Genomic DNA, 57,671 nt, shown 5'->3' with positions numbered 1-57,671 from the left:
GGTTCGGTGCGTAACCGCGGATTTGAGATCAGTGTAGGCGGTGTGCTTATTGATAAAAAGGACTTTACCTGGAATGCTACGGTGAACTTTAGCTCCAATCAGTCCAAGGTGCTTAGCTTAGGTACTGAAACACAGATGCTCGAAGGACGTCCCGTAGGTTCGGCTTCCGGTTCGGAGAATGTTCTGATTAAAAAAGGATATCCTCTCGGACTCTTCTATGGTTTGCAGATGGAAGGCATCCGCAGCAACTGGCATTCGGATTATAACGGTATAGGCAGTGCCGATTCTCCTTGGTGGTATGCTACCGAGAGAGAGATGCCTTACGGTTTCCCATCCTTTGCCGATACCAATGGAGACGGAAAAGTGGATATGAGTGACCGTGTTGTGATCGGAGACGTGAATCCGGTGTTTATCGGTGGTTTGAACACTCGTCTGCGCTGGAAGTTCATCGAACTGGCTATGGACTTCAGTTGGTCATACGGAAATGATATTATCAATGGTAATGTATACAACCTGATGAACAACGGGGATATCCGCAATAAATCGGCTGTGTATTATAAAGATGCCTGGTTTGCGAACAATCCTACCGGTACTTTTACAGGTCCCGGTGCCATTGACTGGTCAGGATATATGTGGGCTGCTTCCAACTCGGAGATGGTGGAAGACGGTTCGTTCCTGAAGATGAACAACCTGGCTGTTACCTTCCGTTTACCGAAGAACGTATTGAAGGCTTGGAAGATTAAAGACCTGGCTCTGACGTATACGATTAACAACGTTTTCTGTCTTACGAACTATTCGGGATATGACCCCGAGGTACGTAGCGGTAGCTCTGTGAACAACCGTATTCTTCCGGGAGTCGACATTTCGGCCTATCCGTACGCCCGCTCTCATATATTCTCACTTAATTTCAAATATTAACAGGTACTGCCATGAAGAAAATATTATTAGCCCTTTTAACCTCTTGCGCCTTAGTGTCGTGTGAGGGGTATTTCGACCAGTTACCGAAAACAGAGCTTCCGTCTGAGACTTTCTATACCTCATATGACGCTGCTTTGCGTAATGTTGCTATACTCTATGCCAATGCCGGGCATGTGAACGATGGAATTATGACCAGCGACCGGTTTATGATGCCTTCGCTGATGAATGAAGGTCCGTTCGACCTGACATCTACCTCGGGTAGTGTGCTGAACTTATGGTCAAAGCATTATTCATATATCGCGCAGGCGAACCTGATACTTGAAAGACTGGAAGCTAACAAAGGAGTGATTGACGAGAACGCCGGACATTCTGCGTTGGACAAGGCCACCATCACCGGATCGGCAACCGAGATGCTGATGGGCGAGGTGCGTTTCCTCCGGGCTTATGCTTACTTTACTTTGTACCGCTATTACGGTGGTGTGCCCCTGGTCACAGAGCCTACTGGACCGAAACCGGCTTATGTGCCACGGGCAACCCGGCAGGAGATGTTCAAGTTTCTTTATGACGAGATGGCTTATGCATTGGATAAGTGTCTGGATAACCGTTCGGGCATTGCTTACGGCCGTGTGACGAAGGGAGCCGTGGCAGGTATGCTGGCAAAGATGAAGATATTCCATGCTTCTTATATCCGCCGTGCGGAAATGTATGGGGATAAGATCAATGAAACGACGGCTGGCGATGTGGATAAAACGACGTTATATGCCGATGCCGTGAAGTTGTGTGACGATATTATTGCCGGTATATATGGAACTTATGAGCTGGAAGAGTACTTCCCCGCTGTATTTACCAAACGCAACAACGAGATTATGTTCAGCGTGCTGGCAGAAGAAGGGGTGGGCACCGGAAACAAGATACCGATGGGCTTTGCCGGTGAAGGCAAGTACGGTGCTACCGGCGGAAGAAACCTGACCTCGTGGCTGACGCTGCTATATGACATACCGATGTGGGAACATAACTACAGTTTCAAGGACGTGTGTATGGATTACGGACAGGTGGACCGCTTCAATGCCGAGAGTCCGAAACCGGGAACAACTCCTTATGATTTGCAGAATCTTTATGACCGTACCGGGAAATACTCCATAACGGGAGATGTTACCCGTCGCATGTGGAGTTCGGTGAAAGGCTGGGTGACCGGTCCTAACAGTGGCGGTGCTCCAGTCGGCTTGTGGGTATTCGAACCTGCCGGACGTGAACTGGGCCCTGAGTTCTACATCGAACCGGGTAAAGTAAACGATTATACCGAAGAGCAGCTTAAAGTCATGGATGTGGCTCTCGAGAGTCACGAACGGGCTTGGTGGAAGAACGAGACGAACGGGCAGAACAAGCCCAACCTCTGGAACTGTAACTGGTGGCAGTTGGGTAAGTTCCGTAACCTGAATCCGAGTGAGCTGAGCTCTACTTTTGATATCAATTACGGTGGTGTGGACTATCCTGTTTTACGTCTGGCTGAGGTTTACTTACTGAAAGCAGAAGCCCAGATTATGCAGGGTCATGCTTCGGAAGGAGTGAAAACGATGAACATCATCCGTGACCGTGCTTGCCATCAGGGTTCCATCAAAGATATGTTTGTCTCTCAGGGAGATGCTCCTTATACTTACCAGCCGGGTTCGGTTATGATGATTCCTACGAATATTAGTCCGGCCAATGCATTGAAGGAGCTGATGTATGAACGTCTGCGCGAACTGGCAGCCGAGGATGATTGCGGGTGGCTCGATGTAGCCCGTTTCCCGGATGTGTCGATGGTCGACTTGGCAGATATCTGCCGTTATCGTGATCCTCTGCAGTTCTTTGATCCGTTTGGTGATCCGGCGCGTGGAGAGTACCTCTGGCATCTTTTCAACGAAGAGAAGGTATACCGGGTGCTGATGCCGATACCGTTTACCGAGTTATCGTTCTTCCCAGAGATGAAACAGAATCCGGGATATTTCTAATACTAAATACGAATGGATATGAAAACAAATAAACTGATTATAGGGCTGCTTGCTGTGGCAGCCACTTCGCTGGTTTCCTGCGAGAAATTTGGTGCAGACGTAGAGACACCGTCTGTCAGCATCTCCGTATCACCCCAGAATCCGAAAGTAGGCGAAGAGGTGACGGTGACCATCAATACCGATGCCCAGTACCTGACGCTTTTTACAGGTGATGAAGGCAAGAAGTTCGAACGTTCGCGCGTTAAAGCCATTATGGAGCACGATTGGGACAGCTTCTATGAAGAGTGTTACCGGGTTCCTTATGCCAAAAATGGGGAAAAGACCCTGTTTTATAAATACTTTAAAGACTATCAGTCCATCGAAGAGGTGAAGAAGGATTTTGAGTTCTTCGGTGCCATTGACAATATCCAGTTGGTCCCCTACAAGAAAGGGGACTTTCCGGAGGCTTTGATGGAGATGAGCTACATAGGGACCAATCAGCTGAAGTTTACGGTGACCGACCGGCGTATCCCTTCGGGCATACGGATGAAACCGGATATCCACATCTTTGGCGGACTGGCCAACCAGCCGGGTAATACGATTATCGAAAGCCGCTTTGTGACGTGTGATGCCGACCGTGCGATTCGTAAGTATTCTAATGATGCGTGGGTGGCTGCTTACTTCGGCCTGCACACCGAGCAGTTGGAGGACTTTGGCGGATATAGTGCCGGATACAAGTACTATACGATGCAGGATGAGCGTTCGTACGGCGCATTCCAGACCAACGATCCGCTTTCACGTCGTCCTACCGAAGGATTTTATAAACTGGGCGATATGTACAATCGGGATACGTACCTGCAACCCTTCCTGGATCATGGTGAAAAGATCATTCTCCGCCAGGTGGACATGTACGTCAACGGCCGTTCCACCTTTGCGGCAGCCGACGATTCGCCTTATAAGTACGATCTGGATGGGGATGGAGTATTGGAATCGTATGAATGTGAACTCGATCCTGCTACCGGACTTCCGGTTCACGAAGCCGACTATACGAAGTATAAGGGTTTCCAGGGCGATGTCTATCTCTCTTTCATAGAGATGGGGACCGACGAGTACGAACCTTGGAACACGGGTGTTTCGCTGGGTTCTGTATACACTACCGGAGGAATTCAGAAAACTTATAAGTACATTTACACCGGAGCCGGCGATTTTACCATTACGGCCGTTGCCACCAATGTGGGTGACAAAGACTATAAGGGGATCGATTATAGTGAAGAGCGGAGTAACTCGCTGGATGACTACAGTCATAAGAGAGCACTTAGCAGTGTGAAAATTTCAGTGCAGCCGTGATGCTTCTCTGCCGAATGTAAAACAGTGGTTGAGTATCTGCATGGCAGCGTTTATCCACCAGGGCCCCGGACGAAGTACCGCCGTATACTCGAACGAAGTACTGCCGTATACTCGGACGAAGTACTGCCGTATACCCGGACGAAGTACCTGCGGATAAAAAGTGCCACACAGCCCTCCTGTGACGGATGAGGCACAGCAATGCTCAACTACTGTAGATTACTTTATTAATTAAAGAATGGTGCCTATGAAACTTAAGTATTATATTTCATCCTTACTCTTTCTCTGTCTGAATATTTCTTCTCTCCGGGGTATAACTCCCCAAATGAAAGTCAGTCCGGACGAAAGGGGAGTAAGCTCGCTCGTCTTTCAGGGGGCGGACAATGTCCGCAACTATATAGACCACGGGAAGTATCTGGGCGATTTGAATCTGGCTTACGAAGTCAGGGGGAAAAGCTATGCAGTCTCTCTGGCCGATATTTCCCCACAGATTCTATCCGCCACCTCCGATAAGATACAGATATTCTGGCAGCTTCCTTCGGATGTGCGCCTCTATCAGACTTTCACCATCAAGGGTGAAGAGGTGGACTGGGAGATTGAGTTTTTCAACCGCAGCCACCATCCGGCGACGGTGACGGACCTGTGGTTCTCTTTGCCTGTCGGTGCTTTGGACGAATCTATCCAGGCACATCAGAATCTGAACCGGCACTTCTCTCTGAACGGGAATGCTTCTTTTTTCTACTGGACTCCGCTGACAGGGCAGGGTGACATCCTGCTGATGACCATGCAGAAGGGAACTTCGATTGAATATGCCACAGCGGACGGCAAATATTATCTGCATTCCACCCATGCTGTGGACCGTACAGATGATACCTGGAGATTGCCGTCTACCTCAAAGACTGTACAGCCTTACGGACACTACGTTACCGGTTTCAACTTCACGCTTGCCGGAAATCACGAGGAGATACAGACGAAAATTTATGATAAGCAAGGGGTGATTGTAAAGGTTGCCCCCGGCATGGTCGTTACTCCGGAGATGGAGGTCTGTTGCGCTTTGCGGTCCAAGCTGCCCGTTACCGGATTGACGGCGGAATATCCTGCGGAGATGCAGATCACCAGCCTTGGACAGAAGGCAGGAGATACATATCTGTATAAGTTTCGTTTCTCCCGTTTGGGAGAGAACCTGATAACGGTACGTTACGGAGAAGATCAGGTCTGTTTCCTCGACTTCTTTGTGACGGAACCCCTGGAGACCCTGATTAAAAAGCGGGCACGTTTCATTGTCGGACGGCAGCAGCATCGCGACCCTTCCAAGTGGTACAATGGGCTTTATAGCCTTTGGGATATGGAGAAAGCCGAGTTGCTTTCGCCCGACCACCTGGGAGACTTGCGGGAAGAGTTCATGGTGGGTGGTTCGGACGACCCGTCCAACAGCAAGCCGGTCTATGTGAGTGAAAAGAATGTCATCTATCCCGACCGGGAAGAAATCGCCTCTCTGGAATACTACGAAGAAAACTTCGTATGGGGCAAGTTGCAACGCACAGACCGGGAATATCCTTATCCGTACGGCATTTACGGCAGCGAAAACTGGCATCAGAACCGTAGCGGGAAATATGGTGGATACGAAGATGGCGGTTCGGGCAAGGGACGCATGTGGCGGACCTTCGACTATACCACTCACTTTGCCATTTATTATAACCTTTACCGGATAGCGGAGGATAATCCCGAGATGGTTTCCTACCTTGATGCCGATGGTTATCTGGAACGCGCCTACCGGACGGCAATGGCCTATTTTGAAGTGCCCTATAACATTTTGATGGGCAAGCAATGGACATTTCATGGCTGGACGGACTGGGCTTATAAACAAGGCAACTTTCACGAGCGCTATCTGCTCGACATCATCCGTGCCCTTGAGCAGAAAGGGAGAGAGAAGGATGCGGCCAAGCTGCGTCGTGAATGGGAGAAAAAAGTAACTTATATGGTTTACGAAGATCCCTGGCCCTTTGGCTCCGAGATGTTTGTCGACCGTACAGCCTTTGAGTCTTCCTATTACGTGGCAGAGTATGCGAAGTTGAATCCTATCGAGCCGGAAGAGCAGTTCTGGTACGACAAGAACCTCAAGAAGTGGTATTCGTATACTTCGTTCGATACTGCGATGATCGACCGTTTCATGCAGAACCAGCTGGATGGGAACCTTGCGCTGCGCGGATTGTTTGAGCCGGGATATGCCAATCTGGGCACAGCGTGGAGCGGACAATACGTAAACCTCGACTATATGACCCAAATGGGAGGTGTGGCATTGCTCGATTATGCCTATCGGTTCTCCGACCGGCCGGACAGATACATCAATTACGGATATAACTCTTTACTGGCTTCATGGGCACTGATGAACACCGGTACGAAGGAGACCGGCTTTGGCTATTGGTATAAGGGAGAGCGGAACGATGGTGCTGTCGGCTGGGCCTTCTCACCCTACCAGAACTCACGCACTTACATGAACTATATCAAAGTGGGGCGTTCTCCCTGGCGGTTTGATGGTGAAATAGACCACGGGCTTACCGGAGGCATCCACGGTTCGGGAGTCTATCTGGTGGATGATCCCAACTTCGGGCTGATCGGCTACGGAGCGAATGTCCGGACGGATAAGAACGGAACCGTGAGTATCACTCCCCTTGACGGAGTACGCCGGCAGATACGTATCATGACTCCTGTCCGTTTCTCCATCGAATTGATGCAGGACGGATTCCGGAAAGATCATCCCGTCACCCTCAAAGGGGCAGCCGAAGAACTGAGCTTCTTCATCGAAAACCGTTCCGGCAAACGTCACAACACCACCATCCGGACCGAAGGAATGCCGGAAGGTAAATATACTGTCATGACCGATCACAAAATGATAACGACATTCCACATTGAGGCGGGTAATACACATCATCCTTATTATATAGAGGTGCCCGTTACGGACAAACATACCCAAGTGAAACTTTTAAAAACAAATTAGAATGAAACATGTACTAACAGGGCTATTTCTGCTTCTCCTTACGACAGCCTGTTCGGAAGAGGGACAGCAGACAATAACACCCGTTCCCTTTAATCAGGTGACTTTGACCGATGGGTTCTGGAAAGAAAGGATGCAGACGGAAATCAACGTAACGGTACCTTTCTCCGTTGAGCAGAGCGCACCGGCGGTAGAGCGTTTCCGGCGTTGCGCCGCCTTTCTGGCAGGAGACTCCACAGCCCTTCCCGAGACTCACCGCTTTATAAGCTCCGATCTTTATAAAGTGATGGAAGGAGTGGCTTATTCATTGATGATTCGCCCGGACAAGGAGCTGGAAGAGTTTATGGATGAAGTGACCGACCTGATTGCTGCTTCACAGAAAGAGGACGGATATTTATATATTTCGCATATTTGTGGTAATCCCGATCCCCGAGAGATGGGAGAGAAACCCTACTCGTGGGTTGTTCATAGCCATGAGCTTTATAATGTGGGGCATCTGTACGAAGCAGCGGTAGCCTATTATCAGGCTACGGGTAAGGATAAACTGCTGAATGTCGCCATAAAGAGTGCCAAGCATGTGAATAAGGTGTTCTTTGAAGGAGGTGATCCCAATTATAATGGCGGCAAACCGGTCAATCAGGCTCCGGGGCACGAAGAGATCGAGCTGGCACTCTGCAAGCTATACCGGGTGACAAATGATACGTTGTACCTCAACATGGCAAAGAAGTTCCTTGAGATCAGAGGAGTCACTTACCGTCCGGAAGGTGAGGGAGTAATGGCGCCGACTTACGCACAGCAGCATGCGCCGGTGAAAGAGCAGACCGAAGCTGTTGGGCACGCCGTTCGTGCGGCATATCTATACACAGCCATGGCACAGGTCGATGCCCTGACCGGACTGAATGACTATACCCGTGCGCTCAATTCTATTTGGACGAATCTGGTCACTACCCGTATGCATATCACCGGCGGCCTTGGGGCCATAGAGGGGATGGAAGGCTTCGGGGCTCCTTATGAACTCCCCAATCTGACAGCCTATAATGAAACCTGCGCGGCGGTAGCCAACGTGTTCTTCAATTATGGTATGTACCTGGACAGCGGAGACGCTAAATTCCTCGATATAGCCGAGCTTTCACTCTTTAACAACTCGTTGGCGGGCATCAACCTGCATGGCGACCGTTTTTTCTATGTCAATCCTCTTGAGGCAGACGGAGTGAGACGCTTTAATCATGGGAATGGCGGACGTGCCAAGTGGTTCGGGTGTGCCTGCTGTCCTCCCAATATTTCACGTCTGATCCTGCAAGTGCCGGGCTATATGTACGCCTATAGCAAAGACAGGGTTTACCTGACCTTGTATGGCGGCAGCCAAACGGAAATTCCCCTAGAAGAAACCCGTGTGAAACTGGAGCAGTCCTCTGCCTATCCGTTCGATGGAAAAGTGCGCGTGACGGTGCAGCCCGAAAAGGCAAGTAAATTCTCGGTTTGTATGCGTATCCCTACGTGGGCACGCTCCGGAGAATTTGTTCCGGGGGGACTTTATCCCTATAAACAACCGGGGCACACGGAAATTGAACTGAGCGTTAATGGACAGAAAACAGATTTCAGGATGGAGAAAGGATTTGCCGTTGTCAAGCGTAACTGGGAGCCGGGTGACGTGGTCGAACTCAACATCCCCATGCCGGTGCGTTTTGTAGATTGCATCCCCGAAGTCAGTGAGAATATAGGTAAGACCGCCGTAACCCGCGGCCCATTAGTCTACTGTGCCGAAGAAGTGGATAATGCCGGCCCCGTCCAACGCCTCTATCTGGGCGATGTTAACGAATCACAGGCAAAGGTGGCCAATATATCCTCCGGTGTGCTGCAAGGATTGGAAAGTATCACCCTGCCGGGTATGGAGAAAAAAGTGGAAGGCATCACCACCCGTGAGATCACGATGGTTCCTTACTACGCCTGGTGCAACCGGGGAGACAACCGTACGATGCTGGTTTGGTTGAACGATGAGGCCTCCACCGCCAGCATCGGCCAGCAAGCCATGGCTTATCTCCGTAATATCAAAGCGGTGAACGTATCCTCCCTGGCTGCCGGAAAGAATATTTCCACACGTGCGCTTTGCGACGGAAAAGTATCCGATTCTTCCGCAGACAAGCTGACTGAAAGGTGGATGTCCGACGGCTCGGGCAGACAATGGGTGCAGGTAGACTTCAGAGAACCCTTTCTGCTGAACTCCCTTTCCATGTATTGGCTGGACGATCAGGAAAAAATAGCCATTCCGTCCGGTTGGTCGGTAGAGTATAAGTCGGATGCCGGATGGAATTCTCTTGAACTCTATGTGACGGACTCATATCAGGTGGGCACCGATCGGTTCAACGTAGTACATCCTTCAGGCAGTGTTGAAGTGGAATCCGTTCGTATTCTTATAGAACCTCAGAAAGGAAAATCAATAGGTGTTTCAGAGATAAGGTTTGAGTAGGTTCTTTTTTTTCAGCAGGAAAGAGGGTGTTGTACAGCAGAGGCAACATCCTCTTTCTCTATCAGTACATGCCGTATTCTCACAATGTAAAAACAAAAAAGGTCCGCCGTAATGACGAACCTTTGTTTGCTCTTCCTCTTGGACTTGAACCAAGGACCCTCTGATTAACAGTCAGATGCTCTAACCGACTGAGCTAAGGAAGAATTTAGCAACTGAGAATTTGAACTTTGCTCTTCCTCTTGGACTTGAACCAAGGACCCTCTGATTAACAGTCAGATGCTCTAACCGACTGAGCTAAGGAAGAATGATTTGTTTTTCTCAATTGCGATGCAAAAGTAATAGGATATTTTGAAATATGCAATATCTTTGCAAAAAAAATTAGTGAAATGGATAAAATAATTGGATTGGGCAACGCCCTGGTAGACGTACTTGCAACCCTGAAAGATGATACACTCCTTGATGAAATGGGATTACCCAAGGGAAGCATGCAACTTATTGATGATGCTAAGTTACAGCAGATTAACGAACAATTCAGTCAGATGAAAACCCACTTGGCGACTGGTGGAGCAGCGGCAAATTCCATACTTGGACTCGCCTGTCTGGGTGCCGGAACCGGTTTCATCGGAAAAGTCGGAAATGACGCTTACGGAAACTTTTTTCGGGAGAATCTGCAAAAAAATGGTATCGAAGATAAATTATTAACGTCTGATCTGCCGTCGGGAGTCGCTTCTACTTTTATTTCTCCGGACGGAGAACGTACTTTTGGTACTTATCTCGGTGCTGCTTCTACGCTGAGAGCCGAAGATCTGACACTGGATATGTTCAAAGGTTATGCTTATCTGCTTATAGAGGGATATCTGGTACAGGATCACGATATGATTCTTCATGCCATTGAGTTGGCAAAGGAAGCCGGTTTGCAGGTTTGCCTCGATATGGCAAGTTATAATATTGTGGCAGGCGATCTTGAGTTCTTCTCTTTATTAATAAATAAGTATGTAGATATTGTTTTCGCCAATGAAGAAGAGGCAAAGGCGTTTACGGGTAAAGAAGACCCGAAGGAAGCCCTTGAACTGATCAGTAAGAAATGCAGTATCGCCATTGTAAAGGTAGGTGGAAATGGTTCTTACATCCGTAAGGGTACGGAGGAGATCAAAGTAGAGGCCATTCCTGTAGAGAGAGTGATCGATACGACGGGAGCAGGTGATTATTTCGCTGCCGGATTTCTGTACGGGCTGACTTGCGGCTATTCTTTAGAGAAATGTGCAAAGATTGGTTCAATTCTCTCCGGAAATGTTATACAGATAGTTGGAACCACGATTCCTTGCGAGCGTTGGGATGAAATAAAGTTAAATATTAACGAAGTTCTGTCAGAGTAAGCAGGCAATGAGTTACTTTTACGTCTCATTTTAACGAAAAGTGTATGAAAAAGTTTCTGAATAGACGAAATGGTGTCCTGTTGGCAGCCGCATTGGTTGGCGTAGCATTCTTTAGTTTCAAGAGCGGTGACGACCGCAATTTCCAGATTGCTAAGAATCTGGATACCTTTAATTCTATCGTCAAAGAACTCGATATGTTTTACGTAGATACGCTCGATCCGAATAAGACGGTTCGTGAGGGGATCGACTATATGCTCTCGTCACTCGATCCGTATACGGAATATTATCCGGAGGACGACCAGGCTGAACTGCAACAGATGTTGAATGCTTCGTTCGGAGGTATCGGATCTTTGATCACGTACAACCAGAAACTGAAACGTTCGATGATAGCCGAGCCTTTTGAAGGAACCCCTGCTGCTAAAATCGGACTGAAGGCAGGCGATATCCTGATGGAGATAGACGGAAAAGATCTGGCGGGAAAAAACAACCAAGAGGTGAGCCAGATGCTCCGGGGTGCAGTAGGTACGAGCTTTAAGCTGAAGGTAGAGCGTCCGGACGAAAAGGGTGGCACCCGGCCGTTGGAGTTTAATATTGTACGTCAAACCATCCAGACTCCGATGATTCCTTACGATACCATCTTTAATAAAAATGTAGGTTATATCAATCTGAGCACCTTCTCCGGTACTCCTTCCAAAGATTTTAAGAAGACATTCCTGAGACTGAAGAAAGAGGGCATCACCTCGTTGGTGATTGACCTGCGCGGAAACGGTGGCGGACGTCTGGAAGAAGCGGTAGAGATTGCTAATTTCTTTTTGCCCCGCGGCAAAGTGATCGTGACTACCAAGGGAAAGACCAAACAGGCCAGCAATACGTATAAGACATTGCGTGAACCGCTGGATCTCGATATTCCTATTACCGTATTGGTAAACGGAGGCACTGCTTCCGCGTCCGAAATCCTTTCGGGAGCTTTCCAGGATTTCGACCGCGCCGTGATTGTGGGAAGCCGTACGTTTGGAAAGGGATTGGTGCAGACCACCCGTCCGTTGCCTTACGGAGGTGTGATGAAACTCACGACTTCTAAGTATTATATCCCCAGCGGACGTTGCGTACAGGCCATCGACTATAAACACCGCAATGAGGACGGCAGTGTAGGTATCATCCCCGACAGCCTGACTACCGTATTCCATACGGCAGCCGGACGTGAAGTTCGCGATGGTGGAGGTGTGATGCCGGATATCGAAGTGAAACAGGAAAAGTTGCCTAATATCCTCTTCTATCTGGTGCGCGATAACCTGATCTTCGATTATGCAACGCAGTACTGCCTGAAGCATCCGTCCATCCCTTCTCCGCAGGAGTTCAAGGTGACCGATGCCGACTATAACGACTTCAAGGCAATGGTGAAGAAAGCCGACTTCAAGTATGACCAGCAGAGTGAGAAGATCATGAAGACGCTGAAAGAGGCTGCCAAGTTCGAAGGGTATCTGGATGAAGCATCGGAGGAGATCAAGGCACTGGAGAAGAAACTGACTCATAATCTGGACCGCGATCTCGATTACTTCTCAAAAGACATCAAGTCGATGATTGCCGATGAGATCATCAAGCGTTACTACTATACACGTGGAGGGATCATCCAGCAATTGAAGGATGACGATGGGCTGCAAGCCGCTCTCAAGATATTGGCCGATCCGGTCAAATACAAAGAAACTTTGAGTGCTCCGGTAAAGAAATAATAAATGGGGCTGTGTCAAAAGTCTTTTCACCACAGATTACACTGACTTTCACGGATTATCAACATCGATAATCAATGACTTAAAATTCACTTTGTGTTACTCTGTGTCCTCTGTGGTGAAAACAAACTATCAACGTCCGATAAGATAGCTCTGCTTTTTCCGCACAAAGAATTTTTCTAAAGACGACTGACTGATGAAGAATCTGTTATTGTTCCTTGTTTTTGTTTGTACTCTTTCTCTTCCTTGCTGGGGCAACCCTGTCCCTTTTTCACCTATTGTCCGCAATTATTCTGTCCTCGACTATAATGCCGGTAACGAAAACTGGGCCGTTGCGCAGGACGGGCGGGGCGTCATGTACTTTGGCAACAACAGCGGACTGCTTCGGTATGACGGAAGCCGGTGGAAGCTGTTTCCTTTGCCGGCGTCGGGCATTGTGCGTGCCGTTTACGTGGCTTCCGACGGGCGTATCTACGTCGGATCGTTCGAGGAGTTCGGTTATTTTGAAGAGAACGACCTGAACTTACTGGAATATCATTCCCTGAAAGATCAGGTGAAAGGGTTCAATTTTCACAATGACGAGATATGGACTATCGTGGAGCAGGGAGGGAACATCGTCTTTCAGTCATTCGGTTCATACTTCATATACGATGGCACGACGACGAAAGGAGTCCGCTGCCATGAACTGCCCCTGAATCTGTTCCGGGTAGGGGATACGGTTTATTCCCAACTGATCAATGCAGGTGTTTGTGTCTTTACGGGTGATAGGTTTACTCCGTTGATCTCCCGACAGGAGTTGGGCAACAGCGACGTACTGGCAGGTTTGCCCTATCCCGGTGGAATGTTGTTGCTGACCCGTAACAGCGGTGGATATCTTTATACCTCCTCCGGCATTCGTCCCTGGCATACAGATTGTGATGAGGAGTTGAAACGCCATACCGTCAATCGGGCAGTGATGACGAAAGACTCTTGCTACGTGATAGGAACCATCTCCAACGGGCTGTATGCCTTCAGTAAAGAAGGACGCCTGCTCTGGAAAGAGAACGCTGACAACCAGTTGGAGAATAACACTGTCCTGGGGCTGTATTGCGATATAGACAATAATATCTGGACAGCCCTCGACAACGGCATTGCCTACGTGCGCAACAATTCTCTGATTTATCATTTCGAGCCGGTGCGTCGCAAGGTCGGAATGGTGTATGACGTGCTGGTACGCGAAAAGGATGCCTATATCGCTTCCAACCAAGGGTTGTACCGGCTTGAAGATAACCTCCTGGAACTGGTTCCGGGACTCGAAGAGCAGGCATGGACCATCGGCGAATGGGGCGATCAGGTGCTTTGCGGACACAATAAAGGTACTTTCCAGATTAAAGGCATGCAGGCCCGGCTTCTTTCCGACGTACGGGGAGCTATGTGTATGCGGCAGGCGCAGATCGGTGGGGAAGAGCTCCTGATACAAGGTACCTACACTTATCTGAATATTTATAAGAAGAATGCTGCCGGTGAGTGGTACTTCTCCAATTCGGTGCGCAACTTCAGCCATATGGCAAAGAACATCGAAGTGGATCCTCACGGCAACATCTGGGTGCAGCACATGCGCAAGGGGCTTTACCGGGTGCGTCTCGATGAAGCGTTGAAGCAGGTGACGGACCTGAAGCAGTACGACTCTCTGTCGGGGAATCCGGGCGGGCATTGTTACCTTTTCAAGGTAAACGGACGTGTCGCCTTCTCGGACGGGCGGAACTTCTACACTTATGACGACATGGCGGATTCCATTATTCCCTACAAAGCGATGAACGAACAGTTGGCCGCACTCCGGGATATCCACACCGTCACCGCCATGAAAGGCGATCTGTACTGGTTTCTCAGCGACCGCGAGGCCTGTCTGGTGAGATGTACCGTGAACGACTTTAAGGTGGAGCGGAGAATACCCTTCTCCATGTTTGGCAACCTTCCCATCGAGGGGCTGGCCCGGATGGTATACGACAAGCGGAATGATTGCTCTTACCTCTGCCTCAATAACTCCTTTGCCCGTATCGCTGCCGACAGCACCGGGCTGTACAAGTCCCGTGAGCAACCGTCTTTATGGATCTCCGGCTTTTCGGCATTCAACGAGCAGACGGGCGAGCGGCTGCAACTTCCGGTTTCGGGAGATGATGAGATAGCCCCCGCTTTCAACAATGTAGGCATCTCTCTTGCCTATCCCGTTTACAATGATTTTGCGTTTCATGTGCGTTACCGCCTCGAGGGGTTGTCCGGCAAGTGGATCGAGGGACTTCCCGATTTGCAGAAAGACTTTACCCGGCTGCCATTCGGTTCTTATCGCTTCCGTGCCGAGGTGTACGATGACGGCGGGGTGGTTGCTGCTGTCGAACTGCCTTTCCGTATCCTGCGTCCCTGGTATCTTTCGTACGTAGCCATTGCCGTTTACGCTCTCTCCGGGCTGGCATTTCTGTTGGGGCTCCTTTATGGGGTCTACGTCTATACCAAGAAGAAGAAAGATGCCGTCATCGACCGTCAGCGCGCGCACCATAAAGCAGAGATAGAGCAGCAGGAAAAGAAGATCATGGCACTGGAGAAGGAGCAACTCGAGGCCGACCTCCGCTTCAAGAGCAAAGAGCTTTCGGGCGTGGTGATGACCAACATCGCGCATCAGGAGTTCCTGAGCTCGCTGAAAGAGGAGTTGCAGCAGCAGAAACTCTCCGGGCAATATACCCGCAAGAACCTGGATAAGCTGCTTTCGATGATCAATCAGAATATTGTCTCCGACGAAGAGAGCTGGAATATGTTCCAGTCCAACTTCGACCGGATACACGAGAATTTCTTCCGGAACCTGAAAGAAAAGTTCCCTGACCTGACTTCCGGCGATTTGCGCCTGTGCGCGCTGCTCCGGCTCAACCTGCCAACGAAGGAGATTGCGAAGCTGATGAACATTTCCGTAAGGGGTGTCGACGCTGCCCGCTATCGTCTGCGCAAGAAGTTGGGGCTTCCTCCGGAGAGCAGCCTGACGGATTTTATGATCTCCTTCAAGTAGTTGGAAATTAAATGATTGATATGAAAAGAAGTACTAATGCAGTACTTCTTTTTTTGTTTTTTCGGGTTTGTAGTATTCTTGCCGTATGGATAAATGGAAGGCATTTGCCGGAGATTCGCTTTATTTGTACCTGCAAAGTCGGAACATTCATAAATAGATACTAAAACTGTAAAGACCATGAAACATTTTGTACGAAGAATGCAGGCGTTCGCCGCTTCTTTGGTCATAGTGGCCGCCGGGGTACAGGCGCAAAAGGCTCCCCGGGATATGGACCGCTTTATCGACCAGTTAATGAAAAAGATGACGCTGGAGGAGAAGATCGGCCAGCTCAACCTGCCCGTGACCGGAGAGATCACTACCGGACAGGCAAAAAGCAGTGATGTGGCCAAACGCATCCGTAACGGAGAAGTAGGGGGACTGTTCAACCTGAAAGGGGTAGAACGCATCCGTGAGGTCCAGCGGCAGGCGGTGGAGGAGAGCCGTCTCGGTATTCCCCTGTTGTTCGGTATGGACGTGATACACGGATACGAAACCATTTTCCCTATTCCTCTCGGCTTGTCATGCACCTGGGATATGAAAGCCATCGAGGAGTCCGCCCGTATAGCTGCCATCGAGGCCAGTGCCGATGGTATCTCGTGGACATTCAGTCCGATGGTGGACGTCAGCCGTGACCCGCGCTGGGGACGTGTGTCCGAGGGGAACGGCGAAGACCCGTTCCTCGGTGCTGCCATCGCCCGTGCCATGATACGCGGGTATCAGGGAAAGGACATGAGCCGTAATGACGAGATAATGGCTTGTGTGAAGCACTTTGCCCTTTATGGCGCATCTGAGGCGGGACGTGATTATAATACGGTAGACATGAGCCGCCAGCGTATGTTTAATGAATACATGCTGCCCTACCAAGCCGCGGTCGAGGCAGGTGTCGGAAGCGTGATGGCCTCGTTCAACGAAGTGGACGGTGTGCCCGCCACCGGCAACAAATGGCTGATGACCGATGTGCTGCGCAAGCAGTGGGGTTTCGGCGGATTCGTGGTGACGGACTATACCGGTATCAACGAGATGATCGATCACGGTATGGGTGACCAGCAGACAGTTGCCGCCCTTGCTCTGAATGCCGGGGTCGATATGGATATGGTGAGCGACGCCTTCAGCGGTACACTGAAGAAATCGGTGGAAGAAGGCAAAGTATCGGCAGCTGCCATCGACGCCGCCTGCCGCCGCATTCTGGAAGCAAAGTATAAGTTGGGACTGTTTGACGATCCTTATAAGTATTGTGACGTAAGCCGTCCCAAGAAACAGATTTTCACCAAGGAACATCGTGCTGTTGCCCGTAAGACGGCTTCGGAGAGCTTTGTACTGCTGAAAAACGAAGGTGTGTTGCCACTCAGCAAGAAGGGTACCATTGCCGTAGTCGGTCCGCTTGCCGATACCCGTTCCAACATGCCGGGCACCTGGAGCGTGGCTGCCGTACTGGATAATGCTCCTTCACTGGTCGAAGGGCTCAAAGAAGTAGTCGGTAACCGTGTGGAGGTGGTAACCGCCAAAGGAAGTAATCTGATAGGCGATGCCGAATATGAAAAGCGCGCCACGATGTTCGGACGCGAACTGCACAGAGATAACCGTACAGATCGCGAGCTCCTGGACGAGGCACTGAAAGTGGCTGCCAAAGCCGATGTCATTGTCGCCGCGCTGGGCGAATCATCCGAGATGAGTGGAGAGAGCAGCTCCCGCACCAATCTGGAAATGCCGGATGTGCAGAGAGCGCTGTTGCAGGAATTGCTCAAAACAGGAAAACCCGTTGTGCTCGTACTCTTCACCGGCCGCCCGCTGGTGCTTACTTGGGAGGAGGAACATGTGCCTGCCATCCTGAACGTGTGGTTCGGAGGGAGTGAAGCCGCTTATGCCATCGGTGATGTCCTTTTCGGTGATGTCAATCCCAGTGGAAAGTTGACCGCTACTTTCCCGCAAAATGTGGGGCAAATCCCATTGTTCTACAATCATAAGAATACCGGCCGCCCGTTGCAGGAAGGACGTTGGTTCGAGAAGTTCCGCAGCAATTACCTCGATGTGAGCAACGAGCCGCTCTACCCGTTCGGTTACGGATTGTCCTACACAACGTTTGATTACAGCGATATCCACCTGAGCAGCACAGAGATGAGTGCCGGCGGAGAACTAACGGCAACCGTTACCGTCACCAATACCGGCAGTCGCGACGGTGCAGAGGTGGTTCAGCTCTACATCCGTGACCTGGTGGGCAGTGTCACCCGTCCGGTGAAGGAGCTGAAAGGTTTCGAGAAGATTTTCCTTAAAGCCGGAGAGTCCCACAAAGTCAGTTTCAGCATCACACCGGAATTGTTGAAGTTCTATAATTATGATTTGCAATTTGTTTGCGAACCGGGCGACTTCGATGTAATGATCGGCGGAAACAGCCGGGATGTGAAAAAGGCAAGATTCTTGCTGAGGAAATGAAACTGTGAATAAGAGTTTACCGCAGAGGGCACGGAGTCTCATAGAAAAGCTTTTTCTTTCAAATATCCTATAAACCAAAGATAAAAATTCGGTGAGGCTCTGTGCAACTCTGTGGTGAATCAAGCGACTATTCAACTCTTTCCTTCTATAGATATTCCCAGTACGTTAATTGGCTATCAATTACTGATTCGCATGAATAATATAGAAAATAAGATTGCATTTTCAATTTATTGTTTTATCTTTGTAGAATTATAAGATAAACCTAACTTTAATCTCCGTCACAATAAAATCCAGACTTAAAAAAGACTTAAAATTAATTCATTCATATTTACATTATTATTTAGGAAACCGCTACTTGTAGCGGTTTCTTTTTTGTACAAAATAGGAAAATTGCAAAAATGTCATTTAGATGCCTATATATCGTCACTTAAGCGGTGACGAAACATCGCTTAAGCGATGAAAAATCATCGCCTAGGCGATGATTTTTAAGGGGTAAAACGACTCCAAATGACTATTGGTAATTAGTTGTAACATTATATAAGGAGAAAATTTTCTCTTAAATTGATACAAAATGAAGAGCTACTTTCCTCTCTTTCGCTACCCGTCTCTTTCATCCGGAAAGAATCCGTTCCTAAACCAGACAAGTCTATTATTTTTATCTTAGAATATAGTAAGCGGAAAGATTCTCTCTTCTATTAAAGTCTATAGCGTAAATACTTCATAGCGGATATAGAAATAAATATGATTCACCACAGAGGACACAGAGATTAATCAGCTGCGCTCTATTTGTTTTCAGATATAAGAACAGATAAAGAACAGATCAGAATAATATGCCCTCTGGTTCTTCTGTCTAAATTAAAACTCTGCGTCCTCTGTGTACTCTGTGGTGAATTCTAAGCTGAATAGCCTCGACCCCTCCCAACCGTTTCATTTCCTTTCCTGAAACCTCTTTTTATTTTATTGAATATTAATTAATTATATCACTTTGTAGTATGGATGCAGTACTCCGGAAATCCCGTTTTTTTCTTCATGGTACTCTTGTAGTACCCCTTTTTTTGACTTACATCAATTTACCTTCTAAGTTTGCAGCAGAATTTTAAATCAGTACCAAAACGATGAAAAAAAATCTGTTTACCCTATGTATGATGTTGCTGCTTTCTACGCTTTCTTTTGCGCAAGGCAGCCTGACCATCTCGGGTGTTGTCACCGAGAAGAAAACAGGAGAGCCTATCATTGGCGCCAGTATCCTACTGAAAGGGCAATCGTCCGGAACTATCACGGACTTTGACGGCAACTATTCTATTTCAGGTGTCCCGTCGGGCGCCACTCTTGTTTTCAGTTACATCGGCATGAAAGCACAGGAGGTCAAGGTAACCACCTCTTCAAAGCTGAATATCTCTCTTGAAGAGGACAATCAGCTGTTGGACGAAGTAGTTGTAGTCGGTTACGGCGTGCAACGCAAATCCGATCTGACCGGTTCGGTAGGCACGGTGAAGAGCAAAGACCTTACGAAAGTAGCCACTCCCAATGTGGCGAATGCCCTTCAGGGACGTGTCTCCGGTGTCTATATCTCAGCCAACGGTGCTCCCGGAAGCTCGCCCGAAGTGCGTATCCGCGGTATCGGTACAACGAATAACAGCAACCCCCTTTATGTGGTGGACGGAATGTTTATGGACGACATCTCTTTCCTGAGCACACACGACATCGAGTCGATGGAGGTGCTGAAAGACGCTTCGGCAACCGCCATGTACGGTTCGCGCGGTGCCAACGGTGTAATCATCGTTACCACCAAGCAGGGGACGGAAGGAAAAGCGGTGGTGAACTTTACGGCCAGCGAAGGATTCCAGTTCAACAACAGCAGCTTCGAGATGGCCAATGCCACCGAATATGCCACGCTGCTGAACGAAGCACTGGTCAACACGGGTGGAAAACCCAAGTTTGACGACCCTGCTTCACTGGGCAAAGGAACCAACTGGTTCGACGAAATCTTCCGTGTGGCTTCCGTACGCGACTATCAGCTCAGCGTCAGTGGCGGGTCGGAAAAGGTGCGCTACAACCTCAGCGCGGGATATTACCAGCAGGACGGCATCATCACCGGAAACACTTACAACCGCTTCACCCTGCGTGCCAACAATAGCTACAAGATCAGCAAACGACTGACCATCGGGCACAACCTGTCGGCCTCTTTCAGCCATAAGAAAAACGAAAACAGCGCGGTGGTGAAAGCCGCCTACACTATCAGTCCCGTGAAGCGTCCCTACAATGAGGACGGAAGTTTCATGGATTCCGAAAGCGCTTCTTCCGCCAATCCCGTCGCTACACTCCATTATACGAACAATGACGACTGGAAAGAACGCATCGTGGGCAGCGCCTTCCTGAACTGGAATATCCTGAACGGGCTCGACTTTAAAACCAGCCTCGGCATCGACTACATCAACGGACGCCGCCGCAATTTCGTGCCGAAATACTACGTTTCGGAAACACAGAAGAACGAAACCAACAGCCTCTCCAAAACCTGGGACCGCGACTTCACCTGGCTGTGGGAGAACCTGTTAACTTATGACTGGAAGATCAATGACAAGAACCGGCTCAACCTCTTGGGAGGTATCACGGCGCAGAAGCGTGTTTATGAATTGCTGGAAGGCACCGGACGCGACTTCTTCTCCGATAACGAAAACTACTGGTATCTCGACCAGGCTTCGGCCAGCTCCAAGTCGGTAGCCAACAACGGATACCACGAAACAATGATGTCTTACCTCTTCCGGGCCAACTATGCGCTGATGGACCGCTATCTGCTGACGGCTTCGGTCCGTGCCGACGGTTCGTCTAAGTTCGGTCCCAACAACCGTTGGGGCTACTTCCCCTCAGTGGCTGCCGGATGGAGGATCTCGGAAGAAGCATTCCTGAAAGACCGCGTGCAATGGCTGAGCAACCTGAAGCTCAGAGGAAGCTGGGGACAGATCGGTAATGATAAAATAGGTAACGACAAATACCGTGCGCTTGCCAATATCTCTCCGTCTTACGATGCCGTGTTTGGCGGCGTGTTCTATCCCGGCGGAACCATCACGTCACTCTCCAACCGGAGCATCCATTGGGAACGTTCGGAGCAGATGGACCTCGGTTTCGACCTCGGACTGCTGAACAACCGCTTTTCACTGGAACTGGACTACTATCACCGCGATACGAAAGACATGCTGGTGACAGTAGACGTACCGGCTTCCGTAGGCCTCACCCCGGTAGAAACAAACGTAGGGGCGGTGCGCAACAGCGGTGTGGACTTTACCGTGAAATGGGAAGATTCGCTGAAGGACTTCCAGTACGGCATACGCCTGACCGGAACGACGATCAAAAACGAAGTCATCAGCCTGGGAGGCAAACGCATCGCCAGCGGTGACATCGGCGCCGGGAAATCCGTACAGATGACCGAAGAAGGAAAGCCGATTAAATATTTCTATGGTTACAACGTGATCGGCATCTTCCAGAACGAAGCGCAGATCAAGGAGTACAACGAGCGTGCCGCCGCTGCCACCGGAAATTCCGGACAACAGTATCAGAACAACGTAGGTCCCGGCGACCTGATATACGAAGACGTGGACGGTGACGGATACATCACCGCCAACGACCGTAAGGATCTGGGCAGCCCCACTCCCAAGTTCATCGGCGGTCTGGGCATCAGTGCTTCCTGGAAAGGATTCGACCTCTCTATTGACTTCCAAGGCAACTTCGGAAACAAGATATTCAATGCCAAGCAGGTAGAACGCTTCTCCGGTTCGGACAACTGGGACCGCTCCTTCCTCGACCGCTGGACACCCGAAAACCCGAATACCATGACACCGCGAATGACCTTGGAAGGCAACAACTATCAGGTGTCGAGCCGCTACGTAGAGAGCGGTTCGTACGTGAAGCTGCAAACAGTCGAGTTGGGATATACCTTCCCGAAGTCATGGATGCAGAAGGTATCCGTGCAGAACCTGAGAGTATACTTCTCCGGCAACAACCTGGCCTACTTCACCGGCTATAACGGCTTCACACCCGAAGTACTGGGCGGAATCGACCGCCAGATCTATCCCGTGACAGCTACCTGCCGCTTCGGGCTGAACGTTACTTTCTAATATTAAATGATATAGACATGAATACGATTCACCACAGATTACACCGATTAACACGGATACTTTAATCTTATTACCAATGAAATAATTATTAATCGGTGAAAATCTGTGTAATCTGTGGTGAACCCAAAACCATTACAATGAAAAAGATATATTCAATATTACTGGCTTCGGCACTGACCTTTTCTTCCTGTGCCGATTTCCTCGATGTGGATTCGCAGGGGAAACTGACCGAGGACGTCTTCTTCGGCGAAGAAGAAGGCGCGTTGATGAGTATTAACGCCATTTATACCCAACTCCGGGCGTGGGACATCATCGGGTTCTCATGGTTTGCCATCACCGAGCTGCCCGGCGACAACTCCGATACGGGCAGTGAGCTGGCCGACGGCAGTGTGGCACGGCTGAACCTGTTCAACGATTTTACTTACGATGCCTCTACCGCCGAGATCAACGGCTGGTGGGAAGGCAATTATAAAGCTATCGCTTCGTGCAATGTGGCTCTGGACAATCTGGGCACGGTGAAGAACGAAGAACTCCGGGTGAAGTGCGTTGCTCAGGCCCGTTTTTTCCGGGGATTCTTCTACTTCAATCTCGTACGTGCTTTCGGCGGGGTGCCTTTGGTGACGAAGGTGTTGCAGCCCGGCGAATACAACCAGCCCCGGGCAACCGAAGATGCCGTCTATCAACAGATCATCGAAGACCTTACCTATGCAGCCGAGCATCTGCCTACCCGTCAGGAGTGGGGTGTGAAAGAGTCGGGACGTGCCACCAAGGGAACGGCCGAAGGACTGCTGGCCAAAGTATATCTCTTCCGCGGGGACTATGCCAACGTGAAGAAATACACCGGTCAGGTGATTGCCCGCGGCGAGTACAGCCTGCACCCGGATTATCGCGACCTGTTCAATCCTAACTCTTACTATTCGGACGAAGTGATGCTCGCCGACCAGTACCTCTGGGGCGAATCGACCGAACGCAACCTCGAGTCGGAGTATGTGAAGTGGCAGGGCATTCGCGGCGTGATGGGCTGGGGGATGTTCTCTCCTTCCGAAGCTCTCGACCAAGCCTATGAAGCGGGAGATCCACGACGCACGGCAACCATTTTCTACGATGGAGAGACATTGGAGGGAAAGGGCGAGATTCATTTCAAGAAAGAAGTGCCGCCCCGTGCCAACAAAAAGACCATCTGGCCTACCGGTTACTGGAACGAGAATTCGTTTGCCAAACAGAATTGCCACCTGATCTTTCTGCGTTATGCCGATGTGCTGCTGATGTATGCCGAAGCCTGCAACGAATTGGGTGAAACCCGGGAAGCCCTCGATAAACTGGAGATGGTGCGCGCACGTGCCCGCAGAACAGTACATCCGGCGGATATGACAGTGGGGCTGCCCGAGATTACGGAAACCGGTAAAGAGAAGCTCCGCGAGATCATCTGGAACGAGCGCCGCATCGAGCTGGCTTTGGAGGGACACCGTTTCTTCGACCTGATCCGTGCGGACAAGGTGGTGCCGGGCTATGCGGAGAAGATGATGAAGGCACACGGGAAGACAAACTTCTCGATAGCAAAGCATGCTACGTTCTTCATTCCGCAGAAACAGGTGGATATTTCGCAAGGGGTTCTCAAAATCTCATCCCCCGGCCCCTTCTCTTAACCTTTAAGAGAAGGGGAGGAGGCTGCGCGATGGAAATACGGCGTTCCGCCGTCGAAAGGGGACTGCGTCCCCCTTGCCCCTGTGGGGATTCCGAAGTGCGGTAGAGATGGCGGCCTCCGCCGCCCCGAAGGACAGCGGGGAGCAGGCAGAGCTGGGTGAGAGAGGAAAGGTAGGTTTTCTTTTCTTTTCTTTTCTTTCGGTCTTGTACTTACTTCTAAGTTTGTGCTTGTGTTTAGCTTTGCGTCCACTCTTGGGTTCGCGTCCATCTCAACTTTATGTTCACCCCGACTTTATGTTCACATTCAATTAAAAAGTATATATATAACCAGTTCATTTAAATAGAATCATTCCAATACTATCAATTCCATGATTACACCCGGCGTCCTCCCCACCGTCCTTCGGGGCGGCGGAGGCCGCCATCCCCTCTGCACTGTGGAATCCCCACAAGGGCAAGGGGGACACAGTCCCCTTTCGACGGCGGAACGCCGTATCTCCACCGCGCAGCCACCTCCCCTTCTCTTAAAGGTTAAGAGAAGGGGTCGGGGGATAAGATTTTGAAACATTATGAAACATACCCTATTATTTCTTCTTCTGATCTGTGCCTCCTCGTTGCAGATCACCGTTGCAGGCAATCGTCCCAAACTGACCGACGACGAGTTGATGACCCTTGTCCAGAAACAGACCTTCCGTTATTTCTGGGATTTTGCCCATCCCGAATCCGGCTTGGCGCGTGAGCGCAGCAACGACCGTCTGGAAGTTGCGACGATCGGCGGTTCCGGCTTTGGCGTGATGGCAATTATAGTCGGAGTGGAGCGCGGCTTCATCACCCGTGAGCAAGGAGCGGAACGTCTGCTCAAGATGGTGGAGTTCCTCAACAAAGCCGACAGCTATCACGGCATCTGGGCACATTGGATGGACGGTGCAACCGGAAAGACAATCCCCTTCAGCCGTAAGGATGATGGTGCCGACCTGGTAGAATCCGCCTTCATGTTCGAAGGACTGCTGGCAGCCCATCAGTACTTCGACCGGGATACCCCCACTGAAAACCGGGTGCGGGGACTCATCAACTCCCTCTGGCATCAGGCCGAGTGGGACTGGTTCACCCGTGGAGGTGAAGATGTGCTCTACTGGCACTGGTCACCCAATAACGGCTGGGCAATGAATCATCAGCTGAAAGGGCAGAACGAGTGCCACATAGCCTATGTGCTGGCTGCCTCTTCACCTACTTATCCCATCCGCGAATCGGTCTATCATAAAGGATGGGCCAACTCGATCACCTTTAAGAACGGCAAGGAGTTCTACGGCATCCGTCTGCCGCTGGGCACCGACTTTGGCGGACCGCTCTTCTTCACCCATTACTCTTACCTCGGACTCGACCCGCGCGGGCTTAAAGACCGCTATGCCGACTACGGTGAGCAGATGAAGGCGCATACCCTGATCAACCGTGCCTATTGCATCGACAACCCGAAGAAGTACAAAGGATACAGCCGCAAATGCTGGGGACTGACGGCAAGTGACAACCATCTGGGCTACTCGGCGCATTGCCCGCAGAACGATCTGGGAGTGATCACTCCGACCGCGGCCATCTCTTCTATTCCTTATACCCCGGAACATTCTCTGGAAGCTATGCGTTACTTTTACGAAGAGCTGGGCGACCGCCTTTGGGGAGAATACGGCTTCAAGGATGCCTTCAACCTGACCGAGAACTGGTTTGCACCTTCTTATCTGGCCATCGACCAGGGCCCTATTGTGGTGATGATTGAGAATTACCGCACGGGGCTGATCTGGAAACTGTTCATGAGCCATCCCGATGTGCAGAGAGGGCTGAAGAGACTGGGGTTCAGTTCAGAATCAAAATAAATAAGATAAAGGTTCACCACAGAGTAACACAGAGTCTCACAGAGTTTTGATTTTTTATTAATGGGATTTCTAAAAAGAAAAAACTTCTCTGTGAGACTCTGTGTTACTCTGTGGTGAAAACATACCGTTACAACCATGAAACAGCTATTTCTCCTTTTACTCTTCTTCCTGTCCCCGGCTCTTGCTCCCGCACAGGATATGCGGCAGGATACCTACTGCAATCCGCTGAACATAGATTATACATATATGATCTATAACTCCGACAAGGACATCTCTTACCGTTCCGGTGCCGATCCGGCGGTGGTCAGGTTCCGTGGCGAATACTATATGTTCGTCACCCGCTCCAATGGCTACTGGCATTCTAAGGATCTGCTGAACTGGGACTTTATCACTCCCAAAAACTGGTATCCGCAGGGAAGCAACGCCCCCGCCGCCCATAACTACAAAGACTCTGTGCTCTACGTCACCGGCGATCCGTCCGGTTCGATGAGTATCCTTTACTCCGACGACCCGAAGCGGGGAGAATGGAAAGCCACCCCCGCCATCTTGCATAACCTGCAGGACCCGGACCTGTTTATCGACGATGACGGCCGGGCCTATATGTTCTGGGGATCGTCCAATGTCTATCCCATCCGGGGAGTGGAGTTGGACAAGAATCACCGCTTTCTTCCCAAAGGAGAGGTGAAAGAGCTTTTCAACCTCGACATGCCCCGCCACGGTTGGGAACGTTTCGGCGAGAACCACAGCGACACGGTTCTGGGAGGTTATATCGAAGGTCCGTGGCTGACCAAGCACAACGGGAGATATTATATGCAGTACGGTGCTCCCGGCACTGAGTTCAATGTCTATGCCGACGGCGTTTATGTAGCCGATCATCCGATGGGGCCTTACACCTATCAGAAACACAACCCCGTGTCGTATAAACCGGGCGGATACATGAACGGTGCCGGACACGGAAGCACGGTCCAGGGCCCCGGCGGAGCGTACTGGCATTTTGCTTCGATGGCCCTTTCCATCAATGTCAACTGGGAACGCCGCCTCTGCATGTTTCCTGCCGGATTCGATAAAGACGGCATCATGTACGTAGATACCCGTTTCGGAGATTATCCACGTTATGCCCCCGCTGTGCCCGGCAAGAGGGGACGGTTCCGGGGATGGATGCTCCTGTCTTACCGCAAACCGGTGACAGCGTCTGCCGTGAAAGGCGGATTCGGACCTGCTGCGCTGACGGACGAGCTGACCAAGACCTTCTGGCTTGCTGAGGCGAACGATGAACGTCAGTGGGTGATGATCGATCTGGAGAACCCTGCCCGCGTTTGTGCCGTGCAGGTGAACTATCACGACTATCAGAGCGATATGTACGGCCGGATTCCCGGCTTGCGCCATCGCTACGTTATCGAGGGTTCTACCGACGGAGAGACCTGGAATACGCTGGTTGACCGCAAAAGCAGTTATAAGGACACACCGAATGACTATGTGGAGCTTGAGACTCCGGCCACGGTGCGTTACGTCCGGTATAGGAACATCGACGTACCCACTCCGAATCTGGCTATCTCCGAGTTGCGCGTATTCGGCCTCGGCTCCGGCAAAGCTCCCCGCCGTCCCGGCAAACTGACCCTTGACCGGCATGCCGACCGGCGGGACATCACCATCCGTTGGGAACCGGTGAAAGGTGCGCAGGGGTACAATGTGCTCTGGGGCATCGCTCCCGATAAGTTGTACAGTTCGTGGATGGTATACGACGGCACCGAGTTGCTCATGAAATCTCTGACCACCGACCAGGATTATTATTTCGCCGTGGAGGCCTTTAATGAAAATGGTGTATCTTTACCCTCCGAACCCCAATATGTAGAATAATCCCGAATAGCCATGAAACAGTTTGTTCTTTTCTTCCTCAGTCTCTTCCTGCTGACCGTGGGTGCCCGTTCGCAAGAGGCGTATCAGAAAAAAGTATTCATCTCCTCCCGGGGAGATTCGCTGAACTACCGTTTGCTTCGTCCGGAGTCGGAAAAGCCGGGGCAGCAATATCCTTTGGTGCTCTTTCTGCACGGTGCCGGCGAGCGGGGGAGCGACAACGAGAAACAATTGACACACGGTGGACAGATGTTTCTCAACCCCGTGAACCGTGAGAAGTATCCGGCATTTGTCCTCGTGCCTCAATGTCCGGAGAAGGATTACTGGGCATACGCCTCCCGCCCTTCTTCGTTCGTTCCTTCGGAGATGCCGGTGGGACAGGAGATCACTCCCATCTTGCGTGCGGTAAAAGAATTGCTGGACACTTACCTCGATTTGCCTTCGGTGGATCGTGACTGCGTTTACGTAGTGGGTCTTTCTATGGGAGGCATGGCGACGTACGACCTTGCCATCCGCTTTCCGGATACATTCGCCGCCGCCGTCCCCATTTGCGGCACGGTGAATCCCGGACGCCTGGCCGATGCCGTGAGTGTCCGTTTCCGCATTTTCCATGGGGATGCCGATAACGTAGTGCCGGTAGAAGGCTCTCGCGAGGCTTATAAAGCGTTGAAGAAACTTGGAGCAGAGGTGGAATACGTCGAGTTTCCCGGTTGCAATCACGGCAGCTGGAATCCGGCTTTCAACTATCCCGGATTCATGGAGTGGCTCTTTGCCAGCCGAAAGAAGTAAGGTACCAGGAGCTCACCACAGATTACACAGATTCTCACAGATTAATAATCTATCTTGTTAATTAGCAAGACTGAATATTCTGTGAGAATCTGTGTAATCTGTGGTGAACTCCCGGCACCCTTTCTTAATCCGTGGTGCTTTCTTTCTGTTTCTTACTTATTCGTCGGCGGGACTAACTGTCTTCTTTGGGAGAAGATCAGGATTGAGCCTTCTCTTCGTAGTCACCGTTTGCCTTAATCAATTCGATCAGTTTTTCTACGGCTTCTTCTTCGGGAATATTCTTCTCGATGCACTCCTTCCGTTTGTAAAGGCTTACCTTGCCACGGCCGGCACCCACGTAGCCATAGTCGGCATCCGCCATCTCACCGGGTCCGTTGACGATACATCCCATGATGCCTATTTTCAGTCCCTTCAGGTGTGAGGTGGCTGCTTTGACACGGGCAATCGTACTTTGCAGGTTGAACAGTGTCCGTCCGCATCCCGGGCAAGAGATATACTCCGTCTTGCTGGTGCGGATGCGTCCCGCTTGCAGGATGCCGAAGGCGGTAGCGTCGATCACCGCATGGCTCAGTTCCCCTTGGTTAAAGAGATAAATGCCGTCACACAGACCGTCGAATATCAGTGCTCCCATGTCCGCACCGGCCTTGATTTGCAGATCTTCGGCTGCATTTTCGGAGTAGTGCTGGAAGAAGATGACTGGGTTCTGCAACCCTTCCACCGTCAGTTGATGGGCCAGCGCACGATGTTCGCCTACGCGGTTCGGGTGGTTGCTTTGCGAGATCACCACTACTTCGGGATGTCGTTTCAGGCAGGCCACTATCTCGTCCGTAAGTGCCATGTAAGGAATGAAGAAGAACTTCAGTCCGGCGGCGCACGTTTCCATCAGCTCCAGTTGGGCATAATTGAAAGCGGGCCACGTGTCCGGTTCTTCTTTCCACACGTCGGCGTCGAGGATGTATTGCATACCTTTTTCCGGCTGTTCGGGCAGTTCACGTCCGGCGTAGATATAATCCGGCGTGAATTGCGGGTTGGTCTCCGTCCGTCCGTCCATGCGGTCGGCAAGCACTACCGGCAGATGGTCGCCGCCAATGTTCCGCACCGGTTGCGTTTTGCGCCTCGTCGGAGAGAGGTAGTTGAAGTCCGGTGCTTCCATGCCGGGGATGTATGGGTGATCCTGTCTCCCGACAATGTAGTCGACCAGTTTGCGTGCCACGGGAATTTCGGCTTCCGGCTCCTCACTCAGTGAGACGCGGATGGTGTCGCCCATTCCGTCGGACAATAAAGCACCGATGCCCAAGGCCGATTTGATGCGTCCGTCTTCTCCGTCGCCAGCTTCCGTCACACCCAGGTGAAGCGGGAATGCCATGCCTTCCTGTTCCATCACGGCCACCAGCAGACGTACGGTTTTCACCATTACCACTGTGTTGGAGGCCTTGATCGAGATTACGACATCCGTGAACTTCTCGTCCACGCAGATGCGCAGGAATTCCATGCACGACTCTACCATACCTTCGGGCGTGTCGCCATAGCGGGACATGATGCGGTCGGACAGTGAACCGTGGTTCACGCCGATGCGTATGGCCGTATGATTTTCTTTGCAGATATTGAGGAAGGGAACGAAGCGGTCGCGTATCTTCTGCAGTTCGGCGGCATACTCCTCGTCGGTGTATTCCAGTTGCTTGAACGTGCGTCCCGGGTCTACGTAGTTGCCCGGATTGATGCGTACTTTCTCCGCATATCGGGCTGCCACGTCGGCTACCTTCGGGCTGAAGTGTACATCGGCCACAAGCGGAACCATGTATCCGTCACTGCGCAGTCCGATGTTGATGTTCATCAGGTTTTCGGCTTCTTTCACCCCTTGTGTGGTGAGGCGGACGTACTCTCCGCCGGCATCTACGATGCGCTTTGCCTGAGCCACACAAGCTTCGGTGTCCTGCGTGGCGGTATTGGTCATCGACTGGATTCGGATAGGGTTGGAGCCTCCCAACGGAGCAGCCCCGATGTTTACTTCCGAAGTTTCCCGCCGGGAGTAGTTGAATAAATCCATTTTGTTGTATGTAATTGGAGTCGCTTTACGACCGGACGATTTACTGCTTACGAGAGGAGTGTCGAAACTCACCACAGAGGACACAGAGTAACACTGAGTGAATTTAAACCATTGATTATCCATATTGATAATTTGTGAAAATCTGTGTAATCTGTGGTGAAAAGAGTTCCGCCTTCTCCCGTAACCGTAACCGGTAAATCGTCCGTCATAAATCTTCTCAGTTTGTTTTAAACTCGTATTTGATCTCTTTCAGTTCTTCATTAGCTTTTACGATCTTCTTTTTCAGCCCCTCCTTATAGGCAATGAATTTCGTTTCGAGTTCTTTGTTTTCCAATGAAAGCATTTGTACGGCAAGGATGGCAGCGTTCAATGCTCCGTTGATGCCTACGGTTGCCACAGGGATTCCCGGAGGCATCTGTACGATGGCCAGAAGCGCATCCATTCCGTCGAGAGACGACTTGATAGGTACACCGATTACCGGCAGCGAGGTGGAGGCGGCAATCACGCCCGGCAGGTGGGCGGCCATGCCGGCAGCGGCGATTATTACTTTAATGCCGCGTGAGCGGGCATTCTTGGCAAACTCTTCCACAGCTTCGGGAGTGCGGTGAGCCGAAAGCGCGTTCATTTCGAACGGCACGTGAAGGTCATTGAGCAACTGAGCGGCCTTCTCCATAACTGGAAGGTCGGAAGTGCTACCCATGATGATGCTTACAATTGGGGTCATATTGTTTTAATTATACGCTAAATGTTTTCTTTCTTTAGACTTGCATGGCTTAGAAGTTCACCACAGATTACACAGATTGGCACAGATTCTGATTTATCTCGTTAATATTTAAGATTAAAAGTTCTGTGTTAATCTGTGTAATCTGTGGTGAACCCGATTCGTCTCTGCTTTAAATCTTTATTCGTTCACCAATGCCTTGTAACTTTCTGCATTCAGCAGGTTGTCAAGGTCGGCAGCATTGGCAGGTTTCATTTTGATGAGCCAGCCTTCGCCGTATGGGTCTTTATTCACCAGCTCGGGGTTTTCTTCCAGTGCGGGGTTTTGTTCCAGTACTTCGCCTGCAACGGGCAGGAAGAGGTCGGAGATGGTCTTTACTACTTCGATGGTACCGAACACTTCGTTGGCTTCCAGGGTTTCGCCTTCGGTAGGAATGTCGACAAATACGATGTCGCCCAGTTGTTCCTGTGCATAGTCGGTGATACCTACATAAGCTGTGTCGCCCTCAAGGCGGATCCATTCATGTTCGTTGGTGTACTTTACATTCTGTGGGAAGTTCATAATGATTAGTTTTTAGGATTGATACTATGTTTAAAATAAAAATATACGGAACAATACGTTGCTGAGCGGGTGGAGCACCAGCAGCGAGCAGACGAAACCGACGGTAAAGCCGGCAAGGACTTCGCCCAGCGTGTGATGTTGCAGGATGATGCGTGCCGAGCCTAATATCCCTGCTATGAGGATGAAGAGGCAGAGCCACCACACCGGGTTGTAGCTGAAGAGCGCACTGAACGAGACCAGTCCGCCTACGATACCGCCCATGCCTGCCATGTGTTCGCTCAGCTTCCACTTCAGGTTGACAAAGATGCAGATGACCAGCACGACCAGCGAGGCCAGTATGATGCCTGTCATATACCAGGGGATGTTCAGTTTGTGCATCATCATCAGGCAGAAGACGTAGGAGATGATGGTGAGCAGGATCGGCACATAGCGTTTCTTGCGGTCGCTCAGGTCCTGGCGGGCAAAGCCGTTCACTTTGCGGAACAGGAAGATGGTCATGGTAGGCATCAGGATGGTGAAGCAGTAGACAATGCCCAATACGATGAGCTTGTACTGCAACGGCATGATGCGCAGGTAAGAGAACAGGAACAATACGAGGAAGGCCAGAAAGGGGATAGAGAATGGAGTCAGTATTCCCGAAATGATTCTGGCCGTACGGATCAGTGTCCTGTCAGCTATGATATGTTGCTCTATCTTCTCTTCTTCAGCCATTGGGTTTTGTTCTTTTTGATTATGCTTTTTTATTTTCTCAGTCTCGCCACCGGGATGTTGAGTTGCTGGCGGTACTTGGCCACCGTCCGGCGTGCGATGGGGTATCCTTTTTCTTTCAGTATTTCGGCCAGTTCATCGTCGGTCAGCGGTTTCTTTTTGTCCTCGCCGTCGATGCATTCTTTGAGGATTTTCCGTATCTCACGTACTGACATCTCTTCGCCGTCTCCGGTGGTATATCCGTCGCTGAAGAAGAACTTCAGGGGATAAATGCCGTAGTTGGTCTGTACATATTTGCTGTTGCTCACGCGCGAGATGGTCGATATGTCGAGTCCCGTACGTTCGGCCACGTCTTTGAGGATCATCGGGCGGAGCAGCGACTCGTCGCCTTCGAGGAAGAAGGGGCGTTGCAGGTCGATGATGGCCTGCATGGTGGTCATCAGCGTATTCTGGCGTTGCTTCACCGCGTCGATGAAGCCTTGCGCGGCATCCATCTTCTGTTTGAGGAACATCATGGCCTCTTTCGATTCTTTGGACTGGTTGGCCTTGTTCTTCGTATGTTCCTCCACCATCTCGGTGAAGTCGCGGCTCATGCGCAGTTCCGGCAGGTTTCGGTTGTTGAGGCTGATGTTGATGGTTCCGTCGTCGTAGGTATCGACGATGAAGTCGGGGACGATCTGTTGCAGGTTCCGTCCGATGGCTTCACCCAATGACGCACCCGGGCGCGGGTTGAGCTTGGTGATCTCTTCGAGTGCCTTATAGAAGTACTCTTCGTCCAGTCCGAGCTTCCTGATGATCTTCTCCCAATGCTTCCGGGTGAATTCTTCGTAGCACTCGCTGATGATCTCTTCTTCGGTTGCTAACAGGGGGTCCGCGGTATGCGGTTGTTTTTTCCGGCGGATCTGGATCAGCAGGCATTCTTGCAGGCTGCGCGCGCCGAGGCCGGGAGGGTCGAAGTCCTGTACGATTTTCAGGGCTTGTTCCAGTTCTTCTTCCGTCGCGTTGATGCCGGCATAGATGGCCAGTTCGTCGCCGATGCTTTCGAGCGACTTGCGGAGCAGGCCGTCATCGTCCAGCGAACCGATCAGGTATTCTGCCAGTTCGCGCTGATGTTCGGTCAGGTCGCGTTCGCCCAGTTGCTCTCTCAGGATTTCGTAGAATGACGTGGCGTCCGAGAATGGGATCTCTTCCGCCTGCTCGCCTTTGGAGCGGTTGTTTTCCTGGAGTTTATAGTCGGGGATGTCATCTTCGGTCAGATAGTCGCTCAGAGAATCATAGTCCGTATCGCCTTCTGCTTCCCCTTCGGCGGTTTCGGCAGGGGTGGTTTCGTCGGAGGCGTTTTCTTCTTTGCCTTCTTCAAGGGCGGGATTCTCCAGCAGTTCGGCATGTACACGGTCTTCCAGTTCCACAGCCGGTAGCTCCAGTAGCTTCACTACCAGAATTTGCTGCGGTGAGAGCGTTTGTATCTGCTGCTGCGCCTGCGATTGTATCTGACGGGAACCTTGTGCCATACGTTGAATGCTTTACGTTTTTTTGTTTCTCGCTACAAAAGTAATGAATTGTTCGATATAGCGAAATGATTTATCCGATAAAAGGAGTTAAAGGAGGAAACGGGCGGAGAAGGCGGCGGAATTAAAGCTTTCCATCTTCTTTGCCAATTCATCCTTTGTTTATATCTTTGCCTTCATAACTTAAATACATACCATTATGTTCAGCAAAGAGACATATATGCAGCGCAGAGCCCTGCTGAAAAAAACATTAGGCTCCGGAGTATTGTTGTTTTTGGGTAACGACGAGTGCGGGTTGAACTACGAGGACAATACGTTCCGCTATCGTCAGGATTCCACCTTTCTTTATTACTTCGGCCTTTCGTTTGCCGGACTTTCTGCTATAATCGACATTGATGAAGATAAGGAAATTATATTTGGCGACGAGCTTACCATCGATCACATCGTGTGGATGGGTACACAGCCGACGCTGAAGGAGAAGAGCCAGCGGGTGGGAGTCAGCATCACCATGCCTTCGGCGGACATCATCGGCTATCTGCACAAGGCGGTGCAAAAGGGCCAGGCCATCCATTACCTGCCTCCTTACCGTGCCGAGCATAAGCTGAAACTGATGGACTGGCTGGGAGTGCCTCCCGCACGCCAGGAAGGGTCGGTGCCCTTTATCCGTGCGGTGATCGCACAGCGCAATTACAAGTCGGCCGAGGAGGTTGTCGAAATCGAGAAGGCTTGTGACATTACGGCGGATATGCACATCACGGCCATGAAGATATTGCGTCCCGGCATGCGCGAATGGGAGGTGTCGGCAGCCATGGAAGCGGTGGCACACGCCGCCGGAGGCGATCTTTCGTTCGCCACCATCGCTACGGTGAACGGACAGACACTTCACAACCACTATCATGGCAACACGGTGAAGCCGGGCGATCTGTTTCTGATCGATGCCGGTGCCGAGACGGAGATGGGATATGCCGGCGACATGTCGTCCACCATCCCTGCCGATAAGAAGTTCACGCAGCGGCAGCGCGAGGTTTACGAGATACAGAACGCCATGCATCTGGAGTCGGTGAAAGCACTCCGTCCGGGCATTCCTTATATGGATGTGTACGATTTGTCGGCACGCGTGATGGTCGAAGGCCTGAAAGGACTCGGACTGATGAAGGGAAATGCCGAAGACGCCGTACGTGAAGGTGCGCATGCCCTGTTCTATCCTCACGGATTAGGGCACATGATGGGGCTCGACGTGCACGATATGGAGAACCTGGGCGAACTCTGGGTGGGCTACAACGGACAGCCCAAGAGCACGCAGTTCGGCCGTAAGTCGCAGCGTCTCGCCATACCGTTGGAACCGGGCTTTGTACATACCGTTGAGCCGGGCATTTATTTCATCCCCGAGCTGATAGACCTGTGGAAGGGACAGAAGAAGTTTACCGACTTTATCAATTACGATAAAGTGGAGACGTACAAGGACTTCGGGGGCATTCGTAACGAAGAGGATTATCTGATTACGGAAACGGGGGCCCGCCGTTTAGGAAAGAAGATTCCGCTGACACCGGACGAGGTGGAAGCGCTAAGATAATTTTTTTTTTTCATTGTAGCATTGCTAAGATGTGAATCCAGGTGATGCACGTTTTATTTTATTTACTCGGATGAAAATCCGATTGTGATTTTAATTTGTGTTAATGTTGGGATTGTCCGGATGTGAATCCGGGCAATCTTTTTTTTGCCGGTTTTAAAAAAAAAGAAAGAAAAGAGTTGCTTTTCCGGCTCGAACAGGATACCTTTGTACGTGCTTTAATAACACATTTTTCATAGCCAGTAATATTGCTAAGATGTGAATCCAAGTAATTTACTTTTTATAGACTGGTTCAGATAGCGATCTGAGCATGACAATAGATTTAAATTAATATTGCAGATTGCCCGGATGCGAATCCGGGCAATCTTTTTTTGGCCGGTTCTTAAAAAAAGAAGGAAAAGAGTTGCTTTTCCGGTTTGAATAAAATACCTTTGTTAAAGATTTAAGGAATCTGTTTACTACAAATAAAAACGATTGTTGAAACAGCGGTTCGTCGTTTGAGAAAAAGAAACAGATAACAGTTTTACATATTAATAGCAGATATAGTTTAATTTTTTTTTTTTTCATAATATTACCGCTACTAAGATGTGAATCCAAGTGACGGATTTTAAGTTTTAAGATTTAATTTGAACCTTCTTCAAATTAATGATTTTGTTATTTGTCGATTGCCTGGATGTGAATCCGGGCAATCCTCTTTTTTAGCCGGTTCTTAAAAAAAACAAAGAAAAGAATTGCTTTTTTAAATTTAACTAAATACCTTTGGAGGACATTAAATAATTTTCCATTAACAACCTTTCTAAAATCTTAAAATCATGGGTGGACTATACTATAACTTGGCGTTACGAAATAGTGATGTAGGAAATAAAGATTCTGAAAAACTATATTATTGTGTCTTGAAGAACAGGGGTATGGTGGATCAGGAAACATTCGTCAATTATCTGAGCCAGATTTCCGGGGTTCAAGACGCCTTATGCCTGGCGGTCGTTTCTAAGTTGGGGGCGGCGATTACCAATTTTCTGCAAGACGGGCAGAGCGTGGATATTCCACATTTGGGAATTTTCAATCTGACAGCAAACAGCACGGGAGTAAAAACACTTGATGAGGCAAAAGCTTCGCAGATAAAGTCTATCAATCTGCGCTTTTCTTCTAAGGAAGAAGCTGACTTGGCATTAAGCCGATGCACGCTGACCCGGAGTGTTTTGATGACCAATACAAATGATGTAATTAAAGAAAAGGATCCAAACGGTGAAATCGTGGACGATCCCACTGCGTAATCAGTATAAAATATTTCACATGTAACTTTGGATAAGCCGCTGGGAACAGCGGCTTTTTTATTACAAATAAGGTTTTTCTCGTATGAGGCTGAGAAATCTCGATATATCGTCGTCACGATCTCAAAGAGATGTCGTCTCGACGACGAAAAATTGAGATCGTGATCTCAATTTTTCGGGGTCAAAACACCTCTTTTTTGTTTTTAGTAATATAAATTTATAACATCCTTTTCTCGGTTTTAGTATTAAAAACTAACAGATGTAAAGCGCTCTTTCTACCGTCCGATACTTTATTTTCAAATACTTCTCCTGATACCTTTTGTTTTTATCCATCGATGTACTACTTTTGTCTGTTGCAGACAGAAAATAATGAAAACCATTCACAAATTATTCAATTCATAAACTATGCGTAAAATAAGCAATGTCCTCTGGGCAGCTTCATGTTGTACCTTCTCGCTGCTGATGTGCCTCCCGGCTGCCGGGCAGGATGCATGGAGCCAGGCAGACTGCGTGACCCTGCTGGACAGTACCGCGGTGACTGTACAGCCCAATGGCTCAGGTAGTTTCGCTGTGTACCGGTCCTTTAGAGTGCAGACCCCCAAAGGGGCAGTAAACAATCATGTGATCAAGTATGATTACGATCCGCTGACGGCGTTTGCCCGTTTCAAGCAGGTCACCTTGCAACGTGCCAATGGCGAAACAGTGCAGGTGGACGTAACGAAAACCTGCGATTATGCCGCTCCTGCACGGGCTATCTACTGGGGAGCCCGCCAGATTATGATCGAACTCGGAAGCCTGGAACCGGGCGATACCGTCTCTTACGAAATCAGTAAAAAAGGATTCACTTATGCCCTGCTGGCCGGGGGAGAGGACGATGACACGCGATTCATCCCGCCCATGCGGGGACAGTTCTATGACATCGTCCCCTTCTGGGTGAACCAGCCTACGCGGCGCAAAGTGTACACCGTCAGTATGCCGATGGAGAAGGAACTCCAGTTTCAGTTCTATAACGGGGCCTGCGCCTCGTCGATGCGTTATGAAGACGGACGCAAGGTGTATACCTTTGCCAAGAACGAGGTGCTCCCTTTCGGGCGTGAACCGAACATGGTCGATCTTTTTGATGAAGCTCCGAAGCTGATGATGTCTTCCACGCCGAGATGGGAAGATAAATCGCTCTGGTTTCATGACCTGAACGAGGCATACGGCAGTTTCGACGCCCTGCCCGAAGCGCAGCAGAAGGTGAACGAACTCATAAAAGGTAAAAAGACGGAGATGGAAAAGATCGCCGTGCTGACCCATTGGGTGGCCGACAATATCCGCTACGCCGGTATCAGCATGGGCGAGGGGGAGGGCTTTACGCTTCACAATACGAAGATGAACTACACCGACCGTTGCGGCGTATGCAAGGATATTGCCGGCACGCTGATCTCCTTCCTGCGTATGGCAGGTTTCGAGGCTTATCCGGCGATGACGATGGCGGGAAGCCGCATCGAGAGCATTCCGGCCGATCATTTCAACCATTGCGTGGCAGTGGTGAAGTTGGCGAATGGGATGTATATCCCTCTCGATCCTACCTGGGTGCCGTTCTGCCGCGAGCTGTGGAGCAGCGCCGAACAGCAACAGAACTATCTGCCGGGCATTCCGGGAGGTTCCGATTTGTGCCTGACTCCCGTGTCGGCTCCCGAAAACCATTATGTGCGCATCGTCGCCGAAAATAAACTGGACGCGAAGGGAACGCTGCGGGGCACGTTCTCGATCACTGCCGAGGGACAGTCGGACAGCAGCATCCGCCGCATCTTCACCCAAGGATGGCAGACCGAATGGCAAAGCACGATGGAAAGCCAGTTGCTCAGTGTTTCCCCCCGGGCCCGCATGTTGAAAGTAGATTACGGAAGTGCGCCGAAAGATTATCAGGCGGGACCTATCCGCATCACGTTCCGTTACGAGATCCCCGATTATGCGCTTGCGGGCGACGGCGAACTGTTGCTGAAACCGATGGTGATGAACAATCTCTATACCAGTGTTCTCTCGTTCCTGCGCATCGACACCGATTTGGAAACCCGCCGGTATGGCTTCCGTGACGCTTGTTCACGTCTGGTGGAGCTGGACGAGGTGATTACTTTACCCCGGGGATACCGCTTGGCGGGACAGTCGCGGAGCGAACAGAGGACCAGTCCGGCAGCCGACTTTGAGGGGTCGTTGCGGCAGGATGGCAACAAGCTGGTGCTGAAGCAGAAACTTGCCCTGAAGAAGCGCATATACCGGGCTGCCGACTGGGAAGGATTCCGTTCGGCGGTGAATGCCTACAAGAGCTTTGCGGATTATTTGATTGTTAAACCTTAAAAAAGATTGCCGTCACATGACAAAAATACATACCCTTCTGCTCCTTTGCCTGTTTGCGCTGGTTCTTCCGGTCGCCGGTCAGGAAGCGGAATTCAAGAAAATAAAAGAAAGCTGGACGCTGCGGGCCGACGGTTCGCAGGTCTATCATCACATGAAAGCCCTGACACTGTATACCCATACAGCCATGAACCGCACCTATGGTGAGTCGTTCATTACGTACGATCCCCGTTATCAGACCTTGGAGATCCACGAATCGTATACCCGGCAGAAAGACGGGAACATCGTGAAGACACCCGATAATGCTTTTGTCGAAGTTCTTCCTGCGGCGGCAGCCAATGCCCCGGCATTCAACGCTCTGCGGGAGATGGTAGTGGTGCACACCGGGCTGGAATTAGGTGCTACCGTTTATCTGGATTACTCCATCACGAGCAAGCCCGGATATCTGCCGGAAATCAACGTCTGCCGTCAGTTGGAACAGTCTTCTCCGGTGAAAGAGTACGAAATCAGCATTACCGTTCCCCAAGGACAACGGCTGGAATATGCACTCGACAACCTGAAGTCGAAACCTCTCGTCACCGAGAAAGAAGGCATGAAGCAGGTCAGCTGGGTACTGAAAAACCTCCCTGCCCTCAGCCGCGAACCGCAAGTGTCGGTGATCGGCGGTGAGCTGCCTTTGCTGACCGCTACGACGGAACAGAAACCGATGGCGTTCCTCTCCGCACAGTGGGAGCGGGAGGCGGATGCCCGGCTTCGCACCCTTGCCGGAAAACTGACTGCCGGCGCGAAGAGCGATGAAGAGAAAGTGAAAGCCTTACACAGCTACGTGATCGACAATCTTTATTACTCACCTCTCCCGTTGAGCGAAACCGCTTATCGCATCCGTCCCACTGCCGAGGTGCTCCGTTCGGCCTACGCCACCGAGGCCGAGAAAGCGAATCTGCTGGCTGCGCTCCTGAGGGCTGCCAGCCTGAAAGCCGAGATCGGGGCGGTCTGCGTTCCGTCCGCGAACACCGCATCTTTGGGGATGGGCAGTATCCGCGAACTGTTTGTGTGGACCGAAGCCGGAGGCAGGCAGCAAGCCCTATCCCTGAAAGGCAAAACCCCCTCTGCCGTCTCTTGGCAGAAAGATTATGCCTACGTGGCCATGCTGACACAGCCGTTTGAACTGAATCTTCCGTCCGCCATTCTCAATAAGGAATATACCTTGCAGCCCGATAAGGCGAAAGCCAAAGACGGATATCTGGTCTTCACACTCCCGGCAGAGCGGGGAAGCCTCGCCAATTCTCAGTATGTCCGCTATAACAGCAGGCGCACCTCCAACCTTTTGTTGCCCGGAGCGGCGGACGAGACTTTCACCTATCTGGCAGAGACTCCCGAGGGCATGCGGCTGGCTACTCCGGCGATGGAGAAGAAGATAGACAACGCCGTAGGCACGCTAATCATTTCCATCCTCCCCGAAGGCGGACAGACGCGGGTGGTCCGGAGCCTGAAACTGAAAAAACAAATGATCCGTCCGGCCGATTATGCCGCTTTCCGTCAGCTGATGATAGAGTATGGGGCGGTGGACGGACGGACACTCGTGTATAAAAGCAAATAAATAAAACCCGATAAACAAACAGACCCATGAAAAAACTTGTATTACTCTTATTCTCTGCACTCTTTGTGCTGTCGGCCCAGGCCGGGGATGTCCTGCGGCTGATGACCTACAACGTCCGCAATGCCAGAGGCATGGACAATAGCTGCAACTACCAGCGCGTGGCCAATGTGATCAACAATGCCTGTCCGGATGTCGTTGCTGTTCAGGAACTGGACAGCATGACCGCCCGGAGCAATGGGACGGATGTCCTCCGGGAACTGGCGGAACGCACTCAGCTGCATCCCTACTTCGCTCCTGCCATCGATTATGACGGGGGAAAATACGGAATCGGCCTGCTCGCGAAAGAAGCCCCGTTGCGCCTGCAAACCTTTGCTTTGCCGGGACGTGAAGAGGCGCGGACGCTGATTGTTGCCGAGTTTCCCGAATACATCTTTGGCTGCACACATCTCTCTCTGACGGAAGAAGACCGGATGAAGTCGCTCGAGATCCTGAAATCGGTTGCCGTTTCTGCCGAAAAGCCCTTCTTCCTTGCCGGCGACTTCAATTCCGATGCCGGTTCCGGTTTCATCAAAGAACTGAAGAATACCTTCCAGGTACTTTCCAACCCCAAGCAACCTACTTATCCCGCTTCCGAACCGAAGGAGACGTTGGATTACTTGATTGCGCTTAAACAGGAAAAACCTACTTTCGTTGTTAATTCCGCCCGGGTTATCGACGAACCGTTGGCGTCCGATCACCGCCCGTTGTTAGTGGAAGTGCGGATGGCAGTGCCCGAAGACCGCATCTGCCGCACCAAACCCTATCTGCAAAACCCCGTCGGGGGCGGAATCACCGTAATGTGGCAAACCAACGTGCCGGCTTATTGCTGGGTGGAATATGGCACAGACCCCTCAAACCTGAAGCGGGCACGTACTCTTCTCGACGGGCAAGTCGTTTGCGGCAATACTCTCCATAAGATTCGCCTCGACAGTTTGCAACCCGGACAGAAGTATTACTATCGGGCTTGTTCGCAGGAGATTCTGCTTTACCAGGCTTACAAAAAAGTATTTGGTAATACTGCCCGTACAGAGCTTAAAGAATTTACCTTGCCGGCCGATGGTGGAGACAGCTTCACGGCCGTCGTTTTCAATGACCTGCACAAGCAGTCAAAAACCTTTCAGGCGTTGTGCAGCCAGATCAAGGGGGTGGACTATGATTTCGTAGTCTTCAACGGTGATTGCGTGGACGATCCCGCCAACCACGATCAGGCAACGGCCTTCATCAGCGAACTGACCGAAGGAGTGGAGGGCGACCGCGTTCCTGTTTTCTTCATGCGGGGCAACCATGAAATCCGGAATGCGTATTCGGTCGGGCTGCACAGCCTGTTCGACTATGTGGGCGATAAGACTTACGGAGCCTTCAACTGGGGAGACACGCGCATCGTAATGCTCGACTGCGGTGAAGATAAACTCGACGACCATTGGGTCTATTACGGATTGAACGACTTTACGAAGTTGCGTAATGACCAGGTGGGATTCCTCAAGAAAGAACTCGCTTCCAAAGAGTTCAGGAAGGCCGGCAAGCGGATTCTGATTCATCACATCCCGCTTTATGGGAATGATTACGAGAACCTGTGTTCGGGACTTTGGGGGAAACTCCTGGAGAAAGCTCCCTTCAATGTCTGTCTGAATGCGCATACACATGAGTACGCTTATCACCCCAAAGGCAGTCTTGGCAATAACTTCCCGGTCATTATCGGCGGTGGTTATAGCATGAAAAGCGCAACGGTGATGGTGATCGAGAAAAAGAAAGATGTGCTTAAAGTGAAGGTACTCAACACCCAAGGAGAAGTGTTGCTGGAACTTACAGTTTAATGACAGGCTCCGATTCGATAGGCGTAAAAACAACAGAGGGCTGCATCAAAAGCCCTCTGTTGTTTTTTATTATGTGTGCAGCTCGAGTACGAACCGGCTTCCTTTAGTGTAGCTTGTGTCCAATGTCAGGCTTCCGTTCATCTTGGTAGCTATCAGGGCACAGATAGGCAGTCCCAGTCCGTCTCCTTCCGTCAGGTCTTTAATCTCCGTGAAAGGTTTGAACAGGTTCTCTTGTTTTTCGGCAGGAATACCCGTGCCGGTATCCGAGATGATGAACTGATGTGTATGCGCGCCTCTCTTCTTGAAGTCGAGGAAGATCTTTCCACTTTCGGTATATTCCGCTGCGTTCTTCAGTAGGTGAATCAGTATCCGTTCCAATTGTTCCGGGTTGGTCTTGATCTGGAGTTTGGCGGCATTCACTACGGTCGACACTTCAGGTTGCACCAGCTCTTTCACCTTATCCATGGTAGCTTCGCAGAAAGTATTTACGTTGATCTCCTTCATCTCGTAAGGCTCGGTCAGGGAGTTCTCCAATGTAGAAAGCTCCTGTATGTCGTTACTGAACTTCTTCAGGGCGGCTACCTGTCCCTGCATCTGTTGTGCCTGTTGAGGCGCCTTGCCCGATAGTTCGGCAGCAGAAGCGGCCAGTGTATCCAGCGTTGGTTCCATTTGTGCGGAGATGTTCTGGATGAACTTTGTTTTCAGTTCGTTGTGTTCATTGGCTATCTGTACGCTCTTCTTCAGTTTGCGGTTTCCGGCAATGAAGCGGAGCAGCACGATGGCAACGAAGATCAGTCCGGCTATCAGGATGACGACAAGCGTACATAGCCCGACAATCATATACTGTTTTCCGGACAGCGTATCGTCTTTTTCCTGAATAATCTGCTGGCTTTCGTCATATTTGCGTTTCAACACGTTCAGTTCATCTTGTGCTGTCAGCGCTTTCACCGAGTCGGTCCAGACAATGAAGTTCTCATACGTGCGGGCCACTAAGGAGGCATTGTTTGACTTACGGCCGATGGCAATCAGGTTCTTATAGCATTCGTTTACCTTTTCGTAGTTCTTCTGGGCTTTATATTGATTGATCAATTTCCGGAAGCAGGCGTCCCCTTGTGCGTTTTGGCCGAAAGTGTAGTAATAGTTTGCCTGCGTGTACAAGAGGTTCTCACTTAGCGAATCGTTCTTTGCCTGGCCGGCGGTTTCCGCCAGTTTGTCCAACTGTGCTTTGGCTTGTGCGGCATTCTTCAGCCCGATATACATTTGTAATCTCTCTTTGGTGATTTGAAAGCGCAACGGATAGAATTGTTTCTGCTCCTTTTGTTCGCCCGCCCAGACTAACTGTTCCATTCCCCTGCAGAGGTCGAATGCTTCTTTATAATAATTCTCACGATGGTAAAGAGCAGCTCCCTGAATTCCACATTCCACGGCTTTCGGATAGTTTTCTTGTGCCGCGAAGGCGCCATAGGCTTGGATGAAAAGATAACGCGCTTTGGTATATTCTTTTTGTTCCAGACTGCTTTGCGCTTGTTTCATCAGTTCATTTGCTCTGTTTTGTGTGCCTTGTGCATCGACGATTGTGCTAAAACAAACGAGGATGGTCAGGATTAAAGTCGATATTTTCATACGATATGGTTTTAAACAGTGACAAAGTTAAAAAATCTTTGTAAGAACCTCTCACTTACCCCTTTTATTTTTCATTTCTTCCTCAATTCTTCCTCTGAGAGTTATGACAGGCATTGCCGGCTGATGGGGTGGTGGATAGTATTTGATAATTCAAGCATAGATTTTACAAATATTGCTCTCTTCCGGAGTTTTATTTGTAAAGTCTATGTCTGAAAAGATTGGGATGTGTCTTTTTAATATTTGAAGCTGCTTCCTCCCAGGAACTCTCTAAGAAGTGAGGTCGGAGGAATCTCCTTATCCTGTACCGGAGTGAAATATTTGATAAACTTCAGCAACCGGTATGCTTCGGCATATTCCGGGCAGTTACGTGGCACGCTGGTTAAGATAGGTTCGGCATGGCAGCGGAGCACGGCAAATTCAAATAACAGGGCAGAGTTGAACATCACGTCGGCATTCTCCTGGTAGGGGAAAATCCACTTGTCTTCTCCGGCACGCACGCTGGGCCAGCGCGAAATGGTTTCCTGCGCAGAATAGCCACGATAGTTGAAGTCACGGATAATGCGGCGTAAAAGCCGGTTGTCCGTGGTCGGAATCCAGTTATGGTCGTCCAGGGAGATGGTTGTCAGAGCAGATACATAGATTTTATATTTACTCTCTGCCGGGATTTGCGGGGTGAGCTCCGGGTTCAGGGCATGAATCCCTTCAAGAATCAATACCGTATGTTCGTCAATCCGCAGTTTGTCACCTTTATATTCTTTCTTTCCCAGCATGAAGTTGTAGCGGGGCAGTTCTACTTCCTCACCACGCAGCAGAGCTTGCAGTTGCGCGTTGAATAATTCCAGGTCGAGGGCATAGAGCGATTCATAATCATAATTGCCGTTTTCATCCAATGGGGTTTCTTCCCGGTCTACAAAGTAGTTGTCCAGTGAGATGGGATAGGGCTTTAGCCCGTTTGTCATCAGCTGGATGGAGAGCCGCTTGCTGAAGGTGGTTTTGCCGGATGATGACGGTCCGGAGATCAATACCAGTTTTACACGGTTCCCGTTTTCTCCCCGGTGGAAGATGCTGTCGGCTATTTGTGCTATTTTCTTTTCCTGCAATGCTTCTGCCACATTTATCAGGTCGGTGGCATGTCCTTCTTCGCAGGCTATGTTGAAATCTCCCACATTGTTCAGCCCCATAATGTAGTTCCAGCGCAAATGCTCTTTGAAGACATCGAGCATCTTCTCTTGTTTCACTACCTCTTCCAGTACAGTCGGGTTTTCTTTGTTGGGAATACGCAGCAACAGTCCGTCATAATACTTAACGAGGTCGAACAGATGAATAAATCCCGTACTTGGGAGCAAATTACCATAATAATAGTCCGCAGTGCCACCCAAAGTATAATAATAGGTATAGATGGAACCGGAGGACTCAAGCAATTTCACTTTATCATTCATGCCCCGCTCGCTGAACACGCGTACGGCTTCGGTGGTGTGGCATTCGATACGGTGGTAAGTGATATTCTCCGTAATGATTTCCTGCATGCGTTTCTTTATTTGCGACACATCCTCCAGAGTGATGGCCCGGCCGATGCGCAAATTGCAGAAGTATCCCTTGGATACGGGGTGCTCTACAAAAAGTTTGCCATTCGGAAAGAGTTCGCTGACTGCCTTGTAGAGTACAAAACAAAGAGAACGTACATATGTGCGCATCCCCGAAGAATCTCTTACATCCAGAAACTCTACATCCTTATTATTATATACACGAAAGTTGAGTCCTTCAGAACGATTATTTACTTTAGCACTGACTACCTGATAAGGAAAATTAAGATTGAAACCGTAATAAATATCCAAAAGTGAGCTTCCAATAGGGAATTCTTTAGAAATATTATTATTTTTGCAATATATTTGTAACATCTGTTTCATTTCACGTCGTTTAGGGGTGAATAGTACGGATAAATATATCACATAATTGCTAAGAAGACAAACAACCACTAAAATAATTATAGATGGAATATTCTTTTTATGATTTTTTAAAGCTCATTGGCTCATTAGGACTTTTTCTTTATGGAATGAAAATCATGAGCGAGGGCTTACAGAAAGTCGCAGGTGACAGATTGCGAGGAATCCTGACAGCAATGACCACGAACCGGGTAACGGGAGTTTTAACAGGAGTATTGATCACCGCCCTTATCCAGTCTTCTTCGGCAACGACGGTGATGGTGGTCAGTTTTGTAAATGCCGGTTTGCTGACTTTGGCCGAGTCCATTAGTGTGATAATGGGTGCCAATATCGGTACGACAATCACCGCCTGGATCATTTCCATTTTTGGGTTTAAAGTTGATATGGCTGCTTTTGCCCTCCCTCTTTTAGCCATTGCCCTTCCCCTTATTTTTTCCGGTAAAAGTAACCGTAAGTCTGTCGGTGAATTCATTTTTGGTTTTTCTTTCCTCTTTATGGGGCTTTCGTATCTTAAAGCAAACGCGCCCGACCTGAATGCCAATCCGGAAATGCTTGCTTTCGTGCAAAACTATACCGATATGGGATTCTTCTCCGTTCTGCTCTTTCTATTTATCGGTACTATTCTCACAATGATCGTGCAGGCGTCTGCCGCAACGATGGCTATCACTTTAATTATGTGCGCCAACGGATGGATCAGCCTGGAGCTTGGTGCTGCATTGGTGCTGGGTGAGAATATCGGAACCACGATTACAGCAAACCTGGCTGCCTTGACAGCCAATTCGCAAGCGAAGCGAGCTGCTTTGGCCCATTTCGTTTTCAACGTTTTCGGTGTGATTTGGGTATTGATTATTTTTCATCCCTTTATGGTATTTGTCAATTGGGTGGTGGATACCTTCTTCCATCCGGGAAGTGCCGAGGTAGCCATCTCTTATAAGTTGTCTGCTTTCCACTCTATCTTTAATATATGTAACGTCTGCCTGCTGATTTGGGGAGTGAAACTGATTGAACGTACCGTGTGTGCCATTATTCGTCCGAAAGAAGAAGACGAAGAGCCGCGTTTGCGTTTCATTACCGGTGGCATGCTTTCCACGGCCGAACTTTCGATACTTCAGGCCCGCAAGGAAATCCATTTGTTCTCCGAACGTATTCACCGTATGTTCGGCATGGTGCAGGATCTGCTGCATACGGAGAAAGATGACGACTTCAATAAATTATTCAGCCGGATTGAAAAGTATGAGAATATCAGCGATAACATGGAGCTGGAGATAGCCAATTACCTGAATCAAGTGTCCGAGGGACGATTAAGTTCGGAAAGTAAGCTCCAGATACGTGCCATGCTCCGTGAGGTAACCGAGATTGAAAGCATCGGCGACAGTTGTTATAACCTGGCACGTACCATCACCCGGAAGCGACAGACAAATCAGGATTTTACAGAGAAGCAGTATGAACACATTCACTTCATGATGAAGCTGACGAACGATGCCCTGTCACAAATGATTGTCGTGGTTGAGAAACCCGAGCATCAGAGTATCGATGTCAATAAGTCGTTCAATATTGAAAATGAAATAAATAACTATCGTAATCAACTGAAGAATCAGAACATTCTGGATGTGAACAATAAAGAATATGATTATCAGATGGGTGTTTATTATATGGATATTATTGCCGAATGCGAGAAGCTTGGTGACTATGTGGTAAATGTAGTGGAAGCAAGCAGTGACGTAAAGGAAAAGAAAGCATCTTAACAGGTCGATGAACCGTGAACGATGAACGATAAATGATGAATAAAGTGTGATTGGTACACTTACGGTTCATCGTTTATCGTTCATCGTTCAAAAACGTCCGTTGTTTATAAGTTATCCATTATACGGTTCGAAATCTTCTTTCCCAACTCCACAAAGGGGGCATACCCAATCATCAGGGATATCTTCAAACTGTGTTCCTGGTTCGATTCCGCTTTCCGGATCACCTGTCTCCGGATCGTAAATATAATCACAAACGGTGCAAATGTACTTCATGTCGTCTCTTTTTTTAAAGTTTATGCAAATATAACAAAAGGATCGGATATATTGTTCACTTATTTTTTCTTTTTGGTTAATAAAACACTACCTTTGCCATAACAACAAAGCATTAATCAAGCAGTTATAAATTATGATGTGGCAGATTGTATTAATAGGGGTATGTGTCTCTTTTCTGGGAGCATTTCTGTGGGAAAGAAGAAAACGTAAGTTTATGCAATCTGCATCAGACCGGAAACTGGAGAATGTAAATCGCTTGTTTGATGCTATCCTAACGCATATTCATGCTTATGTCCTTGTTATCGATTCTGATTTTAAAGTCCTGAAAACAAATTATTATGATTTGACTCACCTCAATCCTGATGGTAAAGAAAAGCGCGTCGGTGATTTATTGCAATGTCAGAATGCATTGTCTGCCAAGGGAGGATGCGGAACCCATGCTTTTTGTCAGGAATGTCCTGTAAGAGGGGCTATCGGGGCTGCTTTTCGTCAGAAGAGCGAGTTTACCGATCTGCAGTCTTCACTGAATATTGCCATAGGCGAAGATGAATTTATAAAGTGCAACGTAATGATTTCGGGAGTTTTTATGACTCTGGATGGTGAAGACCGTATGGTACTGACGGTGCATGACATCACTTCCATCAAACATACGGAAGAGGCGCTGGCCGAGGCTAAGGAGAAAGCCGAAAACGCCGATCGTTCCAAGTCAGCCTTCCTTGCCAACATGAGCCATGAGATCCGTACTCCATTGAATGCCATCGTTGGTTTCTCCGAACTGCTGGCTGCTGCCACCGAGGAAAAGGAAAAGCAGAAATATCTGGAAATACTCCATACGAATAGTGAACTCCTATTGCAATTGGTGAATGACATTCTCGATTTATCGAAGATTGAGGCTGGTACATTAGAGTTTGTGTATTCCGACGTAGACATCAACCTGCTGCTGGCCGATCTGGAACAGTTGTTCCACATGAAGATCGGTTATGATTCGCCTGTACAGATAATTACCGAGGCCGGATTACCCTCATGCATGGTTCATTCCGACCGGAACCGTATCGCCCAGGTTGTATCCAATTTTGTTTCTAATGCAATCAAGTTTACCACAGAAGGCAGCATTCGTATCGGATATAAGCCTTGCGAGAATGGACTTCGGTTTTATGTCACCGATACTGGTTCGGGCATTTCAGCAGATAAGCTGGGAGGTGTATTCGACCGTTTCGTACGTCTGCAGAGTGATAAAAACGGCACCGGGCTGGGACTTTCCATCTGTAAGACGATTGTGAATAAACTGGGTGGGGAAATCGGAGCTGAATCGGTGGTAGGCCAGGGGAGTACTTTCTGGTTTACCTTGCCCGAACATTCGGATATCAAACCTAAGGTAATTATTGAAAAAGAACAGGAGAGACCGTCTTCTGTTGTGTCGGTTCCTGCCGCGGGGGTAAACGGTGATAAGAAACTGACAGTATTGGTGGCAGAAGATATGGAAGATAATTATCGCCTTTGTGAAGCCATCCTTGCTTCCCGTTACGAACTCTATTGGGCACATAATGGTGAAGAAGCCATTTCCCTTTTCCTGAAAAACCAGCCCGATATCATCTTGATGGATATTCGTATGCCCGAGGTGAACGGTTATGAAGCTACGGAGGCTATCCGGCAAATGTCGGCTACTGTGCCTATCATTGCTCTCACAGCCTTTGCTTACGAAGAAGACCGCCAAAAGATTATGCAGAGTGGCTTTACCGATTTCCTGACGAAGCCTATTTCATCGAGAATCTTGTTGGGAAAACTGGAATCCTTAAAAAAGATTTAAGAAACATTCTATACCGGATTTATGTTGTATTTTTGCAACCTCTAATTTAATGTATGTATCTGCATGACTGCAAAGAACGACGATTATTTTCATTTGGGCCTTACTGATCAAGAAGTCCTCCAAAGCCGGGAGAAACATGGTGTTAACCTGCTGACGCCACCCAAGCGTCCTTCTCTCCTCAAACTCTATCTGGAAAAATTTGAAGATCCTGTTGTACGGGTATTACTCGTTGCGGCTGTGTTCTCCCTTATCATCTCGATTATTGAGAATGAATATGCTGAAACCATCGGTATCATAGCTGCTATCCTGCTGGCAACCGGCATTGGTTTCTATTTTGAATATGATGCGAACAAAAAGTTTGATTTGCTGAATGCTGTCAATGAAGAGACTTTGGTAAAGGTGATTCGTAATGGGCGCATTCAGGAGATTCCCCGTAAGGATGTGGTAGTCGGTGATATTATGGTACTGGAAACTGGTGAGGAGATCCCTGCCGATGGAGAACTGATAGAAGCCATCTCCTTACAGGTGAATGAATCGAACCTGACCGGAGAGCCGGTAATTAATAAAACAACGGTAGAGGCGGATTTTGATGAAGAAGCTACGTATGCCTCCAATCTGGTGATGCGTGGCACGACTGTGGTCGACGGTCACGGATCGATGAAAGTACTTCGTGTGGGAGATGCCACGGAGATTGGGAAAGTGGCACGTCAGAGTACGGAGCAGAGCACGGAACCTACGCCCCTTAATATCCAGTTGACTAAGCTGGCTAACCTGATAGGTAAAATCGGTTTTACCGTAGCGGGGCTTGCTTTCCTTATTTTCTTTATAAAAGATGTAGTACTCTATTTTGATTTTGGAGCTTTGAATGGCTGGCATGACTGGTTGCCGGTGTTGGAGCGTACCCTGAAATACTTCATGATGGCAGTCACCTTGATTGTGGTCGCCGTCCCCGAAGGGTTACCTATGAGCGTAACGCTCAGTCTGGCCCTGAATATGCGCCGTATGCTTGCCACCAATAATCTGGTTCGTAAGATGCACGCTTGCGAAACGATGGGAGCCATTACCGTGATTTGTACAGATAAGACCGGTACGTTGACGCAGAACCTGATGCAGGTGCACGAGCCTAACTTCTATGGTTTGAAGGATGGCGGGAAGCTGGCAGATGACGATATCAGCAAATTGATAGCAGAGGGAATCAGTGCTAACTCGACTGCTTTTCTTGAAGAGACGGGAGAGGGAGAAAAGCCAAAAGGGGTGGGCAATCCCACTGAGGTTGCTTTGTTGTTGTGGCTGAACGGTCAGAACCGTAACTATCTTGAACTCAGAGAAAGGGCGCAGGTACTCGACCAATTGACGTTCTCTACCGAGCGTAAGTTTATGGCTACTTTGGTGAAGTCTCCGCTGATAGGCAAGAAAGTGCTATATATAAAAGGTGCGCCTGAGATTGTGCTTGGCAAATGCAAAGAGGTGATTCTTGACGGTCGTCGTGTGGATAGTGTGGAATACCGTTCCACTGTCGAAGCGCAGTTGCTGAGTTATCAGAATATGGCTATGCGTACACTTGGTTTTGCATTCCGCATAGTAGAGGACAACGAACCGGACGATTGTGTGGCCCTTGTGTCGGAAAACAACTTGAACTTCCTTGGTGTGGTTGCTATTTCCGATCCTATACGTCCCGATGTACCCGCAGCGGTGGCTAAGTGCCAGTCGGCAGGTATCGGTATTAAGATTGTTACCGGAGATACTCCGGGCACAGCAACTGAGATTGCACGCCAGATCGGATTGTGGAAACCGGAAGATACGGAGCGTAACCGTATAACGGGAGTTGCTTTCGCCGAACTGAGCGATGAAGAAGCCCTGAATAGAGTGATGGATCTGAAAATCATGTCCCGCGCCCGTCCTACCGACAAGCAGCGCCTGGTGCAGTTGCTCCAGCAGAAAGGAGCCGTAGTAGCTGTGACCGGTGACGGAACCAATGATGCCCCGGCACTTAATCATGCACAGGTGGGACTTTCAATGGGTACCGGAACTTCCGTAGCCAAAGAGGCCAGTGATATCACCTTACTCGATGATTCTTTCAACAGTATCGGAACCGCCGTGATGTGGGGGCGTTCGCTGTACAAGAACATCCAGCGTTTCATTGTATTCCAGTTGACCATTAACTTTGTGGCACTTCTCATCGTATTGCTCGGTTCTATTGTAGGAACGGAGTTGCCGCTGACTGTTACTCAAATGTTATGGGTAAACCTCATTATGGATACGTTTGCCGCATTAGCTCTGGCCTCTATTCCGCCAAGCGAAAGCGTTATGAATGATAAACCACGCCGTAGTACTGATTTTATTATCAGCAAAGCGATGCGGCAAAATATATTCGGTGTCGGTACAGTCTTTCTGGTGGTGCTGATGGCAATGATATATTACTTCACAAATGCCGATGGAGGAATGACGGTACAGCGGTTGACCGTTTTCTTCACCTTCTTTGTGATGCTCCAGTTCTGGAACCTGTTCAACGCCCGTGTGTTTGGCACTACCGACTCAGCATTCAAAGGTCTTGCGAAATCATACGGTATGGAGCTGATAGTACTGGCTATTCTGGGCGGACAGTTCCTCATTGTACAGTTCGGTGGGGCTGTATTCCGTACAGAGCCGCTTGACTGGCAAACATGGCTTATCATCATCGGTTCTTCCTCTCTCGTCTTATGGATTGGTGAACTGATCCGCTTTGTCAAACGTTTAACTCAGAAATGAAATAAGAGGGGTCTCACCCCATCCTTTCTCAAAGGAAGAGGGGATGGGGTGAGACCTTAAAACAATATAGAGATGAAAAGAAAAGGAATTAAAAACCTTATTTTTGATTTTGGTGGTGTATTGATCAATCTCGACCGTCAGCGTTGTGTGGAGAACTTCCGGAAGTTGGGATTAGAGAAAGTAGACGAATTGTTAGGTATGTATTCTCAGCAAGGGATCTTTATGCAGCATGAAAAAGGATTGATCTCGTCGGCTGAATTTCGTGAGAATATCCGTGGGCTGCTCACAAAAAAAGTGACTGACGAGCAAATCGATGCTGCCTGGAATAGTTTTCTGGTAGATATCCCTCGCTTTAAACTCGACATGTTGCTGAAGCTCCGCGAAAAATATGTGGTCTATCTGCTGAGCAATACCAACGAGATACATTGGAAGTGGGCATGCGAGCACGCATTTCCGTATCGGGGCTTCCGTGTGGAAGACTATTTTGAGAAGATGTACCTTTCGTATGAAATGAAAATGGTGAAGCCTGCCGAAGAGATTTTCCGGGGGGTACTTGAAGACGCAAACCTTGATCCGCACGAAACTTTTTTCATTGATGACTCCGAGGCCAACTGCCAGGGAGCCCAGGCATTGGGTATCTCTACTTATACGGTAAAACCCGGTGAAGACTGGAGGCCACTTTTTGCCGGAGATAAATAATTTAGAAGACATAGCATGCAGATAATCCATAATATACCGGCATTTACACCCGAACCTTGTGTAGCTACCATCGGCTTTTTCGACGGAGTACATACAGGGCATCGTTTCCTGATCAAGCAAGTCAGAGAGCTGGCTGCCGCTCGTGGATTGCGCTCTGCATTAATTACCTTCCCTGTTCATCCCCGTAAGGTGATGAAAGCGGATTATCGTCCGGAACTGCTGACTACTCCGGAAGAAAAGCGGACACTGCTCGAGGAAACAGGGGTGGACTATTGTTTCATGCTTGACTTTACGCAGGAAGTATCGCGCCTGACTGCCCGTGAGTTTATGTCTGATCTTTTAAGAGACCGTTATCGGGTGCAGACACTCGTCATCGGCTATGACCATCGCTTTGGGCACAACCGTAGTGAAGGTTTCGAAGACTATTGCCGTTATGGCTCCGAGATGGGCATAGAGGTAATTCGCGCCCGTGCCTGTGTGTGTGATGATCTTCATGTAAGCTCTTCCGTCATTCGCAAGATGCTGCATCAGGGTGAAGTCGATATGGCGTCCCGTTGTCTGGGTTACGACTATTTTCTGGATGGTACGGTGGTGAGTGGCTATCAAGTGGGACGTAAGATCGGATTTCCTACAGCCAACCTCAGTGTGGATGATCCTGATAAGTTGATTCCTGCCGATGGTGTTTATGCGGTTCATGTCACATTCGATGGGCGTACCTATAACGGTATGTTGAATATCGGTACCCGCCCCACGATAGGAAATGGTCCCGAGCGTTCGATAGAAGTGAACATCCTTCATTTTCATTCAAATATTTACGATAAGTTTATCCGTATTTCTTTTGTGAAGTATCTCCGTCCGGAACTGAAGTTCGATGGGATTGACGGGCTGATAGCTCAACTTCATCGGGATGCGGCCGACGTAGAAGTTCTTTTGGGGAATAAGCAAAATGTCAATTGACATTTTGTATTTTCTGTTTGCCCCTGAGTGAGCTATATGCGCCCCTCTTAATATCGAAAAACATGCTATATTTATTGTTTATCGATAAATAATTGTCGGATTTCTTGTTTAAGTGGAAATTAATATCAATCTTTGCATATCGAAAAACGATAAATTATTATTGAATAACATAACGAATCTCCAAAGTCAATCTTATGAGAAAGTCATTGATGAGCATTACGATGTTGGTAGTATCCATCTCTATGTTAGCTTTGTTTGTGTGTAGCTCTGTTTTGCACGGACATGGTACAAATCACCCTGCTACTGAAACGGTAGTCAATTAAAACCGTTATCTTTGTACATATTTAAAACAGAGAACCGAATGAAAACAGCGATCAAATTAATTCTTATTTATCTGGGGATCCAGCTTGTCTGTGGTGGGCTGATAGGTATTCCTTTTACTGTTGTTGCCCGTATGAATGGTGGGAATATGGATGCCACCCGGATTTCGGAGTTGACACTGGCTCCTTCGATGTTACTTTCCATGGCAGTGATGTTTTTTTATTTATGGAAAGCCCGGTACATACCTAAGGATAAAATGAGCTGGTCATTCGTTTCGTTACCGTTTCTTGCGGTCACTTTTCTGATAGGCTTGTCGATGACTGTTCTGATGGACTTGTTAACTGCTGTTTTATCTTGGGTGCCTGATGTTCTGGAACAACAGTTTAATGCTTTACAGTCCGGTTGGTTGGGAATTGTGGCCATCACGTTGTTGGGACCGGTTCTTGAGGAACTTTTGTTCCGTGGTGGTGTCACTAAGGCGTTGCTTGAACGATATTCTCCCCGGAAAGCGATTTTTCTTTCCGCACTTCTTTTCGGAATATTCCATTTGAATCCGGCTCAGGTAGTTGCCGCCTTCTTCGGAGGACTTCTGTTGGCGTGGGTTTATTACCGGACGCGGAGCCTGATCCCCTGTATCCTGATACACATTGTGAATAACAGCCTTTCTGTGATATTGAGCCTGACCTATCCCGATGCGGATACGATTAGCGATGTGACCGATACTACATCTTATTACATACTGATAGCTGTGGCCGCTATGCTGTTCGTTGGCTGCTTCCTACGGATAAAGCAGGTTACGATTCCGGGAGTGTGGAGAAAGAGTGAGTGAAACTGAACTATGAAGATTGAAAAACAAGTCATAATATGAAAAGAAGATTGAACATACTATGTTTACTGGTATTTCTGGTATTCTGTTATTCGGTATTCAACATGGGGCGTGATTTCGGTCATGGCTTTTCCGAGGGCATGAAGATAAGCCATTCCGGCAATGAAAGTGTGGAACAGGCTATTAACCTTCGCATTGCTACGTTGATGCCCGAAGATTTTTCGTCGTTTAAAGATTCTGTTTACAATGAACGGACCCAATCTTATGTGCCTGTTGCTTACACACAGTTGATCACGAATGTAAAAGTGGACAGGAGCACCTGGCTGATGGTTGCGCAAGTGCTCTCCGGGCTTCTTGCCATTTTGGCCGTAATAGCATCTACGGTGCTGTTTGTGCAGTTGATTGTATCTATCAATAAATCGGATATTTTTAATTGGAAGAATGTTCGTAGGTTACGTTGGTTGGGAGTCACCCTGTTGCTGAGTTTTATTAGTGAAGCGGTGCCGGCTTTGATGAATGATTATGAACTGTCCTCAGTCTTTTCATTATCCGGCTACTCTATGGAGACAAGTATTGACTCTGTGATGCTGGTCATTTTAGGACTGGTTTCGCTGATTGTAGGCGAAGTATTCGCCATCGGGTTAAAGATGAAAGAGGAGCAAGACCTTACTATCTGAATCCGGACACTGAAAAATTAATGGAATTATGGCTATAATAGTAAACCTTGACATTATGATGGCCCGAAGAAAGATATCTTTGGGGGAGTTGGCGGAGAAGATAGACATTACACCTGCCAACCTTTCTATCCTGAAAACGGGAAAGGCCAAAGCGATTCGTTTTTCTACCCTTGAGGCAATCTGCAAAGTACTCGATTGCCAACCGGGGGATATTCTGGAATATCAAGTGGATGAAAAAGATCCTTGATTTGCCACAGCGGATTTTCTGTGTGTCCACTGTGGCGATATAGAATGAGGAGATTAACCTTTTGTCCCTTTGGCTTTGAATGCCAATGCGTACATTCGCATTTGTTTTACCATTGATAGCAGACCGTTGCTGCGGGTGGGCGATAAATGATCTTTCAGCCCGATGCGGTCGATGAAGTAAAGTTCCGAATTCAGAATCTCGTCCGGTGTATGTCCCGAAACAACTTTTATCAGCAGGGCGATAATACCTTTTACGATCAGTGCATCACTTTCTGCTTTGAAGATTACCTTTCCATCTACCTCGTCTGCCTGAAGCCACACACGGCTCTGGCAACCTTCAATCAAATTCTGTTCCGTTTTATATTTCTCGTCAAGCGGTTCCTGTTCGTTTCCTAAATCGATAAGCAACTGGTAGCGGTCCATCCAGTCGTCAAAGTCACTGAACTCGGCAATGACTTCGTCTTGTAATTCGTTGATTGTCATATTGAATAATTATTTCTCGTTATAGATAACTTCCAGTACGGTCTGGCCCACGGCTTTGAGTGTCGATTTGTCGATAACATCCATGTTGTCGTTTACGGTATGCCAAGTCGGTCCGAAGCTGGACAGTTCACAATTTTCGTCATTCGGAATGATGTCGATAGTCGGGATACCGGCCAGCCGATTGATAAACAGATGGTCGTCAGTGATCTGCCCACCTGTTTCGTTAATAAAGTAACGTCCGTAACCAGCGTCGTTAGCCTTCTTCCATACCTTTTTGTTGATTCCACGGGCAAACTTCTCCGAGTACACCTCCTTAAAGAAAGTGGCATCTTTGCCGCCTACCATATCGAGCAAGATACCGAAACGGGCATTATAGCCTTCCACATGCGGATTGCGTGCCCAATATTGTGCACCGAGACACCATTGCTCCTCTAAATGCTCTCCTTTATAGAATTGGGGAGCGCCATAATCTTCTGCGTCCAAAAAGATAATATCGATTCCCAGTTCCGGTTGCTGCTGATTGATCAGTCGGGCTATTTCAAGCAACACGCCCACACCGCTCGCCCCGTCGTTGGCACCTAAT

Annotated in this window: 38 protein-coding genes and 2 tRNA genes (2 of these 40 running past the window's edge); 28 read left to right on the top strand and 12 right to left on the bottom strand. The window is 49.2% G+C overall.

Translation table 11 applies throughout. The annotated features are described in order from the left end of the window. From R3O62_RS03805 to R3O62_RS03785, 5 genes are all read left to right on the top strand, one after another. Nucleotides 1-918, top strand: partial view of a SusC/RagA family TonB-linked outer membrane protein gene (locus tag R3O62_RS03805; RefSeq protein WP_005811643.1) — the 3' end only. 2,253 nt of this gene lie to the left of the window's left edge; the window shows 918 of its 3,171 coding nt (coding positions 2,254-3,171); the start codon falls outside the window, past its left edge; it ends in the stop codon at nucleotides 916-918. A gap of 11 nt (nucleotides 919-929) precedes the next feature. After that, nucleotides 930-2,909 carry a RagB/SusD family nutrient uptake outer membrane protein gene (locus R3O62_RS03800; protein WP_005811641.1) on the top strand — a complete coding sequence of 660 codons (1,980 nt, stop codon included), beginning with the start codon at nucleotides 930-932 and terminating at the stop codon, nucleotides 2,907-2,909. Nucleotides 2,910-2,927: 18 nt separating this feature from the next. Beyond that, nucleotides 2,928-4,235, top strand: a complete 1,308-nt coding sequence (locus tag R3O62_RS03795) for a hypothetical protein (RefSeq protein ID WP_269110299.1) — start codon at nucleotides 2,928-2,930, stop codon at nucleotides 4,233-4,235. A gap of 244 nt (nucleotides 4,236-4,479) precedes the next feature. Next, nucleotides 4,480-7,230 carry a DUF5695 domain-containing protein gene (locus R3O62_RS03790; RefSeq protein ID WP_022011253.1) on the top strand — a complete coding sequence of 917 codons (2,751 nt, stop codon included), beginning with the start codon at nucleotides 4,480-4,482 and terminating at the stop codon, nucleotides 7,228-7,230. 1 nt (nucleotide 7,231) lies between these two features. Further along, complete coding sequence (locus R3O62_RS03785) at nucleotides 7,232-9,694, top strand: glycoside hydrolase family 127 protein (RefSeq protein ID WP_317472882.1); 2,463 nt, start codon at nucleotides 7,232-7,234, stop codon at nucleotides 9,692-9,694. Nucleotides 9,695-9,823: 129 nt separating this feature from the next. Here R3O62_RS03785 and R3O62_RS03780 read toward each other — a convergent pair. Together R3O62_RS03780 and R3O62_RS03775 are read right to left on the bottom strand one after the other, a co-directional pair. Beyond that, a tRNA-Asn gene (locus R3O62_RS03780) sits at nucleotides 9,824-9,897 on the bottom strand. A gap of 27 nt (nucleotides 9,898-9,924) precedes the next feature. Next, nucleotides 9,925-9,998, bottom strand: a tRNA-Asn gene (locus R3O62_RS03775). Nucleotides 9,999-10,080: 82 nt separating this feature from the next. Here R3O62_RS03775 and R3O62_RS03770 point away from each other — a divergent pair. From R3O62_RS03770 to R3O62_RS03730, 9 genes are all read left to right on the top strand, one after another. After that, nucleotides 10,081-11,070 carry an adenosine kinase gene (locus R3O62_RS03770; protein ID WP_005781950.1) on the top strand — a complete coding sequence of 330 codons (990 nt, stop codon included), beginning with the start codon at nucleotides 10,081-10,083 and terminating at the stop codon, nucleotides 11,068-11,070. A gap of 44 nt (nucleotides 11,071-11,114) precedes the next feature. Next, the gene (locus R3O62_RS03765) at nucleotides 11,115-12,800 is read left to right on the top strand and encodes a S41 family peptidase (RefSeq protein ID WP_220576140.1); all 1,686 of its coding nucleotides are present in this window, start codon (nucleotides 11,115-11,117) and stop codon (nucleotides 12,798-12,800) included. Nucleotides 12,801-12,993: 193 nt separating this feature from the next. Next, a complete protein-coding gene (locus R3O62_RS03760; RefSeq protein ID WP_032539161.1) occupies nucleotides 12,994-15,831 on the top strand; it encodes a hypothetical protein in 2,838 nt (945 codons plus the stop codon). A 177-nt stretch (nucleotides 15,832-16,008) separates the two neighbouring features. Then, on the top strand, nucleotides 16,009-18,300 hold the full coding sequence (bglX, locus tag R3O62_RS03755; RefSeq protein WP_317472881.1) for a beta-glucosidase BglX: 2,292 nt from the start codon (nucleotides 16,009-16,011) through the stop codon (nucleotides 18,298-18,300). 1,115 nt (nucleotides 18,301-19,415) lie between these two features. Further along, complete coding sequence (locus R3O62_RS03750; RefSeq protein WP_317471296.1) at nucleotides 19,416-22,412, top strand: SusC/RagA family TonB-linked outer membrane protein; 2,997 nt, start codon at nucleotides 19,416-19,418, stop codon at nucleotides 22,410-22,412. Nucleotides 22,413-22,549: 137 nt separating this feature from the next. Continuing rightward, nucleotides 22,550-24,058 (top strand): RagB/SusD family nutrient uptake outer membrane protein, encoded by a 1,509-nt coding sequence (locus R3O62_RS03745; protein WP_317471297.1) that lies wholly within the window; start codon nucleotides 22,550-22,552, stop codon nucleotides 24,056-24,058. 564 nt (nucleotides 24,059-24,622) lie between these two features. After that, complete coding sequence (locus R3O62_RS03740; RefSeq protein WP_122142256.1) at nucleotides 24,623-25,918, top strand: glucoamylase family protein; 1,296 nt, start codon at nucleotides 24,623-24,625, stop codon at nucleotides 25,916-25,918. 135 nt (nucleotides 25,919-26,053) lie between these two features. Next, nucleotides 26,054-27,775 carry a family 43 glycosylhydrolase gene (locus R3O62_RS03735; protein WP_269110304.1) on the top strand — a complete coding sequence of 574 codons (1,722 nt, stop codon included), beginning with the start codon at nucleotides 26,054-26,056 and terminating at the stop codon, nucleotides 27,773-27,775. 12 nt (nucleotides 27,776-27,787) lie between these two features. Continuing rightward, a complete protein-coding gene (locus R3O62_RS03730; RefSeq protein WP_234191162.1) occupies nucleotides 27,788-28,561 on the top strand; it encodes a dienelactone hydrolase family protein in 774 nt (257 codons plus the stop codon). Between the two features lie 196 nt (nucleotides 28,562-28,757). Here the strand turns inward: R3O62_RS03730 and R3O62_RS03725 are convergent, their stop codons facing one another. The 5 genes from R3O62_RS03725 to rpoN all read right to left on the bottom strand — a co-directional run bounded on the left by R3O62_RS03725 (nucleotide 28,758) and on the right by rpoN (nucleotide 34,109). Continuing rightward, nucleotides 28,758-30,608 (bottom strand): 4-hydroxy-3-methylbut-2-en-1-yl diphosphate synthase, encoded by a 1,851-nt coding sequence (locus tag R3O62_RS03725; protein WP_317472900.1) that lies wholly within the window; start codon nucleotides 30,606-30,608, stop codon nucleotides 28,758-28,760. A 217-nt stretch (nucleotides 30,609-30,825) separates the two neighbouring features. Next, nucleotides 30,826-31,332: a 5-(carboxyamino)imidazole ribonucleotide mutase gene (purE, locus tag R3O62_RS03720; protein ID WP_005781966.1), complete on the bottom strand. Its 507-nt coding sequence runs from the start codon at nucleotides 31,330-31,332 to the stop codon at nucleotides 30,826-30,828. A gap of 177 nt (nucleotides 31,333-31,509) precedes the next feature. Then, nucleotides 31,510-31,890 (bottom strand): glycine cleavage system protein GcvH, encoded by a 381-nt coding sequence (gene gcvH, locus R3O62_RS03715; RefSeq protein ID WP_005781967.1) that lies wholly within the window; start codon nucleotides 31,888-31,890, stop codon nucleotides 31,510-31,512. Between the two features lie 30 nt (nucleotides 31,891-31,920). After that, on the bottom strand, nucleotides 31,921-32,601 hold the full coding sequence (locus tag R3O62_RS03710; protein WP_005781968.1) for a hypothetical protein: 681 nt from the start codon (nucleotides 32,599-32,601) through the stop codon (nucleotides 31,921-31,923). 29 nt (nucleotides 32,602-32,630) lie between these two features. Further along, nucleotides 32,631-34,109 (bottom strand): RNA polymerase factor sigma-54, encoded by a 1,479-nt coding sequence (rpoN, locus tag R3O62_RS03705; RefSeq protein ID WP_005781969.1) that lies wholly within the window; start codon nucleotides 34,107-34,109, stop codon nucleotides 32,631-32,633. A 196-nt stretch (nucleotides 34,110-34,305) separates the two neighbouring features. Between rpoN and R3O62_RS03700 the strand changes: the two genes are divergently transcribed. The 5 genes from R3O62_RS03700 (at nucleotide 34,306) to R3O62_RS03680 (ending at nucleotide 42,740) form a co-directional block, all read left to right on the top strand. Then, a complete protein-coding gene (locus tag R3O62_RS03700; RefSeq protein ID WP_032539169.1) occupies nucleotides 34,306-35,679 on the top strand; it encodes an aminopeptidase P family protein in 1,374 nt (457 codons plus the stop codon). A gap of 809 nt (nucleotides 35,680-36,488) precedes the next feature. After that, entirely contained in the window at nucleotides 36,489-36,950 is a 462-nt protein-coding gene (locus tag R3O62_RS03695) for a hypothetical protein (RefSeq protein WP_022012874.1), read from the top strand. Between the two features lie 402 nt (nucleotides 36,951-37,352). Continuing rightward, nucleotides 37,353-39,290, top strand: a complete 1,938-nt coding sequence (locus R3O62_RS03690) for a DUF3857 domain-containing protein (RefSeq protein WP_317472880.1) — start codon at nucleotides 37,353-37,355, stop codon at nucleotides 39,288-39,290. Nucleotides 39,291-39,306: 16 nt separating this feature from the next. Beyond that, a complete protein-coding gene (locus R3O62_RS03685; RefSeq protein ID WP_317472879.1) occupies nucleotides 39,307-40,887 on the top strand; it encodes a DUF3857 domain-containing protein in 1,581 nt (526 codons plus the stop codon). Between the two features lie 26 nt (nucleotides 40,888-40,913). Continuing rightward, nucleotides 40,914-42,740, top strand: coding sequence for a metallophosphoesterase (locus R3O62_RS03680; RefSeq protein WP_317472878.1), 1,827 nt, complete (start codon nucleotides 40,914-40,916; stop codon nucleotides 42,738-42,740). 69 nt (nucleotides 42,741-42,809) lie between these two features. Here the strand turns inward: R3O62_RS03680 and R3O62_RS03675 are convergent, their stop codons facing one another. After that, entirely contained in the window at nucleotides 42,810-44,363 is a 1,554-nt protein-coding gene (locus R3O62_RS03675) for a sensor histidine kinase (protein ID WP_005781981.1), read from the bottom strand. A 233-nt stretch (nucleotides 44,364-44,596) separates the two neighbouring features. After that, complete coding sequence (locus tag R3O62_RS03670; protein WP_005781983.1) at nucleotides 44,597-46,270, bottom strand: nucleoside kinase; 1,674 nt, start codon at nucleotides 46,268-46,270, stop codon at nucleotides 44,597-44,599. A gap of 83 nt (nucleotides 46,271-46,353) precedes the next feature. Here R3O62_RS03670 and R3O62_RS03665 point away from each other — a divergent pair, with 83 nt between their 5' ends. After that, complete coding sequence (locus R3O62_RS03665) at nucleotides 46,354-48,051, top strand: Na/Pi cotransporter family protein (RefSeq protein ID WP_269110306.1); 1,698 nt, start codon at nucleotides 46,354-46,356, stop codon at nucleotides 48,049-48,051. Nucleotides 48,052-48,162: 111 nt separating this feature from the next. On the opposite strand, the gene rd is transcribed toward R3O62_RS03665, so the two are convergent. Beyond that, nucleotides 48,163-48,324 carry a rubredoxin gene (gene rd, locus R3O62_RS03660; protein WP_005781988.1) on the bottom strand — a complete coding sequence of 54 codons (162 nt, stop codon included), beginning with the start codon at nucleotides 48,322-48,324 and terminating at the stop codon, nucleotides 48,163-48,165. 133 nt (nucleotides 48,325-48,457) lie between these two features. Between rd and R3O62_RS03655 the strand changes: the two genes are divergently transcribed. From R3O62_RS03655 to R3O62_RS03620, 8 genes are all read left to right on the top strand, one after another. After that, the gene (locus R3O62_RS03655; RefSeq protein ID WP_032530778.1) at nucleotides 48,458-50,131 is read left to right on the top strand and encodes an ATP-binding protein; all 1,674 of its coding nucleotides are present in this window, start codon (nucleotides 48,458-48,460) and stop codon (nucleotides 50,129-50,131) included. A 63-nt stretch (nucleotides 50,132-50,194) separates the two neighbouring features. Beyond that, complete coding sequence (locus R3O62_RS03650; RefSeq protein WP_188521143.1) at nucleotides 50,195-52,879, top strand: calcium-translocating P-type ATPase, PMCA-type; 2,685 nt, start codon at nucleotides 50,195-50,197, stop codon at nucleotides 52,877-52,879. A 72-nt stretch (nucleotides 52,880-52,951) separates the two neighbouring features. After that, on the top strand, nucleotides 52,952-53,578 hold the full coding sequence (locus R3O62_RS03645) for an HAD family hydrolase (RefSeq protein ID WP_005781993.1): 627 nt from the start codon (nucleotides 52,952-52,954) through the stop codon (nucleotides 53,576-53,578). 15 nt (nucleotides 53,579-53,593) lie between these two features. Then, nucleotides 53,594-54,535, top strand: a complete 942-nt coding sequence (locus R3O62_RS03640; protein ID WP_269110307.1) for a bifunctional riboflavin kinase/FAD synthetase — start codon at nucleotides 53,594-53,596, stop codon at nucleotides 54,533-54,535. A 194-nt stretch (nucleotides 54,536-54,729) separates the two neighbouring features. Further along, the gene (locus R3O62_RS03635) at nucleotides 54,730-54,858 is read left to right on the top strand and encodes a hypothetical protein (protein WP_255504414.1); all 129 of its coding nucleotides are present in this window, start codon (nucleotides 54,730-54,732) and stop codon (nucleotides 54,856-54,858) included. Between the two features lie 38 nt (nucleotides 54,859-54,896). Beyond that, on the top strand, nucleotides 54,897-55,685 hold the full coding sequence (locus R3O62_RS03630) for a CPBP family intramembrane glutamic endopeptidase (protein ID WP_032539177.1): 789 nt from the start codon (nucleotides 54,897-54,899) through the stop codon (nucleotides 55,683-55,685). A 35-nt stretch (nucleotides 55,686-55,720) separates the two neighbouring features. After that, on the top strand, nucleotides 55,721-56,359 hold the full coding sequence (locus R3O62_RS03625) for a DUF2975 domain-containing protein (protein ID WP_005781999.1): 639 nt from the start codon (nucleotides 55,721-55,723) through the stop codon (nucleotides 56,357-56,359). A gap of 28 nt (nucleotides 56,360-56,387) precedes the next feature. Next, entirely contained in the window at nucleotides 56,388-56,606 is a 219-nt protein-coding gene (locus R3O62_RS03620) for a helix-turn-helix domain-containing protein (RefSeq protein ID WP_005782001.1), read from the top strand. 53 nt (nucleotides 56,607-56,659) lie between these two features. Here the strand turns inward: R3O62_RS03620 and R3O62_RS03615 are convergent, their stop codons facing one another. Both R3O62_RS03615 and R3O62_RS03610 read right to left on the bottom strand, forming a co-directional pair. Beyond that, nucleotides 56,660-57,088: a SufE family protein gene (locus tag R3O62_RS03615; RefSeq protein ID WP_005811607.1), complete on the bottom strand. Its 429-nt coding sequence runs from the start codon at nucleotides 57,086-57,088 to the stop codon at nucleotides 56,660-56,662. A 9-nt stretch (nucleotides 57,089-57,097) separates the two neighbouring features. Continuing rightward, nucleotides 57,098-57,671 carry the 3' portion of a M20 family metallopeptidase gene (locus R3O62_RS03610; protein WP_032538243.1) on the bottom strand. It continues 431 nt past the right edge of the window, so the window shows 574 of its 1,005 coding nt (coding positions 432-1,005); the start codon falls outside the window, past its right edge; it ends in the stop codon at nucleotides 57,098-57,100.

The organism is Bacteroides hominis (genome assembly GCF_033042785.2).
GTDB lineage: Bacteria > Bacteroidota > Bacteroidia > Bacteroidales > Bacteroidaceae > Bacteroides > Bacteroides hominis.
This window is presented reverse-complemented; position numbering and strand designations above follow the sequence as displayed.

Bases quoted from the DNA above. Each gene is read 5' to 3' on its own strand.
- purE (WP_005781966.1), bottom strand. From the start codon at position 31,332: ATGACCCCAATTGTAAGCATCATCATGGGTAGCACTTCCGACCTTCCA.
- R3O62_RS03650 (WP_188521143.1), top strand. From the start codon at position 50,195: ATGACTGCAAAGAACGACGATTATTTTCATTTGGGCCTTACTGATCAA.
- R3O62_RS03655 (WP_032530778.1), top strand. From the start codon at position 48,458: ATGATGTGGCAGATTGTATTAATAGGGGTATGTGTCTCTTTTCTGGGA.
- R3O62_RS03745 (WP_317471297.1), top strand. From the start codon at position 22,550: ATGAAAAAGATATATTCAATATTACTGGCTTCGGCACTGACCTTTTCT.
- R3O62_RS03785 (WP_317472882.1), top strand. From the start codon at position 7,232: ATGAAACATGTACTAACAGGGCTATTTCTGCTTCTCCTTACGACAGCC.
- R3O62_RS03665 (WP_269110306.1), top strand. From the start codon at position 46,354: ATGGAATATTCTTTTTATGATTTTTTAAAGCTCATTGGCTCATTAGGA.
- R3O62_RS03725 (WP_317472900.1), bottom strand. From the start codon at position 30,608: ATGGATTTATTCAACTACTCCCGGCGGGAAACTTCGGAAGTAAACATC.
- R3O62_RS03670 (WP_005781983.1), bottom strand. From the start codon at position 46,270: ATGAAACAGATGTTACAAATATATTGCAAAAATAATAATATTTCTAAA.
- R3O62_RS03675 (WP_005781981.1), bottom strand. From the start codon at position 44,363: ATGAAAATATCGACTTTAATCCTGACCATCCTCGTTTGTTTTAGCACA.
- R3O62_RS03735 (WP_269110304.1), top strand. From the start codon at position 26,054: ATGAAACAGCTATTTCTCCTTTTACTCTTCTTCCTGTCCCCGGCTCTT.
- R3O62_RS03710 (WP_005781968.1), bottom strand. From the start codon at position 32,601: ATGGCTGAAGAAGAGAAGATAGAGCAACATATCATAGCTGACAGGACA.
- R3O62_RS03790 (WP_022011253.1), top strand. From the start codon at position 4,480: ATGAAACTTAAGTATTATATTTCATCCTTACTCTTTCTCTGTCTGAAT.
- R3O62_RS03760 (WP_032539161.1), top strand. From the start codon at position 12,994: ATGAAGAATCTGTTATTGTTCCTTGTTTTTGTTTGTACTCTTTCTCTT.
- R3O62_RS03630 (WP_032539177.1), top strand. From the start codon at position 54,897: ATGAAAACAGCGATCAAATTAATTCTTATTTATCTGGGGATCCAGCTT.
- R3O62_RS03645 (WP_005781993.1), top strand. From the start codon at position 52,952: ATGAAAAGAAAAGGAATTAAAAACCTTATTTTTGATTTTGGTGGTGTA.
- R3O62_RS03770 (WP_005781950.1), top strand. From the start codon at position 10,081: ATGGATAAAATAATTGGATTGGGCAACGCCCTGGTAGACGTACTTGCA.
- R3O62_RS03620 (WP_005782001.1), top strand. From the start codon at position 56,388: ATGGCTATAATAGTAAACCTTGACATTATGATGGCCCGAAGAAAGATA.
- R3O62_RS03750 (WP_317471296.1), top strand. From the start codon at position 19,416: ATGAAAAAAAATCTGTTTACCCTATGTATGATGTTGCTGCTTTCTACG.
- R3O62_RS03795 (WP_269110299.1), top strand. From the start codon at position 2,928: ATGAAAACAAATAAACTGATTATAGGGCTGCTTGCTGTGGCAGCCACT.
- R3O62_RS03800 (WP_005811641.1), top strand. From the start codon at position 930: ATGAAGAAAATATTATTAGCCCTTTTAACCTCTTGCGCCTTAGTGTCG.
- R3O62_RS03635 (WP_255504414.1), top strand. From the start codon at position 54,730: ATGAGAAAGTCATTGATGAGCATTACGATGTTGGTAGTATCCATCTCT.
- R3O62_RS03695 (WP_022012874.1), top strand. From the start codon at position 36,489: ATGGGTGGACTATACTATAACTTGGCGTTACGAAATAGTGATGTAGGA.
- R3O62_RS03765 (WP_220576140.1), top strand. From the start codon at position 11,115: ATGAAAAAGTTTCTGAATAGACGAAATGGTGTCCTGTTGGCAGCCGCA.
- R3O62_RS03615 (WP_005811607.1), bottom strand. From the start codon at position 57,088: ATGACAATCAACGAATTACAAGACGAAGTCATTGCCGAGTTCAGTGAC.
- bglX (WP_317472881.1), top strand. From the start codon at position 16,009: ATGAAACATTTTGTACGAAGAATGCAGGCGTTCGCCGCTTCTTTGGTC.
- R3O62_RS03740 (WP_122142256.1), top strand. From the start codon at position 24,623: ATGAAACATACCCTATTATTTCTTCTTCTGATCTGTGCCTCCTCGTTG.
- R3O62_RS03640 (WP_269110307.1), top strand. From the start codon at position 53,594: ATGCAGATAATCCATAATATACCGGCATTTACACCCGAACCTTGTGTA.
- rpoN (WP_005781969.1), bottom strand. From the start codon at position 34,109: ATGGCACAAGGTTCCCGTCAGATACAATCGCAGGCGCAGCAGCAGATA.
- rd (WP_005781988.1), bottom strand. From the start codon at position 48,324: ATGAAGTACATTTGCACCGTTTGTGATTATATTTACGATCCGGAGACA.
- gcvH (WP_005781967.1), bottom strand. From the start codon at position 31,890: ATGAACTTCCCACAGAATGTAAAGTACACCAACGAACATGAATGGATC.
- R3O62_RS03625 (WP_005781999.1), top strand. From the start codon at position 55,721: ATGAAAAGAAGATTGAACATACTATGTTTACTGGTATTTCTGGTATTC.
- R3O62_RS03685 (WP_317472879.1), top strand. From the start codon at position 39,307: ATGACAAAAATACATACCCTTCTGCTCCTTTGCCTGTTTGCGCTGGTT.
- R3O62_RS03700 (WP_032539169.1), top strand. From the start codon at position 34,306: ATGTTCAGCAAAGAGACATATATGCAGCGCAGAGCCCTGCTGAAAAAA.
- R3O62_RS03680 (WP_317472878.1), top strand. From the start codon at position 40,914: ATGAAAAAACTTGTATTACTCTTATTCTCTGCACTCTTTGTGCTGTCG.
- R3O62_RS03690 (WP_317472880.1), top strand. From the start codon at position 37,353: ATGCGTAAAATAAGCAATGTCCTCTGGGCAGCTTCATGTTGTACCTTC.
- R3O62_RS03730 (WP_234191162.1), top strand. From the start codon at position 27,788: ATGAAACAGTTTGTTCTTTTCTTCCTCAGTCTCTTCCTGCTGACCGTG.